Annotated in this window: 56 protein-coding genes (1 of these 56 running past the window's edge); 24 read left to right on the top strand and 32 right to left on the bottom strand. The window is 72.9% G+C overall.

Annotated elements, in window-relative coordinates; all coding sequences use genetic code 11:
• On the bottom strand, window positions 1-63 hold the 5' end (the start) of the coding sequence (locus M8C11_RS18425) for a YceI family protein (protein WP_252451289.1). The gene continues 519 nt to the left of window position 1, outside the view; only the first 63 of its 582 coding nucleotides appear in the window; the start codon lies at window positions 61-63; its stop codon lies off the left edge, out of view.
• Window positions 64-164: 101 nt separating this feature from the next.
• On the opposite strand from M8C11_RS18425, the gene M8C11_RS18420 reads away from it, so the two are divergent.
• Entirely contained in the window at window positions 165-656 is a 492-nt protein-coding gene (locus tag M8C11_RS18420; protein ID WP_120572439.1) for a MarR family winged helix-turn-helix transcriptional regulator, read from the top strand.
• A 238-nt stretch (window positions 657-894) separates the two neighbouring features.
• Here M8C11_RS18420 and M8C11_RS18415 read toward each other — a convergent pair whose 3' ends face one another.
• From M8C11_RS18415 to M8C11_RS18375, 9 genes are all read right to left on the bottom strand, one after another.
• Entirely contained in the window at window positions 895-3,432 is a 2,538-nt protein-coding gene (locus M8C11_RS18415) for a helix-turn-helix domain-containing protein (RefSeq protein WP_252451286.1), read from the bottom strand.
• A gap of 100 nt (window positions 3,433-3,532) precedes the next feature.
• Window positions 3,533-4,681 (bottom strand): acyl-CoA dehydrogenase family protein, encoded by a 1,149-nt coding sequence (locus M8C11_RS18410; protein WP_030499564.1) that lies wholly within the window; start codon window positions 4,679-4,681, stop codon window positions 3,533-3,535.
• Between the two features lie 92 nt (window positions 4,682-4,773).
• Window positions 4,774-6,306, bottom strand: coding sequence for an acyl-CoA carboxylase subunit beta (locus M8C11_RS18405; protein WP_252451283.1), 1,533 nt, complete (start codon window positions 6,304-6,306; stop codon window positions 4,774-4,776).
• A gap of 218 nt (window positions 6,307-6,524) precedes the next feature.
• Window positions 6,525-7,445 carry a hydroxymethylglutaryl-CoA lyase gene (locus M8C11_RS18400; RefSeq protein ID WP_252451280.1) on the bottom strand — a complete coding sequence of 307 codons (921 nt, stop codon included), beginning with the start codon at window positions 7,443-7,445 and terminating at the stop codon, window positions 6,525-6,527.
• 41 nt (window positions 7,446-7,486) lie between these two features.
• The gene (locus M8C11_RS18395) at window positions 7,487-8,854 is read right to left on the bottom strand and encodes an acetyl/propionyl/methylcrotonyl-CoA carboxylase subunit alpha (RefSeq protein WP_252451613.1); all 1,368 of its coding nucleotides are present in this window, start codon (window positions 8,852-8,854) and stop codon (window positions 7,487-7,489) included.
• Between the two features lie 77 nt (window positions 8,855-8,931).
• Window positions 8,932-9,546 (bottom strand): TetR/AcrR family transcriptional regulator, encoded by a 615-nt coding sequence (locus M8C11_RS18390; RefSeq protein ID WP_120572441.1) that lies wholly within the window; start codon window positions 9,544-9,546, stop codon window positions 8,932-8,934.
• 71 nt (window positions 9,547-9,617) lie between these two features.
• Window positions 9,618-12,461, bottom strand: a complete 2,844-nt coding sequence (locus M8C11_RS18385; RefSeq protein ID WP_252451277.1) for a hypothetical protein — start codon at window positions 12,459-12,461, stop codon at window positions 9,618-9,620.
• On the bottom strand, window positions 12,454-14,247 hold the full coding sequence (locus M8C11_RS18380; protein ID WP_120572443.1) for an HSP90 family protein: 1,794 nt from the start codon (window positions 14,245-14,247) through the stop codon (window positions 12,454-12,456). Before M8C11_RS18380 ends, M8C11_RS18385 begins: the two co-directional genes overlap by 8 nt.
• A gap of 164 nt (window positions 14,248-14,411) precedes the next feature.
• The gene (locus M8C11_RS18375; RefSeq protein WP_252451275.1) at window positions 14,412-15,551 is read right to left on the bottom strand and encodes an FAD-dependent monooxygenase; all 1,140 of its coding nucleotides are present in this window, start codon (window positions 15,549-15,551) and stop codon (window positions 14,412-14,414) included.
• Between the two features lie 91 nt (window positions 15,552-15,642).
• On the opposite strand from M8C11_RS18375, the gene M8C11_RS18370 reads away from it, so the two are divergent.
• Genes M8C11_RS18370 through M8C11_RS18360 form a run of 3 tightly spaced genes read left to right on the top strand, consistent with a single transcriptional unit; the run spans window position 15,643 to window position 17,979 of the window.
• Window positions 15,643-16,242, top strand: coding sequence for a TetR family transcriptional regulator (locus tag M8C11_RS18370; protein WP_252451262.1), 600 nt, complete (start codon window positions 15,643-15,645; stop codon window positions 16,240-16,242).
• A 16-nt stretch (window positions 16,243-16,258) separates the two neighbouring features.
• Window positions 16,259-16,789: a SigE family RNA polymerase sigma factor gene (locus tag M8C11_RS18365; protein ID WP_252451259.1), complete on the top strand. Its 531-nt coding sequence runs from the start codon at window positions 16,259-16,261 to the stop codon at window positions 16,787-16,789.
• Entirely contained in the window at window positions 16,786-17,979 is a 1,194-nt protein-coding gene (locus M8C11_RS18360; protein WP_252451257.1) for a hypothetical protein, read from the top strand. The genes M8C11_RS18365 and M8C11_RS18360 overlap by 4 nt, the downstream gene beginning before the upstream one ends.
• A gap of 84 nt (window positions 17,980-18,063) precedes the next feature.
• Here M8C11_RS18360 and M8C11_RS18355 read toward each other — a convergent pair whose 3' ends face one another.
• From M8C11_RS18355 to M8C11_RS18345, 3 genes are read right to left on the bottom strand one after another with little or no spacing between them, the layout of a single operon-like run.
• Entirely contained in the window at window positions 18,064-18,966 is a 903-nt protein-coding gene (locus tag M8C11_RS18355; RefSeq protein WP_252451254.1) for a sulfurtransferase, read from the bottom strand.
• A 40-nt stretch (window positions 18,967-19,006) separates the two neighbouring features.
• Window positions 19,007-19,453, bottom strand: a complete 447-nt coding sequence (locus M8C11_RS18350; RefSeq protein WP_252451240.1) for a hypothetical protein — start codon at window positions 19,451-19,453, stop codon at window positions 19,007-19,009.
• A gap of 2 nt (window positions 19,454-19,455) precedes the next feature.
• Window positions 19,456-20,226, bottom strand: a complete 771-nt coding sequence (locus M8C11_RS18345; protein ID WP_252451238.1) for an SGNH/GDSL hydrolase family protein — start codon at window positions 20,224-20,226, stop codon at window positions 19,456-19,458.
• A gap of 255 nt (window positions 20,227-20,481) precedes the next feature.
• Here M8C11_RS18345 and M8C11_RS18340 point away from each other — a divergent pair, with 255 nt between their 5' ends.
• Window positions 20,482-21,966: a hypothetical protein gene (locus M8C11_RS18340; protein ID WP_252451236.1), complete on the top strand. Its 1,485-nt coding sequence runs from the start codon at window positions 20,482-20,484 to the stop codon at window positions 21,964-21,966.
• Window positions 21,967-21,985: 19 nt separating this feature from the next.
• A complete protein-coding gene (locus M8C11_RS18335; protein ID WP_252451234.1) occupies window positions 21,986-23,389 on the top strand; it encodes a PQQ-like beta-propeller repeat protein in 1,404 nt (467 codons plus the stop codon).
• Between the two features lie 51 nt (window positions 23,390-23,440).
• Here the strand turns inward: M8C11_RS18335 and M8C11_RS18330 are convergent, their stop codons facing one another.
• From M8C11_RS18330 to M8C11_RS18305, 6 genes are all read right to left on the bottom strand, one after another.
• A complete protein-coding gene (locus tag M8C11_RS18330) occupies window positions 23,441-24,454 on the bottom strand; it encodes a hypothetical protein (protein WP_252451225.1) in 1,014 nt (337 codons plus the stop codon).
• 170 nt (window positions 24,455-24,624) lie between these two features.
• Complete coding sequence (locus M8C11_RS18325; RefSeq protein ID WP_252451223.1) at window positions 24,625-25,755, bottom strand: hypothetical protein; 1,131 nt, start codon at window positions 25,753-25,755, stop codon at window positions 24,625-24,627.
• The gene (locus tag M8C11_RS18320; protein WP_252451220.1) at window positions 25,752-26,282 is read right to left on the bottom strand and encodes a SigE family RNA polymerase sigma factor; all 531 of its coding nucleotides are present in this window, start codon (window positions 26,280-26,282) and stop codon (window positions 25,752-25,754) included. The genes M8C11_RS18325 and M8C11_RS18320 overlap by 4 nt, the downstream gene beginning before the upstream one ends.
• Before the next feature lie 114 nt (window positions 26,283-26,396).
• Window positions 26,397-26,912, bottom strand: a complete 516-nt coding sequence (locus M8C11_RS18315; protein ID WP_252451218.1) for a putative immunity protein — start codon at window positions 26,910-26,912, stop codon at window positions 26,397-26,399.
• Window positions 26,909-27,466 carry a putative immunity protein gene (locus M8C11_RS18310; protein WP_252451215.1) on the bottom strand — a complete coding sequence of 186 codons (558 nt, stop codon included), beginning with the start codon at window positions 27,464-27,466 and terminating at the stop codon, window positions 26,909-26,911. The genes M8C11_RS18315 and M8C11_RS18310 overlap by 4 nt, the downstream gene beginning before the upstream one ends.
• Window positions 27,463-27,798: a hypothetical protein gene (locus M8C11_RS18305; protein ID WP_252451212.1), complete on the bottom strand. Its 336-nt coding sequence runs from the start codon at window positions 27,796-27,798 to the stop codon at window positions 27,463-27,465. The genes M8C11_RS18310 and M8C11_RS18305 overlap by 4 nt, the downstream gene beginning before the upstream one ends.
• 95 nt (window positions 27,799-27,893) lie before the next feature.
• Here M8C11_RS18305 and M8C11_RS18300 point away from each other — a divergent pair, with 95 nt between their 5' ends.
• Both M8C11_RS18300 and M8C11_RS18295 read left to right on the top strand, forming a co-directional pair.
• Window positions 27,894-28,697: a DUF5753 domain-containing protein gene (locus tag M8C11_RS18300; protein WP_252451209.1), complete on the top strand. Its 804-nt coding sequence runs from the start codon at window positions 27,894-27,896 to the stop codon at window positions 28,695-28,697.
• The gene (locus M8C11_RS18295; RefSeq protein WP_252451206.1) at window positions 28,688-28,882 is read left to right on the top strand and encodes a DUF397 domain-containing protein; all 195 of its coding nucleotides are present in this window, start codon (window positions 28,688-28,690) and stop codon (window positions 28,880-28,882) included. Before M8C11_RS18300 ends, M8C11_RS18295 begins: the two co-directional genes overlap by 10 nt.
• Here M8C11_RS18295 and M8C11_RS18290 read toward each other — a convergent pair.
• On the bottom strand, window positions 28,857-29,624 hold the full coding sequence (locus M8C11_RS18290; RefSeq protein ID WP_252451203.1) for a class I SAM-dependent methyltransferase: 768 nt from the start codon (window positions 29,622-29,624) through the stop codon (window positions 28,857-28,859). The two genes, M8C11_RS18295 and M8C11_RS18290, sit on opposite strands and share 26 nt — an antisense overlap.
• Before the next feature lie 120 nt (window positions 29,625-29,744).
• Between M8C11_RS18290 and M8C11_RS18285 the strand changes: the two genes are divergently transcribed.
• The 4 genes from M8C11_RS18285 to M8C11_RS18270 are packed head-to-tail and all read left to right on the top strand — an operon-like array spanning window position 29,745 to window position 32,042.
• Window positions 29,745-30,092, top strand: coding sequence for a PadR family transcriptional regulator (locus M8C11_RS18285; RefSeq protein ID WP_013473327.1), 348 nt, complete (start codon window positions 29,745-29,747; stop codon window positions 30,090-30,092).
• 2 nt (window positions 30,093-30,094) lie between these two features.
• Window positions 30,095-30,472: a DUF1048 domain-containing protein gene (locus tag M8C11_RS18280; protein WP_013283261.1), complete on the top strand. Its 378-nt coding sequence runs from the start codon at window positions 30,095-30,097 to the stop codon at window positions 30,470-30,472.
• A complete protein-coding gene (locus M8C11_RS18275; protein WP_252451200.1) occupies window positions 30,469-31,281 on the top strand; it encodes an ABC transporter ATP-binding protein in 813 nt (270 codons plus the stop codon). The genes M8C11_RS18280 and M8C11_RS18275 overlap by 4 nt, the downstream gene beginning before the upstream one ends.
• Window positions 31,278-32,042: an ABC transporter permease gene (locus M8C11_RS18270; protein WP_121685754.1), complete on the top strand. Its 765-nt coding sequence runs from the start codon at window positions 31,278-31,280 to the stop codon at window positions 32,040-32,042. Before M8C11_RS18275 ends, M8C11_RS18270 begins: the two co-directional genes overlap by 4 nt.
• A 24-nt stretch (window positions 32,043-32,066) precedes the next feature.
• On the opposite strand, the gene M8C11_RS18265 is transcribed toward M8C11_RS18270, so the two are convergent.
• Window positions 32,067-32,441 carry a VOC family protein gene (locus tag M8C11_RS18265; RefSeq protein ID WP_120572487.1) on the bottom strand — a complete coding sequence of 125 codons (375 nt, stop codon included), beginning with the start codon at window positions 32,439-32,441 and terminating at the stop codon, window positions 32,067-32,069.
• Between the two features lie 94 nt (window positions 32,442-32,535).
• Between M8C11_RS18265 and M8C11_RS18260 the strand changes: the two genes are divergently transcribed.
• The 4 genes from M8C11_RS18260 to M8C11_RS18245 all read left to right on the top strand — a co-directional run bounded on the left by M8C11_RS18260 (window position 32,536) and on the right by M8C11_RS18245 (window position 35,937).
• The gene (locus M8C11_RS18260) at window positions 32,536-34,305 is read left to right on the top strand and encodes a proline--tRNA ligase (protein ID WP_252451189.1); all 1,770 of its coding nucleotides are present in this window, start codon (window positions 32,536-32,538) and stop codon (window positions 34,303-34,305) included.
• A gap of 54 nt (window positions 34,306-34,359) precedes the next feature.
• Window positions 34,360-34,779, top strand: coding sequence for a CBS domain-containing protein (locus M8C11_RS18255; protein ID WP_120572489.1), 420 nt, complete (start codon window positions 34,360-34,362; stop codon window positions 34,777-34,779).
• A 79-nt stretch (window positions 34,780-34,858) separates the two neighbouring features.
• Window positions 34,859-35,284: a SufE family protein gene (locus M8C11_RS18250; protein ID WP_013283255.1), complete on the top strand. Its 426-nt coding sequence runs from the start codon at window positions 34,859-34,861 to the stop codon at window positions 35,282-35,284.
• A 20-nt stretch (window positions 35,285-35,304) separates the two neighbouring features.
• A complete protein-coding gene (locus M8C11_RS18245) occupies window positions 35,305-35,937 on the top strand; it encodes a DsbA family protein (protein ID WP_121685758.1) in 633 nt (210 codons plus the stop codon).
• A 36-nt stretch (window positions 35,938-35,973) separates the two neighbouring features.
• On the opposite strand, the gene M8C11_RS18240 is transcribed toward M8C11_RS18245, so the two are convergent.
• The 4 genes from M8C11_RS18240 to M8C11_RS18225 all read right to left on the bottom strand — a co-directional run bounded on the left by M8C11_RS18240 (window position 35,974) and on the right by M8C11_RS18225 (window position 39,283).
• Window positions 35,974-36,522, bottom strand: coding sequence for a YbaK/EbsC family protein (locus M8C11_RS18240; protein WP_252451610.1), 549 nt, complete (start codon window positions 36,520-36,522; stop codon window positions 35,974-35,976).
• A 59-nt stretch (window positions 36,523-36,581) separates the two neighbouring features.
• Window positions 36,582-36,779, bottom strand: a complete 198-nt coding sequence (locus M8C11_RS18235) for a hypothetical protein (RefSeq protein WP_013283252.1) — start codon at window positions 36,777-36,779, stop codon at window positions 36,582-36,584.
• 36 nt (window positions 36,780-36,815) lie between these two features.
• Window positions 36,816-37,595, bottom strand: a complete 780-nt coding sequence (locus M8C11_RS18230) for an SDR family oxidoreductase (RefSeq protein ID WP_121685756.1) — start codon at window positions 37,593-37,595, stop codon at window positions 36,816-36,818.
• A gap of 311 nt (window positions 37,596-37,906) precedes the next feature.
• Window positions 37,907-39,283, bottom strand: coding sequence for an MFS transporter (locus M8C11_RS18225; protein WP_252451173.1), 1,377 nt, complete (start codon window positions 39,281-39,283; stop codon window positions 37,907-37,909).
• A 200-nt stretch (window positions 39,284-39,483) separates the two neighbouring features.
• Between M8C11_RS18225 and M8C11_RS18220 the strand changes: the two genes are divergently transcribed.
• Both M8C11_RS18220 and M8C11_RS18215 read left to right on the top strand, forming a co-directional pair.
• Window positions 39,484-43,998 carry an HAD-IC family P-type ATPase gene (locus M8C11_RS18220; protein WP_252451170.1) on the top strand — a complete coding sequence of 1,505 codons (4,515 nt, stop codon included), beginning with the start codon at window positions 39,484-39,486 and terminating at the stop codon, window positions 43,996-43,998.
• Window positions 43,988-44,776 (top strand): MBL fold metallo-hydrolase, encoded by a 789-nt coding sequence (locus M8C11_RS18215; protein ID WP_252451167.1) that lies wholly within the window; start codon window positions 43,988-43,990, stop codon window positions 44,774-44,776. Before M8C11_RS18220 ends, M8C11_RS18215 begins: the two co-directional genes overlap by 11 nt.
• Before the next feature lie 9 nt (window positions 44,777-44,785).
• Here the strand turns inward: M8C11_RS18215 and M8C11_RS18210 are convergent, their stop codons facing one another.
• Both M8C11_RS18210 and M8C11_RS18205 read right to left on the bottom strand, forming a co-directional pair.
• Window positions 44,786-45,733 (bottom strand): L-threonylcarbamoyladenylate synthase, encoded by a 948-nt coding sequence (locus M8C11_RS18210; protein WP_252451607.1) that lies wholly within the window; start codon window positions 45,731-45,733, stop codon window positions 44,786-44,788.
• Window positions 45,734-45,822: 89 nt separating this feature from the next.
• The gene (locus tag M8C11_RS18205; RefSeq protein ID WP_120572495.1) at window positions 45,823-46,413 is read right to left on the bottom strand and encodes a helix-turn-helix domain-containing protein; all 591 of its coding nucleotides are present in this window, start codon (window positions 46,411-46,413) and stop codon (window positions 45,823-45,825) included.
• Window positions 46,414-46,478: 65 nt separating this feature from the next.
• Between M8C11_RS18205 and M8C11_RS18200 the strand changes: the two genes are divergently transcribed.
• A complete protein-coding gene (locus tag M8C11_RS18200; protein ID WP_252451164.1) occupies window positions 46,479-47,069 on the top strand; it encodes a dienelactone hydrolase family protein in 591 nt (196 codons plus the stop codon).
• Between the two features lie 3 nt (window positions 47,070-47,072).
• Here the strand turns inward: M8C11_RS18200 and M8C11_RS18195 are convergent, their stop codons facing one another.
• The 3 genes from M8C11_RS18195 to M8C11_RS18185 are packed head-to-tail and all read right to left on the bottom strand — an operon-like array spanning window position 47,073 to window position 48,504.
• On the bottom strand, window positions 47,073-47,762 hold the full coding sequence (locus tag M8C11_RS18195; protein ID WP_252451161.1) for a hypothetical protein: 690 nt from the start codon (window positions 47,760-47,762) through the stop codon (window positions 47,073-47,075).
• 53 nt (window positions 47,763-47,815) lie between these two features.
• A complete protein-coding gene (locus tag M8C11_RS18190; RefSeq protein WP_120572498.1) occupies window positions 47,816-48,202 on the bottom strand; it encodes a VOC family protein in 387 nt (128 codons plus the stop codon).
• Complete coding sequence (locus M8C11_RS18185) at window positions 48,199-48,504, bottom strand: helix-turn-helix transcriptional regulator (RefSeq protein WP_091413576.1); 306 nt, start codon at window positions 48,502-48,504, stop codon at window positions 48,199-48,201. The genes M8C11_RS18190 and M8C11_RS18185 overlap by 4 nt, the downstream gene beginning before the upstream one ends.
• A gap of 51 nt (window positions 48,505-48,555) precedes the next feature.
• On the opposite strand from M8C11_RS18185, the gene M8C11_RS18180 reads away from it, so the two are divergent.
• Together M8C11_RS18180 and M8C11_RS18175 are read left to right on the top strand one after the other, a co-directional pair.
• Window positions 48,556-49,107: an AAA family ATPase gene (locus M8C11_RS18180; protein WP_252451158.1), complete on the top strand. Its 552-nt coding sequence runs from the start codon at window positions 48,556-48,558 to the stop codon at window positions 49,105-49,107.
• A gap of 123 nt (window positions 49,108-49,230) precedes the next feature.
• A complete protein-coding gene (locus M8C11_RS18175) occupies window positions 49,231-50,253 on the top strand; it encodes a DMT family transporter (protein WP_252451155.1) in 1,023 nt (340 codons plus the stop codon).
• Between the two features lie 4 nt (window positions 50,254-50,257).
• Here M8C11_RS18175 and M8C11_RS18170 read toward each other — a convergent pair whose 3' ends face one another.
• The gene (locus tag M8C11_RS18170) at window positions 50,258-50,677 is read right to left on the bottom strand and encodes an ester cyclase (protein WP_252451152.1); all 420 of its coding nucleotides are present in this window, start codon (window positions 50,675-50,677) and stop codon (window positions 50,258-50,260) included.
• Window positions 50,678-51,132: 455 nt separating this feature from the next.
• Between M8C11_RS18170 and M8C11_RS18165 the strand changes: the two genes are divergently transcribed.
• The 3 genes from M8C11_RS18165 to M8C11_RS18155 all read left to right on the top strand — a co-directional run bounded on the left by M8C11_RS18165 (window position 51,133) and on the right by M8C11_RS18155 (window position 53,885).
• Complete coding sequence (locus M8C11_RS18165; protein WP_252451149.1) at window positions 51,133-51,480, top strand: ImmA/IrrE family metallo-endopeptidase; 348 nt, start codon at window positions 51,133-51,135, stop codon at window positions 51,478-51,480.
• Between the two features lie 351 nt (window positions 51,481-51,831).
• Window positions 51,832-53,085, top strand: a complete 1,254-nt coding sequence (locus M8C11_RS18160; RefSeq protein WP_252451147.1) for a DNA cytosine methyltransferase — start codon at window positions 51,832-51,834, stop codon at window positions 53,083-53,085.
• 74 nt (window positions 53,086-53,159) lie between these two features.
• Window positions 53,160-53,885 carry a very short patch repair endonuclease gene (locus tag M8C11_RS18155; RefSeq protein ID WP_252451145.1) on the top strand — a complete coding sequence of 242 codons (726 nt, stop codon included), beginning with the start codon at window positions 53,160-53,162 and terminating at the stop codon, window positions 53,883-53,885.
• Here M8C11_RS18155 and M8C11_RS18150 read toward each other — a convergent pair.
• On the bottom strand, window positions 53,882-54,775 hold the full coding sequence (locus tag M8C11_RS18150) for an Eco29kI family restriction endonuclease (protein ID WP_252451143.1): 894 nt from the start codon (window positions 54,773-54,775) through the stop codon (window positions 53,882-53,884). The genes M8C11_RS18155 and M8C11_RS18150 overlap by 4 nt on opposite strands.
• Between the last annotated feature and the right edge of the window lie 187 nt (window positions 54,776-54,962).

Raw genomic sequence — 54,962 nt, 5'->3', positions numbered from 1 at the left:
GCCGGGGGTGGGGATGGTGAGACCCTCCCAGTCGCGGGTAGTCGCCTCGGTGCTGCTGGTCATGATGCTCTCCTCCGGAGAAGAATGTTTAGGAGCCCAACGACTGACTGAGCAACTATAGTTGAGACAATATTCCCCGTGTCAAGTGTTGCTAGGATGGTGGCGTGGACCAGAACGTGTTCGACGACCCCCGGATCACTGCCGTCGGCCTGCTCGTCGAGGCGCATGCCGGGCTCGCCGCCCGGTTCGCCGCCCAGTTCGAGGAGCACGGCCTCTCCCCGGTCGAGTTCGAGGTGCTGACCCGGCTCGCCCGCTCACCCAACAACCAGCTGCGGATGACCGATCTGGCCGCACAGACCTCGCTCTCCACCAGCGGCGTGACCCGCGTGGTGGACCGGATGGAGCGGGACGGGCTGATCTGCCGGCGCGCCTGCCCGTCCGACCGGCGCAGCTCCTTCGCGGTGGTGACCACCGCCGGCCTGAGCCGGCTGGACGACGTCCTTCCCGGCCATCTGCGGATCATCGAGCAGTGGTTCACCAGCCAGCTCGACCCGGCGCAGCTCGACGGGCTGCTGGACGGGCTGCGCCGGGTACGCGACGCGGTCCATCCCGGCGCCACGGCCGGCAGCACCGAGCCGGCCGAGGACGCCGCCTGACGGTCCGCCAGTCACCGGCAGAATGACCGGCAGAACCGCCAGGGCAGCCGGACAAAGCGGTCCGTATATTCGCGAATCGGTCGTCGCGCCTCGGTAGTCTTCCGGCAGCGGGGGGCACCGGGGGGTGCTGGCGCGAGCGTGGAGCGAGGGGCAGCACCAGGGGGCTACTTCGCTCGCGCCACCCCCGCGCCCTCCGCCTCCCCGTGCCCGGCCGACGCGACCCGCCGTCCACCGGCGCTCATCGCCCGCGCCGGGCCGACAGGGAGAACAGCAACTCCTCCTCCTGCGGTAGCAGGCTGACGCCGGTGACCTGCCGCGCCGCGTCCAGCCGGTCCAGCACACGCGGGTCAGCGGTACTGACCGCCAGCCCCACGAGCGCCTCGACCAGATCCCGCCGGTCGGCGACTCCCTCCGCCGCGTCCGCAGCCGCGGCGAACCACTCCGCCGCCAACTCGCGGTCTCCCCGGTGCAGCGCCACGTGGCCCTCGATCAACCCGCGCAGCGCGTCCTCGGTGCGGGCGTCACCGCCCGCGCCGGGCGGGTCGAGCATCTCCACCGCTGGTGGACGGCGCCGGCCCGGCACCGCGCCCGACGGCCACAGCTCGGCGACGGTGGCCAGCGCCTCGTCGGTGCGCCCGGCGTGGGCGAGCGCCAACCCGACCGCCCCGACCGTCCGGCGCCGCCGCCCGGGATCGCCCAGCTCCGCGAGCGCGGCGGCCACCCGGCGCCCCTGCTCGACCGCCTCGGCGAACCGGCCCTCCAGGCGGGTCAGCTCGGCCTGATCGGCCCGCGCCAGCACACGCAGGCGCTGGTCACCGCACTGTGCCGCCAGCCGGTCGACGGTGGCCAGCCGCCGCCGGGCGCCGGCCAGCCGCCCTTCGCGTACGTCGTGCCAGGTCAGGTGCGCCTGGGCGACGGCCATCTCGCGTACCCGGTGGTGCCGGGTGGCCGCCGCCAGCGCGGCCTCGGCCTGCTCGCGGGCCTCGTCGTGCGCGCCGAGCCCGAGCAGCAGCGCGCAGAGCACCGAGCGGGCGGACAGCTCGCCGGTCACGTCGCCCGCCTCGGCGAAGACGACCAGGGCGGCCCGGGCCGCCGGCAGTTCCTCCGCGCCCGCGCCGTGCTCGGCGGCCAGCCGGGCCGCGCCGAGCATGGCCCAGGCCCGCAGAGTGGGCCGGGCACCCGCGGTACGCGGATCGGCGAGCAGCCGACGCAGCCGACGGCGGCCGGAGACGTCCCGCCCGCGCAGCCGCCACCATCGCGGCAGTGAGGCGGCGAGCAGGAGCGCGGTCTCCGGTGCGTGCTCGGCGGCGTACGTCAGCGCGGCGGTGATGTCGCTCGTCGCCTCGTCGAGCGCGCGCACCGCGCCGGACATCTGTGCGCCCACCAGCCCCGGCGCGGTGCGGTGGACCAGACCGGCGATCACCGCCGCGTGCCGCATCCGGATCCGGGCGGTCTCGCCGTCGGCGTCGGCCTGCTCCGCGGCGAAGTCACGGACCGCGTCCAGCAGGCGGAACCGGAACGGGCCGGTGCCCCGGACACTGAGCAGGCCCAGCTCGCGCAGCCGGTCCAGCAACGGCGCGGCGTCCCACCGCCGGCCGCCGTCGGCGAGCAGTTCCTCGGCCAGCTCGACCGACCAGCGGTTACGGAACGCGGACAGCCGCCGCAGCGCCGCCCGGTCGGCGGTGGCGAGCAGGTGATAGCTGCTCGCCACGGCGTCGCGCAGCGTCACAGTGCCGGCGGACGGGTCGGCGGGCTCCCAGCCGGGGCGTACGCCGGTCAGGTCCAGGACGCGGTCGCCGTAGCGGTCGAGCAGTTCGGTGACGTCGAGGATGCGTCCCCGTGCCGCCATCAGCTCGATGGCGAGCGGCAGTCCGCCGAGCCGGCGTACGAGCGCGGCCAGCGCCGGCAGCTCGGCCGGGGTGGGCGGTTCCCGGCGGGCCTGGGCGAAGCGGGCGGCGAACAGCGCCGCCGCCGGCCAACGGTCCAGGTCGGCCCGGTCGGCGGGCTCGACGCCGGCCGGTGGCACGTCGAGCGGCGCGACCGGCCGGACCAGCTCGCCGGGCAGGCCCGCCGGGCGGCGGCCGGTCACCAGCACCCGCAGCGTCGGCACGGCGGCGGTCAGGACGCGCAGCGCCTCGGCCACCGCGTCCGGCGCCCGGTCGACGGCGTCGACGAGCAGCAGCGCCCGCCGGTCGCCGATCCGGCAGGACAGGTCGGCCAGCCGGTTCACGCCGAACATCGACACCGACGCGGCGAGCACGTCGGGGGTGTCCGAGCCCTCACCCACGAGCACCCCGGCCACGCCCGCCGGGTGGCGGGCCGCCACCGCGTGCGCGACTGTGACGGCCAGCGCCGTCTTGCCCACCCCGGCGAGCCCCACCAGGCTCACCACCGGGTACGCGTCGAGCAGGCCGGACACCTCCGCCACGTCCCGTTCGCGGCCGAACAGCGGTACGGGCTGGGGCAGCGCCACCGGCGGATCGTCGGCGGCGGCACCGGCGGCGGGAAGACGGGATGCCGGGGGCCGGGCGGTGTCGACGAACTCGCGCCGCTCGTCACCGCTCAGGCCGAGCGCGTCGGCCAGCAGGTCGACTGTGGTGCGCTGGGGCCGGGTGGCCCGCCCTCGTTCCAGATCGCGGACCGTCCGTACGCCCACGCCGGCCCGGTCCGCCAGCTCGGCCTGGGTCAGGCCGACGGCGAGCCGGTGCCCGCGCAGCAGATCGGACAGACCGGTACGACCGCCCGGGCCCCGCGCACGGTCATGATCCGGAGTCATGGGCACGAAGATTACGGATGGACTCCGACGCTCCACAGCCCATCGTCAACCACCCGACCGTCCACTGCCGATATCCGACAGGGTGCGGTTTCGGGCGTCCTCACATGCCGAGGTCGCGCGCGATGATCATGCGCTGCACCTCGCTGGTGCCCTCACCGATCTCCAGGATCTTGGAGTCGCGCCAGAAGCGGGCCACCGGGTACTCGTTCATGAAGCCGTACCCGCCGTGGATCTGCGTCGCCTCGCGGGCGTTGTCCACGGCGACGGTGGAGGCGTGCAGCTTGGCGATGGCCGCCTGGCGCTTGAACGGCTCACCGGCGAGCATCCGGGCGGCCGCGTCGTAGTAGGCCAGCCGGGCCGTGTGCGCCTTCATCTCCATGTCCGCGATCTTGAACTGGATCGCCTGGTAGTTGCCGATCGGCTGACCGAACGCCTGGCGCTCCTTCGCGTACTTGATCGACTCGTCCACGCAGCCCTGGGCCAGGCCGACGGCGAGCGCCGCGATGGCGATCCGGCCCTCGTCCAGGATGCGCAGGAACTGCGCGAAGCCCCGGCCGCGCTCGCCGAGCAGGTTCGCCGCCGGCACCCGGCAGTCGTCGAACGTCAGCTCGTGCGTGTCCGACGCGGTCCAGCCGACCTTGGAGTAGCCGGGCGCGACGGTGAAACCGGGCGTACCCGACGGCACGATGATCGTGGACAGCTCCTTGCCGCCGTCCGGCCGCGTACCGGTGACGGCGGTGACGGTGACCAGCGCGGTGATGTCGGTGCCGGAGTTGGTGATGAACGCCTTCGAGCCGTTGATCACCCACTCGTCGCCGTCCAGGACGGCCCGCGTCCGGGTGCCGGCCGCGTCCGACCCGGTGCCCGGCTCGGTGAGCCCGAACCCGGCCAGCGCCTCACCGCTGAGCAGCTTCGGCAGCCACTGCGCCTTCTGCTCCTCGGTGCCGAACCGGTAGATCGGCATCGCGCCGAGCGACACCGCCGCCTCCAGCGTGATCGCCACGCTGGAGTCCACCCGGGCCAGCTCCTCCAGCGCCAGGCAGAGCGCGAAGTAGTCGCCGCCCATTCCGCCGTGCTCCTCCGCGAAGGGCAGCCCGAACAGGCCCATCTTGCCCATCTGACGGACGATCTCGTACGGGAAGGTGTGCTGCTCGTAGTGCTCGGCGATGGTGGGTGCGACCACCTCGCGGGCGAACTCCCGCACGCTGGAGCGCAGCGCCTCCTGTTCGTCGCTGAGCCGGAAGTCCATCTGATCCTCCTGGTGGGACGGCGGTACGGACGGGCCGGGCGCTCGTGACGCCGGGGCGTGGGTCGGTCGGTCGGGCCGGGGGCGTGGGCCGGTCAGACGGGGGTGACGCCGTGCCGGCGCCGGGAGAAGTGCCGCTCCTTGCCGCGCGCGGCGGCGAACCGGCGGACCAGCTCGGCGCGCAGCTCGTGCGGCTCGACGATCGCGTCCACCACCAGCTCGCTGGCGAGGCGGACCACGTCGATGTCGCGCTCGTACTCCTCGCGCTTCGCGGCCACGAACGCGGCCCGCTCGGCCTCGTCGGAGATGGCGGCGATCTTGTTGGCGTAGACCGCGTTCACCGCGGCCTCCGCGCCCATCACCGCGATCTTCGCGGTGGGCAGCGCGATCGTGGCGTCCGGCTCGAAGCCGGGACCGGCCATCGCGTAGAGACCCGCGCCGTACGCCTTGCGGACCACCACACAGATCTTGGGTACGGTCGCCTCGGAGATCGCCGTGATCATCTTCGCGCCGTGCCGGATGATGCCCTGCTTCTCCACCGCGCTGCCGACCATGAACCCGGGCACGTCGCTGAGGAACAGCAGCGGCACGTTGAACGCGTCGCAGAGCTGCACGAACCGGGTCGCCTTGTCGGCCGAGTCGACGAAGAGCACGCCGCCCTTGAACATCGAGTTGTTGCCGACCACGCCGACGACCTCGCCGTTCAGCCGGCCGAACCCGATGGTCAGCTCCTTGGCCCACAGCGCCTGGATCTCGAAGAAGCTGCCGGAGTCGAGCAGACCCTTGACGTACCGGCGCATGTCGAACGCCTGCCGCTCGCTGGCCGGGACCAGCGCGGCCAGGTCGGCCTTCTCCGGCGCGTCCACGGCCTCGGCGACCGGCGGGTCCTGCTTCCAGTTCGACGGCAGGTACGACAGGTACGTCCGCACCACGTCGAGCGCGTCGTTCTCGGTCTTGCAGAGGAAGTGACCCACGCCGGACTCGGCGCAGTGCACCTTCGCGCCGCCCATCGCCTCCAGCGTGGTCTTCTCGCCGGTGACCATCTCGACCATGCGGTCGGAGCCGAGGTACATGCTGGCGTTGCCGTCCACCATGGCGACCACGTCGCAGAACGCCGGGATGTAGGCCCCGCCCGCCGCGCTCGGCCCGAACAGCGCGCAGACCTGCGGGATCGAGCCGGAGGCGCGGACCTGGTTCCAGAAGATCTTGCCGGCGCCGCGCCGGCCCGGGAACAGGTCGACCTGGTCGGTGATCCGCGCGCCGGCCGAGTCGACCAGGTAGACCATCGGGACGCCGGTCGCGTACGCCCGCTCGATGATCCGGATGATCTTCTCGACGGTACGCGCGCCCCAGCTGCCGGCCTTGACCGTGGAGTCGTTCGCCATCAGGCAGACCTGGCGGCCGTCGATCGTGGCGGTGCCGGTGACCACGCCGTCGGCGGGCAGACCGTCGGCCATCGCGTTGGCGTAGAGCCCGTCCTCGACGAAGGAGCCCTCGTCGACCAGGTACGCCACGCGCTCGCGGGCGAACAGCTTCCCCTTCGCGGCGTTGGCCGCGTGGTACTTGTCCGCTCCGCCGGCGCGGGCGCGCTTGCGTAGCTGCTCCAGAGCCTCACCGTCGAGCGTCACGCCGACTCCCGTTGCCACGGCCCCCGCACAGGGCGCCCACCGACCTGAACGATCGTTAGGCTACCCCACCCGCGCCTCCCCCGGCACCCCGCCACACCCCCGCACCCCGCCCACCCCCGCTCATTTCGTCGATCAAGGAGTTCGTGTCCTCATTCGGGCACCCGGAGGGACACAAACCCCTTGATCGACGTGGCGGGAGGACGGGGGAGCAGGGCGGGTCAGGAGGGAAGGGGGGTCAGGCGGGTTCGAGGGCCGGCGCGGAGGACTCCGGAGGGCAGCTTCTTGCCCACCAGGTCTTCGGCCAGTTCGGCGGCCTCGATCAGGGCGTCCAGGTCGATGCCGGTGTCGACGCCCATGTCGTGCAGCATGTGCACCGCCTCCTCGGTGGCCAGGTTGCCGCTGGCACCCGGGGCGTACGGGCAGCCGCCGAGGCCGCCGACGCTGGCGTCGAACTCGGTGACGCCCAACTCCATCGCCGTGAGCATGTTCGCCAGGGCGGTACCCCGGGTGTTGTGGAAGTGCAGCAGCACCGGCAGGTGGGCGTTGCGGTCCCGGACCGCCGTCACCAGTTCGCGGACGCGCCGGGGCGTACCCATGCCCGTGGTGTCGCCGAAGGCGACCCGGTCCGCGCCGTCGCGGGCGACGCGGTCGACGATCGCGGCGACCCGGCGGGGGTCCACGTCGCCCTCGTAGGGGCAGCCGAAGCTGGTCGCCACGATCACCTCGGCGGTGGCGCCCGCGCCGTGCAGCAGGTCGATCAGCTCGGCGATGTCGTCGAGCGACTCGTCCGTGGAGCGGTTGACGTTGCGGCGGTTGTGCGTGTCGCTGGCCGAGACCACCACCTCGATCTCGGTGAAGCCGGCCGCCAGCGCCCGCTGCGCGCCACGGGTGTTCGGCACCAGGGCCGAGTAGCGCACCCCGTCGACCTTCTGCGCCCGCTGCCACACCTCGTCGGCGTCGGCCATCTGCGGGATCGCCTTCGGGTGGACGAAGGAGACGGCCTCGATGCGGCGTACCCCGGTGCGGGACAGCGCGTCGAGCAGCCGCACCTTGGCGTCGGTGGGGATGGGCTCCTCGTTCTGGAGGCCGTCGCGGGGACCGACCTCACGGATGCTCACGGATTCCGGAAGTTGCGCCATCAGGTTCACCTCACTTGAGTCGAGCATGACACCGGGTGGCGTCAGCGCATCCGGGAGACGATGCCGGTGTCGTAGTCGCCGGAGAGGAACTCCTCGTTCTCCAGCAGCTCGGCGAAGAACGGCAGGTTGCACTTCGGGCCGACGATCTCGAACTGGGCGACCGCCGCCCGCGCCCGCTGGACCGCCTCCTCGCGGGTGTCCCCGGTGAGGATCAGCTTGGCCATCAGGCTGTCGTAGAACGGCGTGACGGTGTTGCCGGCGACGTAGCCGGAGTCGACGCGCACGCCGGTGCCGGACGGCTCGTTCCAGGTGGTGATCGCGCCCGGACCGGGCAGGAAGCGCTTCGGGTCCTCGGCGTTGATCCGCAGCTCGATGGCGTGCCCGCGCGGGGCGAGCGCGTCCGGGTCGAACGTCGGCGCCAGGCCGGCCGCCACCCGCAACTGCTCCTCGACCAGGTCGACGCCGTAGACGTACTCGGTGACCGGGTGCTCGACCTGGAGCCGCGTGTTCATCTCCAGGAAGAAAAATTCTTCGGAGAGGGGGCTACCGTCCTTGAGATCCCGCTGACGCGGGACCAGCAAACATTCCACAGTCCCGGCGTTGCGGTAGTTCACCGCCTCGCCCGCGCGTACCGCCGCGGCCAGGAACCGCTCGCGCAGCTCGGGCGAGACCGCCGGGGACGGCGACTCCTCGACGAGCTTCTGGTTGCGCCGCTGCACCGAGCACTCCCGCTCGCCGAGGGCCACCACCCGGCCGTCGGCCAGGCCGAGGATCTGCACCTCGACGTGGCGCACCCGGGGGAAGTACCGCTCGATCAGCACCGAACCGTCGCCGAACATCCGCTCGGCGAACGCGCGGACCTTGTCGTACTCGGTGCGCAGCGCCGCTTCGTCCGCGGCCACGCCCATGCCCATGCCGCCGCCGCCCGCCGCGGCCTTGACCATCACCGGGTAGCCGATCTCCGCGGCGGCCGCGACCGCCGCGTCCAGGTCGCTCGCCGGCTCGGTGGTGCCGGGCGCGACCGGCACGCCGGCCGCCGCCATCAGGTTCCGAGCGTTGATCTTGTCGCCCATCGCGGTGATCGCGTCGGCGCCGGGCCCGACCCAGATCAGGCCGGCCCCTTCGACGGTACGGGCGAAGTCCGCGTTCTCGGACAGGAAGCCGTAGCCGGGGTGGATCGCCTGCGCGCCGGTGCTACGGGCGGCGTCGAGGATCGCCTCCACGTTCCGGTAGCTCTGCGCCGGGTTCGCCGGGCCGACGCAGACCGCCTCGTCGGCCTCGGTCACGAACGGCAGCCCGCCGTCGGCCTCCGAGTGCACCGCGATCGTCCGGATCCCGAGCCGCTTGCCGGTACGGATGATCCGCCGCGCGATCTCCCCCCGATTCGCGACCAACAACGATTCGATCATCTTCTGCACGGACGTGACCCCTTCTCGACGCAAAGCCGGGGTCTCTTCTTAACACGCGTTAAGGTGAGCGCGGCGTGTCAGGTCGGGTCGGTGGGCGCGAGCAGGGCCGCGAGGGTCGCGCCGCGCAACAGCTCGGCCCGGCGCCGGCGGTCCACCTCGCCGCCGAGGAACGGGGTCGAGTTCATCAGGCCGAACGCCGCGTGGGCGAGCACCCGGGCCTCGCCGTCGGGCAGGCCGGGGTGCAGCGCGGTCAGCACGGTGACCCATTCCTCGACGTACATCCGCTGGAGCCGGCGGATCCGGCGGCGCGGCTCGTCCGGGAGGCGGTCCAGCTCGTGCAGGTGCAACGCGATCACCGCCGGGTTGGCCAGCGCGAAGTCGACGTGGAAGTCGATCAGCGACTCCAGCGCCGCACGCGGGTCGCCCGGGTGGCCGGCGGCACGTTCCCGCCCGCCCGCGAGCAACCCCTCGCTCACCGGGATCAGCGCGGCGACGAGCATCGCCTCCTTGCCGGCGAAGTGGTGGTAGAGCGCCGGACCGGTGACCCCGGCCGCCGCGCCGATGTCGTCCATCGACACACCGTGGTAGCCGCGCGCCGCGAAGAGGCCGACCGCGATCTCCAGGATCTCGTCCCGCCGGGACCGGCGCCGGGCCGCACCCGCCGCCCCCCGTGCCTGCTGTTCCACCGCCACCGGACCAGCCTAGACCTCGCGTTCGAGCTGGGGCAGCCGCGGTTACCCAACGGTTGCCCCAGCCCGTCGCGTCAGTCCTCCTCGATGCCGTGGTCGGCGCGGACCTTCGCCGCATCGGCCTCCCGGCCCTGCTCGTCGAGCGCGCGGGCCAGCAGCCAGGCGGCCTGCGTGGCCGGGCGGGAGCCGGTGGGCAGCCCGCCGAGGACCGGGCGCAGCAGCCCCTCGGCCTGCTCCGGCCGGCCGTCACGCAGCAGCAGCTCGCCGGTCAGTACCTCGACCTGGGCGGCCTCACCGAACGCCTCGATCGACCGCAGGCGCTCCGGCACGCCGTCCACCCGGTCCAGCGCGGCGGTGAGCCGGTCCTCGCCGATCAGCACCCGGGCCACCGCGTCGGCGGCCATCGCCCGCTCGTACGTGACCACCGGCGGCTCGTCGGCGCCGACCGGGAGCGCGGCCGCCGCCTCGTCCACCCGCTCGATCGCGGCCACCGCGGCCGGCAGGTCACCGGACCAGTGCAGGGCGAGCAGTTCCCGCCGCCGGGCCCGCAACTCGTCCACCTGGTAGCCGGCGAGCCGCCAGGCGGTCGCCGCCGCCGCGAACCGCTGCGCGGCGAGGGCGTCGCGGTCGGCGTCGTAGAGCAGGCCGCCGGACTCCTCCAGCACCTGCGCGCGGTGGGGGAGATTGTCCGGCCCGTCCAGGTTGTCGGCGAGCGTGTCGAGCACCGCGAGCGCCAGGTCCGTCTCGCCGAGCCCCGCGTAGATGCCGGACAGCAGGTGCCGGCACCGGTCCGCCTCGGCCTGTGCACCGGCCCGGTCGAGCCCGAGCACCGCCTCCTCGGCCACCTCGGCGGCCTCGGCCAGCCGCCCGGCCACCCGGTACGCCTCGGCCAGCTCCCAGCGCAGCAGCGCGTCGCCCTCCAGCCCCTGCTCGACGCAGAGGGTGACCGCCTCGGCCAGATCCTCCACCGCCTCGCCGGCCCGGTCGGCGGCCATCAGCGCCCGGCCCCGGGTCACCCGCAGCGGCAGGTGCGCACCGGCCGGTGCGACCGACAGCGCCTCCTCACAGGCGGCCACCGCGTCGGCCGGGTCGTCGGTGGCGCGGGCGTACGCCAGGCAGGCGCCGGTGAGCATCTCGGCGTCGCCCAGCTCGCCCGCCAGCCGACGGGACCGCGCCGCCGCGTCCCGGAACTCCTCGGCCCGTTCCAGCTGCTCCAGCACGTGCGTGCGGTGCAGCGCGACCCGCCCGGCCAGCCACGGATCGGCGTCCGCCTCCGCCTCGGCCCGGTCGAGCGCGTCGAGCGCCTCCGCCCACCGCTCGCCGTGCACGTGGGCCAGGGCGAGGCGGTCCCAGCCGGCGGCCCGGTCACGCGGTCCGCCGTGCTCGGTCAGGTAGTCGGCCGACTCCCGGGCCAGGGCCAGGCCCTCGTCCGCGCTCTCCTCGGCCATGCTGAGCAGCACACCGAGCCGCCCGGCCACCACCTGGGCGCGCAGCGGGTCCGGCACCTCCCGCCACGCGGCCAGCGCCTCCCGGTTGACCTCGATCGCCACCGGTACGCCGTCGTCGTCCTGGGACAGCTCGCCGGCCCGCAGCTCCAGCCGCCAGGCCCGGGTGGTCGCGGGCAGGTCCGCGTCGCCGAACCGCTCGTCGTACGCGCGCAACGCGGCGACCAGCCCGTCCCGGCGGTTGGTGCGCCAGTACTCCTCGGCCAGCGCGAGCAACTCGTCGGCACCGGCGTCGGCCGGCACGGTGACCGGCTGCGCGGAGGGCACCGGAGCGTCCGGGCCGGTACGCGGCGCGGGCACCGCCGGGCGGCGCAGGCTCGCGGACAGCGGCAGATGCTCACCGACCGGCCCGGCCGCGAGCTTGCGGGCGATCAACCCGGACTGGTGCGTGGTGCCGTTGCGCGCGTCGAAGCGCTCGGCCAGCGCGGTCGCCGTACCGGCCAGCTCGCCGGCGAGCGCGCCCGCCGGCACGTCCGCGGCCGGGCGCTCGCCGGAGGCGCGGCGGTGCACCGTCAGCTCGGCCGGCACCTGACGCAGCGCCGCCGAGGCGGCGGCCGCGAAGTGCATCGCGGCAGCCGGGGTGGGCGCCCGGTCCAGCCAGTCCAGGTGCCGCTCGACCAGCTCCAGCGCGCGGGCCTCGTTGCCGGTCACGGTGCAGAACTCGACGTGGTCGGCGATGTCCCACAGGTCGGCCAGGTTGCCGCGCACCCGCCGGTACGCCTCCCGGTGCGCGTCCCGCGCGGCGTCGCCCCGGCCGGTCTCCCGGTAGGGCGTGAGCAGCGCGGTGAGGATCCCCTGCGGCTGCTCGCTACAGGTCAGCCGCCCGGCGAGCACCGGCTCGGCCAGCGCCACCGCCTCCTCGTGCCGGCCGTGCCGCACCAGGTGCGCGACCTGCGTGGTCGGGTCGCAGCCGGCGCAGTCCGACAGCGCGTCGCGGGGCGTGGTCATCCACTTGCGGTACCACTGCTCCGCCGCCTCGTCGTCGCCCAGATGCGCGGCCACCAGGTAGCGGTGCTTGTAGACGGCCTGGAGCGAGTGCCCGGAGTCGCGGTAGCGCCGTTCCATGTCGTCGAGCACCGCGTACGTCCGGTCCAGCGGCAGCTCCGGGAACTTCACCATGGCGTTGACCATGTACTTGAAGAACCAGAGCAGCTGGTGCGTGTAGCGCTGGTGGTAGGGCTGCGGATCCTTGTCGTACTCGGCCAGGCACCAGGAGAACGTGACGAAGGACTTCGCCGGTTCGCCGCCGTAGACGTACGCGGTGGTGCCGGTGACCCGGGCGGCGAAGGCGAGGTGCCGGTCGTCGCCCGCGTCGGCGCGGCGCAGCAACTGTTCCAGTGCGGCGATCTGTCCCGGCCCGTACGGCATGGATTCGATCTCGTGGTGCATCCGCCAGAGGTCGTCGTCAGTCACGGGTCTCTCCCGGTACGGCCCGGCCGAGCAGGCCGAGGAAGGAACTGTTCAGCAGTGCGGCGTCGGCCGCCCGGATCGGGTGGTGCCCGAGCAGCAGGGCCTGCCCGTAGAGCGCCTCGACGGCCAGCCCGACCAGCTCCGGGTCGGCGAGCGTGGTGACCCGGCGGACCAGCGGGTTGCGGTGGTTGAGCACCAGTTGCGGGCGGTCCGGCGGGGCGGAGGCGGCGAGCGCGTCGAGCACGCCGCCCCACAGCTCGTCGGCCTTGTCCCGGCTGGCGGCGAGCTGGTCGTGGAACGCGGCCGAGCGGGACACCAGGTAGAGCGCCGGCAGCGACACCGGGTCGTACGCCCGGATCACGACCTCGCAGCCGAGCCGTTCCAGGGCCCGCTGCGCGGCGGTGAGGAACGGCCGCAGGGCCAGCTCGGTCGCCGGGTCGAGGATCTCGAACCGGGTGGTGAGGTCGCTCGGCTCCAGCCGTTCGATCAGCACCGACCGGTCCACGGTGGGCAGCCGCTCGATCAGCTCGGTGTCGTACGTGTAGCCGGCGTTGACCACCGCCAGGTCCTGCGCGGCGGCCACGGCGGCGAGCTGGCGGAACTCGTCCAGGCTGGCGGCGTACCGGAGCACGCCGTGCCGTTGCCGGAACTCGGCGAGCGTGAGCGTGCCGACGTTGGTGTCCATCGGCCACCACTGGTCGACCAGCCGCAGCATCTCGTCGTCGTGCATCGCGAGCGCCTTGACCCCCAGGTGGTGCACCTGGAGGAACTCGCCGAGCCGGCGCGGGTCGTGCTTGGCGAGCCGGACCAGCCAGCCGCGGATCTGGTCGCCGAGCGCCTCCCGGACGGAGGTGAGCAGCGTGTCCTCGTAGAGCGCCTCGCGGCTGGCGGTGGGGCGCAGCTCACTGGCGTCGACCACGCAGTGGGCGAAGAAGGCCCACTCGGGCAGCAGCCCGTCGGCGTGCTCGCTGAGCAGCATCCGCTTGAGGTAGACCCGGTGCCCGGCCCGGGCGGCCGGGTTCACCGCGGCGGGCAGGATGAACGCCACGCCGGTCAGGCCGGCCTCGGGCACCGACAGCGGCACCACGTCGAACGGGACGAACCCGAGCAGTTCCTGCGCGTACCGCTGGAGCGCGGCCCGGTCCACCGGCGCACCGGGTGTGGTCGGCCACGGCGGCGGGCCGGAGGTGGTCGGCGTGTCACCGACCCGGACGTCGACCGGCAGCAGGCCACCGTAGAGGCGGGCCAGCTCGGTGACGGTGGGTACGCCGAGCCACTGGTCGGCGTCGCGCCGGGGCACCAGCGTGACTGTCGTGCCGGGCTCGTCCCGGGCCTGCTCCGGCTCGGCGAGCCGCACCGCGTACCGCCCGTCGGACCAGCCCGTCCAGAGCACTGTGGGCTCGTCGGCGTGCCGGGTGACCACCCGGATCTCGTCCGCCACCAGGAAGCAGGAGAGCAGGCCGATGCCGAACTGGCCGAGGAACTCGTGCCGGGAGAAGCCCAGCTCGTCGCGCTTGGAGCTGCGGCCGATGGTGGCGAGCAGCTCGTGCACCTGCGCCTCGGTCAGGCCGATGCCGGTGTCGTGCACGCGCAGCGTCCCGTCGCCGGTCAGCTCCGGCGGCTCGATGCGGACCCGCGCCGGGGCTTCCGGCTCGGCGGACCGCCGTGCGGTGATCGCGTCGACGGCGTTCTGGAGCAGCTCGCGCACGTACACCCGCGGACTGCCGTAGAGGTGATGACTGAGCAGGTCGACCACGCCACGGAGGTCCACCTGGAAGGTGCGGTCCAATCGCGCTCCCGGTTCGGATTTTCGGCGCTCACCGTACCGGTCAGCGCCGACAGTGTCCGTCCCGTTTCACCCCTCCCCTCCCGCCCACGCCCCCCGCCGATCTTGCGCCTTCCGCCCGGGCGCACACGCACGAAATGGACACCTCAAGGGCCGCAACTGCGAGATCAGCGAGGCGGTGGTTCGAAGCCCGCGAGGCGAGTGGCGATGCGGTGCCGGGCCGGGGGCAGTGCGGAGACGAGCCGGAGCAGCAGGTTGCGTAGCGGGCGGAGTGGCGGTGGGGCGGCGGCGAGCCGGGTCAGCCCGGCGGCGAAGCCGAGCACCTCCTCGGCGAGGGGGCGGCGGTCGGCGGCGTACCCGTCGAGGGCCTGCGGCCCGGCGGCGAGCGCGTCGCCGAGGGCGACCGCGTCCCGCAGGCCGAGGTTCATCCCCTGCCCACCGGCGGGGCTGTGCACGTGCGCCGCGTCCCCGGCGAGCAGCACCGGGCCGGAGCGGTACGTGCTCGCGATCCGGTGGTGGATGCGGAACCGTGACGACCACGCCATGCCGGTGACCCGGTCCGGCCGGCGCGCCGGCCCGCGCTCGTCGAGCAGCGCCTGGAAGTGGTGCGCCTGCGGGTCGCGCGGCGCGGCGTCCACTGTGGCGACCAGCCGGACCGTGCCGTCGGGCAGCGGCGCCCAGATCAGTGGGCCCTGCCGGGACAGGAAGAGGCTCACCTGGTCGCGCGGGAGCGTGCTGTCCACGTGGACGTCGGCGAGCAGGAACGACTCCCCGGGGTCGGCCGGGCCGCCGAAGCCGATGCCGGCGAGTTCGCGGACCCGGCTGTGCATCCCGTCCGCACCGACGACCCAGCGCGCCCGGACCGCGCGGCCGCCGTCGAAGCGCGCGACGGCGCCGTCGCCGTCGAGGTCCAGCCCGGTCATCTCGTACGGCCGCAGCACGCGCCCGCCGAGCGCGGCGAGCCGGTCGGCGAGCACCGCCTCGGTCTCGGCCTGCGAGATCAGCAGCGCGTACGGGTAGCGCGACGGCAACCGGTCGAAGGGGACGGTGACCAGCACCCGGTCCCGGTCGCGGACGCTGAACCGGGCCGAGCGCAGCCCTCGGGCGGCCAACGGCGCGGCGACCCCGATCCGGTCCAGCACCTCCAGGGTGCCGGCGTGCACGACCGCGGCGCGCGAGGTGACCGGCGGCTCGGCGAGCCGGTCGACGACTGTCGCGGTCACGCCGTGCCCGGCCAGCGTCACCGCCACGGCCAGGCCGGTCGGCCCGGCTCCCACCACGAGGACGTCAGTGCGTTCGGGCAGCATCGTTCCACCTCCGGGCTCGGGTCAACAACTGTTTGCCAACGCTTGTTGGCTTCACTGTAGAGCCGATGTCAACACGTGTTGGCATACAGTCGTGGACGTGACCGAACCCGCCACCCGCACCCGCCGCTCGGACGCCACCCGGGCGGCCATCCTGCGCGCCGCCCGGGAACGCTTCGCCACCGACGGCTACGACCGGGCCACCATCCGGGCCATCGCCGCCGACGCCCGCATCGACCCCTCGATGGTGATGCGCTACTACGGCAGCAAGGAGGGACTCTTCGCCGCGGCGGCCGAGTTCGACCTGCGCCTGCCCGACCTGGCCGAGGTGCCGCCGGACCGGCTCGGCGAGACACTGACCCGGCACTTCGTGCGCCGCTGGGAGGCGGACGGGACACTCGTCGCCCTGCTCCGGGCCGCCGCCACCAACCCCGGCGCGGCCGAACGGATGCGCGGCGTCTTCGCCGGCCAGCTCGCCACAGCGGTGGCCCGTTGCGTTGCCGACCCGGCGACCGCCGCCCGCCGGGCCGGCCTGGTGGCCAGCCAGATCCTCGGTCTCGCGCTCACCCGGTACGTCGTCCGGCTGCCACCGGTGGTGGACCTCGACCCGGAGGAACTGGCCGCCTGGGTCGGCCCGACGATTCAGCGCTACCTGACCCAACCTTTGCCCCCGTCCCGCGCGTCTGGCGGGTGACGGAGGGAGGAGCCGGATGGGGCGCGACGCGGACGACGGGCGGGCGGACTACCTCGCCTTCGTCGAGGCGCACCAGCACCGGCTGCTGCGCGCCGCGTACCTGATCTGCGGGAACCGCCACCAGGCCGAGGACCTGCTCCAGGACGCGCTGCTCAAGCTGGCGCTGCGCTGGTCGTCGGTGCGCGACGGCGACCCGGCCGCGTACGTGCGCGCCATCCTCTACCGCGACGCCGTCTCCTGGTGGCGACGCCGGCGGCGGGAGTGGCTCAGCGCGTACCCGCCGGACCGGCCGGGCGCCGACGCCGACGCCGCGCTGCGGCTCACCGTGCGCGCGGCGCTGGACCGGTTGCCGCCACGCCAGCGGGCCGTCGTGGTGCTGCGCTACTTCGAGGACCTGACCGAGGTCGCCACCGCCGAGGCGCTCGGCGTCACCGTCGGCACCGTCAAGAGCCAGTGCCACGACGCGTTGCGCCGGCTGCGCGACGTCGTACCCGCCCCCGGCACGTCCGGAGACGACCTGGTGACCGGGATGGAGGCGAACCCGTGAACGAGCCCGAGCTGACCCGGCTGCTGACCCGGGCCGCCGAGGAGATCCGGCCGACCCGGCCGGCCGAGACGGGATGGGACCGGGCCGGGCGGGTCCGCCGCGCCCGCCGGGCCGCCGGCGCCGCGGCCGTCGCCGTGGTCCTGCTCGGCGGCGGTACGACGGCACTGCTGCACCGCTCCGGCCCGCCCCCCGCCGCACCGGCCCGCCCGACTGTGACCTCGCTGCCGAGCGCGCCGGTGGTGCAGCGGCCCCCGGACCGGCTCGGACAGGCGGGCGACCCGCTGGGCCGGCTCGGCGACCGGGTCGCCTACGGCCTGTCCGACCGCCCGGTGCGCCGGGCGCTGGCCCTCTACCAGCCGATCGACCCGGAGACCGGCGAGGCCGGCCCGGTCCGGGTGCTGGGTGACGACGGCATGGTCCGGGAACTCGACGTGGTGACGCTCGCACCCACCCGCGACGCCGGGGGCAACGAGGCCGCTCCGCTCAAGCCGGGCAGCCTGTCGCCGGACGGCCGGACCGCCGCGTTCGCGCAGACCGGCGAGGTCGTCGTGGTCGGCCTGACCGACGGAGCGGTCCGCCGCTACCCGCTCACCGGCTACCTGGAGCACGTGGTCTGGGCCGGGGACCGGCTGGTGGTCGGCGACAACGACACCGCGTACGAGCTGGACCGGCGCACCGGATCGGCACGGAAGCTCCCGGTCGACCCCTGGACGCTCGTCGTGCCCGAGCCGGCTCGGTCCGGCGACCTGTTCACTGTCGGCGGCTGGTCCGGGGACGGCGGCCTGGCCGTACGCCGGTTCCCCGCCTCCGGTGGCGCGCCGGAGCGGCGGCCGGTGACCACCGGGGAGCTTCCCCCCGGTTACCAGGTGAACGAGGTCTACGGGCGGGGCTGGCAGCGCGGCGACCGGATCGGCCAGGCCGGGTGGACCACCACCGCGGGCGCCGCCGGCACGATGATCGGAGCCGAGGGCGTGGCGGTGCTCGACGCCCGTACCGGGGCGGTTACCCGCCTGCTCGACCTGGGCCGCGAGGACCGGGCGAAGGGGTGCTGCGAGGTGTACGGCTGGACCGCCGACGGCGCGTTGCTGCTCCGCTACGACGCCGGGCTGGCCCGGTGGCGGCCGGAGACCGGCGCTGTCGACTGGGTGGCGAGCGACGTCCCCGGGCGCCTGTCGATCGCCGCCGGCTGACCGGTCCCGGCCGGTCCCGCCGAGCGGAGCCGAGCGGAACGCGGCCGGTCCCGCCGCGCGGTGACGGCGGGACCGGCCGGGACGTCAGCGGGTCAGGCCGCCGGGCTGGTCGCCCTTCACGACGGGCGCCCGGACCAGGTTGCCCCACTCGGTCCACGAGCCGTCGTAGTTGCGCACCTGCGGGAACCCGAGCAGGTGGTGCAGCACGAACCAGGTGTGGCTGGACCGCTCACCGATCCGGCAGTACGCCACCACGTCGTCGGACGGGCTCAGCCCGAGCTGGTCGGCGTAGATGGCGCGCAGCTCGTCGGCGGACTTGAACGTCCCGTCGTCGTTCGCGGCGGACTTCCACGGCTTGCTCACCGCGCCCGGGATGTGCCCGCCGCGCAGCGCGCCCTCCTGCGGGTAGTCCGGCATGTGCAGCATCTCGCCGGTGTACTCGCCGGGCGACCGCACGTCCACGAGCGGCCGGCCGGACGCCACGTGCGCCATGACCTGTTCCCGGTACGCGCGGATCGGCGCGTCGTTGCGCTCCGGCACCGGGTACGAGGCGCGGGGCCGGCTCACCTTGTCCCGGGTCAGCTCCCGCCCCTCGGCGATCCACTTCTGCCGGCCGCCGTCGAGCAGCCGCACGTCCGCGTGACCGAAGAGGGAGAAGACCCAGAGGGCGTACGCGGCCCACCAGTTGAAGTTGTCGCCGTAGAAGACGACCGTGTCGTCCCGCCCGATTCCCTTGGCCGCGCACAGCTCGGCGAAGCTCGCGGCGTCCAGGTAGTCGCGGGTGACCTGGTCGTTGAGTTCGGTGTGCCAGTCGACCTTGACGGCGCCGGGGATGTGGCCGGTGTCGTAGAGGAGCACGTCCTCGTCGGACTCGACCACCACGAGCCCTTCGTCGCCCAGGTGCTCGGCCAGCCACTCGGTGGTGACGAGGCGCTGCGGGTCGGCGTACGACTGGAGGTGGGGATGCGGATCGCTCGGCACAGGCATGATCCCCAAGGTACGCCGGATCGGCGGAGTGCGGTGCCGGTCAGGCGCGGCGGTGCACCAGCCGGCCCGCGACCACGGTGGCCAGGCAGGAGCCGTCCGGGCCGAACACGGCGAGGTCGGCCCGCCCGCCGGCCACCAGCGCGGGCGGCCGGACGACCGGCAGCACCGCCACGTCGTTACGGGCCGCGGCGGACCGCAGTGCGGGATCGGTGACATGGTCGTCGAGCACCGCGGCGGCGCCGAGCCGGAACAGCGCGTGCACCCGCTCGCGGGGCGTGGGCGCCGGGGGCAGCGGGCCGTCGTGCACGAGCGCCGGCCCGACCGTGCCGGCCCACCGCCGCACCCGCACTCCGGGGTACGCGCCGGACAGCTCGGCCGCCGGCACGATCGCCTCGACCCGGTCACCGGCGACCACGACCGCCAGCCCGGCGCGGGGCGGGTCGTCGACGGTCAGCCGCAGCAGGTCGGCGGCGTGGACCGTACGCACGCTCAGTCGGCCTCGACCGGCCCGAGCACCGGCCGTTTCGCGGTGATGAAGTCGCCGGAGGACCGCCCGGTCAGCCGGCGCTTGATCCACGGCGCCAGATGCTTGCCGGCCCACCGCAGGTCGGCGGCGCGCGCGGCGAGCCACGGGCTGGGCGCCGGGTGCGGCGGCACCAGCAGCCACTCCTCCTCGCAGCCGACGCCGAGCGCGGTGAGCACCTGCGCGGCGACCCGGCGGTGGCCCTCCGCGGACAGGTGAATCCGGTCGGTGCTCCAGAGCAACGGGTTGAGGTAGGTGTCGTCGGCGTACAGGTCGACCAGGATCGCGCCGTGCCGCTCGGCCACCTCGCCGACCACCCGGTTGAGCAGCGCCACGCGCGGGGCCATCATGCGCTGGCCGGGCAGCCGGGACATCACGTCGGCGAACCGGAACAGCACCACGTCGCTGCCGCCGGACCGCAGCCGCTGCACGACCGCGTCGAAGCGGGGGACGAACGCGTCCGGGTCGAAGCTGCGGCGCAGCACGTCGTTGCCGCCGGCCGCGAAGCTGATCAGGTCGGGCTTCATGGCCAGCGCGGCGGGCACCTGCTCGGCCACCACGTTCGGGAACAGCCGGCCCCGGATGGCCAGATTGGCGTACCCGAAGTCGGGACCGGCCTCGGCGGCGAGGCGGGTGGCGACCAGATCGGCCCAGCCCCGGTAGCTGCCGTCCGGATATGCGTCGTCCATGCCCTCGGTGAAGCTGTCGCCCACCGCCACGTAGCTGCGCCAGCGCACGGCGCCTCCCTCAGACGTCCCGGCAGAAGTGCGTCGCACAGTCTGTCACCGCGCGGGCCGGTCCCGCTGGCCCTGGACGCCGGACGTGGCGGATGTCTCGACGTCCTGTTCACGAGCGCCACCCGGCGGGACAAATCCGTCCGACACGTCCGGCGGGGCAGAATCCGTCGCCCGGACCGGGGATGATGTCTGCCGTCATCCGGCTGCGCGAGAACCGTCCGGCCGGTCCCGCACCCGGCACGAGCGAGGAACCACATGACGCAGGGGCACCCACCGGCGGCGGGCTGGCCACCGCCCGGCAACGCCGACCCCCGGTACCGCGCGGCACCGCCGCCCGCGCAGCCGGGGCCGTGGGGGCCGCCGCCCCCGGCACCGAAGTCCCGCCGTGGGCTCTGGATCGGGCTCGCTGCGGGCGCGCTCGCGCTGGCGGTCTGCGCCGGCACGGCGGTCGGCGTCGGGCTGGGCATGCGCGGCGACGACGAGGACGGCCCGGCGCCGAAGGCGGCAGCCGGCGCGAACGGCGTCACCGTCACGGACGCCGAGCTGACCGCCCTGCTCGACCGGCACAGCACGGCGCTGGCGGCGAAGGACCTGGACGGCTACCTGGCCGCGTTCGACCCGGCCCGTAAGGAGCTGGTCACCGGGCAGGCCCAGCTGTTCCGCAACCTGGCGAAGCTGCCGCTGTCGGTGGCCCGCTACGAGATGATCGAGAAGCAGGGCCGCGTGAGCGACACCTTCGGGCAGGGCATCACGTTCCAGCTCGACGTCTCCTTCGTGCACCAGCTGGACGGCTTCGACCTGGCACCGGTCGCCGAGTGGTACCGCTGGACGATCGTCCGCGCCGGCAAGGACGCGCCCATCCAGGTCACCGCGGTGACCGGCGCGCCGGCCGGCGGCAACGGCGACTCGAAGACCGTCTACTACCCCGGGCCGTGGGACAAGTGGCAGGAGATCCACGTCGAGCGGACCCCGTTCGCCCTGATCATCACCGACGCGGCCCGGGCGGCAGTGGCGAGGCGGTACGCCCCGGCCGTCGACAAGGCGGTGACAAGCAACCTGGCCGTGTGGCGGGCCAACGCGCCGCCCGAGCCGCTGTCGGACAAGTTCGTCGTCACGCTCGCCGACGGCAAGGACGAGATGACCTCGCTCTACCGGATCGGCACCGAAAAGGCCACCGAGGCGGGCTACTCGGTGGGCATGGTCGCCGCCGAACGCAAGGACGGCAAGGACACGATCGGCGGCACCCGCATCGTGGTGGACACCAGCGATCGTTACTTCACCCGCTCCGGCGGCGACAACGACGCCCACATGGTGTTGCGGCACGAGATCGCGCACTCCCTGATGACACTCCGCACCGACCTGGCCGCCGTGGACGAGTTCAGCAAGCTCGACGAGTGGGTGGTGGAGGGCTTCGCCGAGTACATCGCCTTCCACGGCCGCCCGCTGGCCGCCAGCGACCGCACCGCGCCGTCCCGGCAGATGGTCCGCAACGGCTGGAACGGCGCGCTGCCCGGCAACAGCGACTGGGACAACCCCGGGATGCTGACCTTCCACTACTGGCTCGGGCACACCGCGATGAACCACCTCGCCGAGAAGCACGGCGAGCCGAAGCTGTTCCGCTTCGTCGAGGCGGTCTACGCCGGCACCCCGACCGACCGCGCCGCCCGGGACGTGCTCGGCGTGTCGCTCGACGAGTTCCGGGCCGGCTGGGCCGACTACGTCCGCGAACTGGACGGCTGACGGAAACGGGAGACGACCGATGACCTATCAGCACCAGCAGTACCCGGCGCCCGCGTACCCGCCGGTGGGCCGGCCGGGTCCGGCCGGTGCGCCGCCGTCGGCGCCGAAGCGGCGCGGGCGCGTGGCGTTGCTCGTCGCCGGTGGCCTGGTGGCGGTGCTCGCGGTCGCGGGCGGCACCGCCTACGGCGTGTCCCGGCTGGTCGGCGGCGGGGACGACGACGGGAAGAAGCTGCGCACCGCGTGGGTGCTGGACTTCCCGGAGCGGCAGCGCAACGGGCTGAAGACGTACGACGGGCAGGACATGTTCGGCGCCTGGCTGGTCGGTGACGCCGTGGTCCGGGCCCAGCCGGACGGGATCATCGCCTACCGGCTCGGCGACGGCGCCCAGGCGTGGGGCGTGCCCGCGCCGCAGGCGTCCTCGCTGTGCGCGGCCGCCCAGACGCTGGCCGAGGGGCGGGGTGTGGTGGCGCTCGGTTCCGCCGACTCCTGCGACACGCTCGTCGGTTTCGACGCGGCCGGCGGTACGCAGACGTGGCGGGCCACGTTCCCTGTCGAACGCCGGACGGGCCGGTCCGAGATCGTCGCCCCGGACCTGTCCGTGGCCGCCGGGCAGGTGGTCGTGCGCAGCGGCGAGAGCGTTCTCGGCTACTCCCTGGCCGACGGCAAGCGGCTGTGGCAGACCGACGCCGACCGGCTGCTGCCCGGTCGCGACTGCCGTCTGACCCAGGCGCAGGCCGCCGGGACGCAGGCGGTGGTCACCGCGCGCTGTGACGGCGACCAGGGCGCGCTGCTCGGCCTGGACCCGGCCACCGGCAAGCCGCGCTGGCAGCAGAGACTGCCCGCCGCGCAGCAGAGCGCCGGGGTGCTGAGCGTCGACCCGCTGGTCAGCCTGCCCGGCCTGGCCGGCGAGACGTTCGTCGCGCGCGACGCCGCCGGCAAGGCGCGGGCCACGTTCGGCAACCCCGTCGACGGTACGCGGTTCAGCGACCTTCCGATCAACCGCTCCAACACGGTCAGCGGGCCGGAGATCCGGCCGTACCTGGCCGACGCGGACACGCTCTACCTGCCCACCGAGGCGACGAACGCCGGCGGCAAGATGCGCCAGGCCAACCAGGTGGTGGCGATCGACCTGGCCACCGGCAAGCGGCGCTGGGTGTCGGCCGGGCACACCGACGGCGAGGTGGAACTCGTCCGCCTCGACGGGCAGGGCGTGCTGGCGTGGGAGGTGGGCGACCGGCGGGATCTCGCCCCGCGGCTGGTCCGCATCGACCCGGCCACCGGCGCGGTGAGCGTGCTGGCCGAGGCGCCGCTGTCGGCCGGCACCGAGGGCAGCGACGCGAAGGTGCTGGAGCGCGACGGCACAGTGGTGCTGGTGCCGTGGAAGCACGTCACCGCGGACGCGGCGATCACCGTCCTGCGCTGAAACGACGCGGGGCGGGCCACCCGTCGGTGACCCGCCCCGCGTCGCCTTTCGTTAGGCAGGCACGTAAGCCAGCAGCGGCGCCCCGCTCAGCCCGGCCGGCTCGGTCACCGTCCCGACCGGCTGGAAACGCTTGTCCAGCACGCTGATGCCGTTGTCGCGCCGGACCAGCACCGTGCCGTCGGTGCTGAACAGGATGCTCCGTACCTCGCCCGTGCCGGGCAGGTCGACCACCTTGCTGGTCCTGGTGTCGACCACCGCGAAGCTCCCGTCGTTGCGGGTCTCGTCCTTGTTGATCCAGCCGACAGCCACGTACCGGCCGTCCGCCGAGACGCTGCGGACCCGCCAGCCGTCGTAGCGGGCCGCCTGGGCCGCCGGCGGCGTGTAGCGGTAGAACGTCACCTTCGGGTCGGTCGTCGCGTACGGCCGGCCCTCGGAGACGGCGGCCCAGTTGCGGCCGTCCGGCGTCCACCACTTCAGAGTCTCGTTGCCGGCGTCGCCGTCGGCGGGCTTGCGGCTGCTCAGGTCGATGAGCGCCATGTGGCCGTCCTGCTGCACCAGCACCCGGTCGTTGGTGTTCCACACGAGCGGGTCGCCGCCGTCGCAGGGCGCCTTGCCGGAGAAGGGCGGCTCCGCCGCGATGGTGGCCCGGTCGCTGCCGTCGATCCGGGTGGTCACGAGCTTGCCGGCCTCCGCTCCGGCCGCTCCCTCCACCCAGGCCAGCCGCTCGCCGTACGGCGAGATGGTGATGGTGTTCCGGACGCAGTCGCCGCCGCCGTACGGGACGCTGGCGCTCACCCGGTCGGTACCGCCCTTGACGACGTGCACCTCCGCGGCCTGCTCGCCGAACGACAGGTAGTACCGGGTGCCGGGCAGTGCGGCGGTGGAGGCGTCCGACGGGCTCGGGGCGGCGGACGACGGTGCGGCGGCGGACGACTGCCCGGCTGCGGGGGCGGACGGCGTGGACCCGCCGTCGCCGCAGGCGCTCACGCCCACGGCGACGAACGCGGCGGCGGCGAGGGCGGCGACGGTACGTAGTCCGCGGGCGCTGGTGACGATGACGTTCACGATTCGATCCTCGGGGGTTGGTTGGTGCGCGTCTCTGATGCACTCCCAGACGTCGGTTTCGATCTGCATGGTTGCCGCCTGATCGAAAGAACTTCGGCCCGGGTGGGCGGACGCGGACAGGCCCCCGGCGCGCGAAGCGCCAGGGGCCTGTGAGGTGAGTCCGAGGCGGCTCAGGGCACGTACGCCAGCAGTGCCCGGTTCCGGGTCGGGGCCGGCTCGGTCACCGTGCCGAGTGGCTTGAACTCACGGTCGAGGACCGTGATGCCGGTACCGCGCCGCAGCAGCACTGTGCCGTCGGCGCTGAACAGGATGCTGCGCACCTCGCCCGCGCCGGGCAGGTCGACCACCTTGCTGGTCCTGGTGTCGACCACCGCGAAGCTGCCGTCCTGGCGGGACGGGTCGCTGCCGATCCAGCCCACGGCGACGTAGCGGCCGTCACTGGACACGCTGCGGGCCTCCCAGCCGCCCCACTTCGCGGCCTCCTGCTGGGGCGGGGTGTAGGTGTACTGCCGCAGATCGGTGGTGTCCGAGACGTAGGGCTTGCCGTCCGACTCGGCGGCCAGCCAGGTGCCGTCGGCGGACCAGCACCGTTTGGTCTCCTGGCCCGGGTCGCCGACGACCTGCTTGTTGGCCGCCACGTCGTAGAGCACGGACTGGCGGTTCTTCCGCTGGACCATCAGCAGGCCGTCGCCCTTCCACCGCAGCGGCCGGGCACCGAGGCAACTGATCCCCTCGGCCAGGGTCGTCGCCCCCTCGTCTCCGATGTCGGCGATCAGCAGCACCCCGTTCGCGTTGTCGGTGCTGTCCTGCACCCACACCACCCGCTTGCCGTCCGGGGAGATGCTGACGCTGTTGGCCTCGCAGCGAGAGTCAGCCTCGTGGACGACCTCGTGGACGACCCGGTCCCGGGTGCCACGGACCTCGTGGATCCGCGATCGGGTGGACGTCTGCTCCAGGTAGTAGCGGGTGCCGGTCAGCGCCGACTGCGCCTGACCCGTGGCGGTGCTCGCGTCGGCGGACGACGTGCGGGACGGGTCGGTGGAGGGCGTACGGGACGGCTCGACCGGCGGGGCGGTGACTGTGACCGACGGGCCGGCCGGTGCGGGCGCCTGACTGTTCGGCCGGATCGCCAGTGCCGTCCCGGTCGCGGCGGCCAGCACCACGAGCGCGGCGGCGGAGGTGGCGACGGCCCGCTGGATGCCGAGCCGCCGCGAGGTACGCAGCGCCCGGTCACGCAGGTCGACCGGGGTGACCTCCTCGGCCAGGTCGGCCAGGTCGAAACGCAGTCGGTCCTGGTTCATCGGGCGGTTCCTTCCGTGACGTACAGCTCGGCGAGCTCCGGGGCCACGCTGCGCAGCTTCGCCAGCGCCTTGGAGGTCTGGCTCTTGACGGTGCCGACGGTCACGCCGAGCAGTTCGGCGGCCTCGGATTCGGTGCGGTCCTCGAAGAACCGCAGGACCAGCACGGCCCGTTGCTTGGCGGACAACCGGGCCAGCGCGGACCGGAGGGTCAGCCGGAACGTGGTCTGCTGGGCGTGGTCGGGGGTCGAGTCGCCTCCGCGCGGCTCGGGCATGTCGCCCGGCATCGACTCGGCCACCCGGCGGCGCCGCCACCAGGAGACCTGCAGGTGGTACATGATCTTCCGGGTGTACGCCTCCGCGTTGCCGGTCTCGTGCAACCGGTTCCAGGCACGGTGGGTACGGGCGAGCGCGGACTGGACGAGATCCTCGGCCAGGTGCTGGTCGCCGGTCAGCAGGTAGGCGGATCGCAGTAACGCGGGGGTGCGAGTTCGGACGAACAGGTCGAACTCATTCAGGAGAGGGTCCACACGAGCCGGTCCTTGGGGTCAGGTGGTGCATCAGCGTGATGCCTTCCGAGACGCCAGTTGTCCACGCCATGGTTGCCGCCGCCGGTGACTCTTTCTCGACCGGCACCGCCGGCGTCAGCAGTCGAAGGCAGACCAGCAGATGTCGTTGCGCAGACGCTGGTCGTCCAGGACCAGGTCGCGGATCTCCGCCGGGAGCTGGTCGCGCTGCCATCGGCACTCGTCGCGCCCGGCCGCCTCGCCGAGACCGGCGGGCGCCGCCGCGCGTACGGCCTTGATCGCGTACGCGGCGGCGCCGAGTTCGTGGGCGGCCACGTGCGCCACGACGGCGGCCTGACCGGCGGCGTACGCGGCGTTGCGTGCCGCCCCGCGCAGGTCCCGGGCCGCGCCCATGGCGTGCCCACCGGCCGCGCGCGCCTGCATCATCCTGACCTCGCCCCGCACCCAGGCCCGGGCGTGCTCGATCGCCTCGCGCGGACGCGGATCGTCCGGCCGGACCGCCTCGAACAGCCCGAGGACGTGCTCGGCGCACGTGGCCGCCCAGAGCGCCAGCAGGTGGTGGTGCTCGTCGGTGAGCGTGCCGCCCCGGCGGATCGTGGTGAACCGGGGATCGCGGATCTTCGGCAGGATCACGGCGCGACCTCCGCCCCGGCGTCACCCCGGCGCAGGTCGTGGTCGAGGCTGCTCATCAGCCGGGCGACCCGGCTGCCGCCGCCGGTCACCGGCGGGTAGCGGCGGAGCACGTCGACGAGCACGGGCGTGGCGAGCCGCCGGGATCGTTCCAGCAGCGCCTCGCCGGCGGTCTCGTCGCCGCCCGCCTCCAGTTCGGCGACGCGCGCGGCGTTGGCGGCGGCCCGCAGGATGTGGCCGACCTGGGTGGCCTTCGCGATCGGGTGCAGGTACGCGGCCGCGGCGGCGTCACCGGCGGCCCGGGCGGCGAGGCGCGCGGACTCGGTGGGCGCGGACCGGGCGGCCCGGTGCGCGTCGAGGGACGTGACCCGCTGGAGCTTCGTCCGGGCGGCCCCGCGCACGAACGTCCAGGCCGCGTCGACGGCCGCACGGGGACGCGGGTCACCGGGAACCGCCCGCTCGTAGACCGGGAGGACGTCCTCCGCGTGCCGGACCGCGTACCGCGCCACCTCGCGCAGCTCGTCCGTCGTCAGGTCGAAGTCCCCGGGCGCTGTCATGTCGCGGGCATCGTATCGGTGATGCTCCGCCGGTACGGGCCCCAGCCGACGAACCTCTCGAACAGCTCGCGCGGGGTCGGCCCGTCGTGTGGATTGAGGCGGAACAGGTCGTGGGTGGCCTCGTGGTAGAGCCCGGACAGGTAGACCGCCAGGTCGACGGGGTGGTCCGCGTACTCGACCTTGAGCAGCAGGCGGGCCTGCGCGCAGGGCCACGGTCCGCCGCAGGCGCGGCAGAGCCAGAGCGGCCGGATCGGCAGGTGGGCCGGGTGGTCCGGCGGGTAGGGGCGGGGCCGATCGGGGTACGGCCCGAGCCGCGGTACGGGAAGGTTCATGCGTGACAGTCTGCTGACGACACCACTACGCTCGGAAGCCGTCGCGGCCGGTCCGGGGAGAGGCCGGGAGACCGGCGGCGAACTGAGGAGGGCGTGTGGAGAACGAGCCGACCGCCGAGCTGATCCGCGCGCAACTGCGGCGACTGCGGCTGCGGGCCGAGCTGAGCCAGGAGGAGTTCGGGAGGCTCGTGCACTTCTCCGGCTCCCAGGTGTCGGCGGTCGAGCTGGGCCACCGGCCGCTCGACCGGTTCTTCCTCGCCCGGGCCGACGAGGTGCTCGGCACCGGCGGGCTGTTGATGTCGCTGCTCAAGCTCGCCGAGCGCGACGGCCAGCCGAGCTGGTTCCGCCCCTGGCTCGAAGCCGAACGCCAGGCGCAGCAGTTGCGCACCTACCAACCGACCCTGGTGCCCGGACTGCTCCAGACCGAGAACTACGCCCGGGCGATGATCCGCACGGACGATCTGATCACGGATGACGAGGTGGAACGGCGGCTCGGGGTGTGGCTGGACCGGCAGTCCATCCTGTCCGACCCGGGTCGCCCGAAGTACATCGCCGTCATCGAGGAGTCCGTCCTGCGCGGCGCCGACGAGGGCTACCGCGGGCTCATGGCCGAGCAGATCGCGCACCTGGTCGAGTGCGCCGAGCGCCCACACGTCGACATCCACATCGTGCCGGCCTCGGTCACCATGCACGTCGGCCTGGTCGGACCGTTCGCGCTGGCCCGGGGAACAGACGGCGGCTGGGTCGGCCACCTGGAGAACCAACTCGGCGGCGTCGTGGTCGACAAGGACGAGGACGTGGCTATCCTGCTGTCCAGATGGGAGAGTGTCCGCAGCGAGGCACTACCGCGCCGACAGTCGGTCGAGCTGATGAAGGACGTGATGACCTCGTGGAGCTGACCGGAGCGATCTGGCGGAAGTCCAGCCGCAGCGGCACCCAGGGCGACTGTGTCGAGGTGGCGGACAATCTGGCCGGTGTGGTCGGGGTGCGGGACAGCAAGAACCCGGCCGGACCCGTGCTCACCTTCACGCCCGACGCCTGGCGTGCCTTCGTCCGGGTCAGCGGGAGCCGCGCGCCGCGCTGATCAGCACCGTGTGCTTGCGTACCCGGAAGGCGCCTTCGGCGTCGATGCGGGCCTGGATCGCGGCGCGGGCGGCCGCCTCCTGCGCGGCGATGAGCGGCCCGATCATGCTGGCGACGTACGCCAGGACCGGCTCCGCGGCGGGCACCACCAGCTCGTCCGGGTAGCGCTCGACCGTCACGTCGTCGAAGTGGGCGGCGACCCGGGCCGGTGTCGCCTCGGCGGTCACGTCGTTCCGGTCGTGGAACCGGACGGCCAGGTCGGGCCGCCCGATCACCGGGCCGAGCGTGTTCAGCTCGGCCAGGTGGTCGCGGCCGTTCACGGCGACGGCCAGCCGCCCGCCGGGACGCAGCACCCGGGCGAACTCGCGCAGCGCGGCGTCCGGGTCGTCCAGGTGGTAGAGCATGCTGTTGGCGATCACCGCGTCGGCGACGCCGGCTCGGAACGGCAGGCACGTGGCGTCGCAGCGCAGCACCCGGGCGCCGGGCACCTCGCGCAGCCGCGCGCACATGGCGGGTGAGAAGTCGGTGAGGGTGAGCCGGCCGCGACGGCCGACCCGGCGCCACAGCTCGCCGGTGCCGGCGCCCACCTCCAGCACGTCCCCGGTCAGCGGCAGCCGCTCGCCCAGCCAGGCGAACCAGCCCTGCGGGTTCGTGCCGTACGAGTGCAGTGCGATGCGGGCGGTCAGGTTGCCGGTGGTCGTCGCGTACTGGCTCACGGCGCGAGCCGACGGAGTGGTGGTCATCCGCCGAACGTAGAGGAAGCGGTTCTCCGGGATCCCCGGTATCAAGCGTTGCTAGCTACCGGTACCTAGTGTTACTTTCTACTGGTACTCAGCGACGCTCAATAGCGAGGGAACGAGGACATGGCCAACCAGATGACGGAGATGCTGAAGGGCACCCTCGAAGGCATCGTCCTGGCGATCCTGGCCCGCCGATCCGCGTACGGCTACGAGATCACCGCCTGGCTGCGCGACCGCGGATTCTCGGACATCGCGGAAGGCACCATCTACGCGCTGCTCGTCCGCGTCGAGCAACGCGGTTTCGTGGACGTGGAGAAGGTTCCCTCCGAGAAGGGGCCCCCGCGGAAGGTGTATTCGATCAACGCAAAGGGGCGGGATCAGCTCGCCGAGTTCTGGCGGACGTGGAGCGTCCTCGCGGAACGCATCGACCACCTTCGTGACAACGACGACCGGCACGACGAAGGAGCATGAGCATGGCCGCGAAGTGGATCGAGACGCTCGTCGGATCGCTCGACCAGAAGAAGCAGTACAAGCGGCACATGGCCCGCATGGAGGCCCTGCCGGAACCCCATCGCAGCGCGGCCAAGGCGCTCCAGCGGTACTTCATGTACCAGGGCGGGATCGTCGACGGGAACACACTCGTCGCGATGCTCGGCGACTCCGTGGACCTCTGGGAGCGCGCGGTCGCCGACAACACGCCCGTCCGCGCGATCGTCGGCGACGACCCGGTCGAGTTCGCCGAGACGTTCGTGTCCGCGTACTCCGGGAGGCAGTGGATGGACAAGGAGCGCGAGCGCCTCCGGAAGGCGATCGACGCCGCCGCCGGCAACAGCGGGGAGGAACACTCATGACCACCGCGACGCGCGAACCCGCCATCCGGGTTCGGGGCATCACCAAGTCCTACAAGGACCTGCACGTGCTGCGGGGCGTCGACTTCGAGGTGACGGCCGGGAGCATCTTCGCTCTGCTCGGCTCGAACGGCGCCGGAAAGACCACGCTCGTGCGGATCCTGTCGACGCTGCTCAAGGCGGACACCGGCACCGCGACCGTCCACGGCTTCGACGTCGCTTCGGCTCCCGCCGAGGTACGCAAGTCGATCAGCCTGACCGGCCAGTTCGCCGCCGTCGACGAAGTGCTCACCGGCCGGGAGAACCTGGTCCTGGTCGCGAAGCTCCGCCACCTGAGGAATCCGGGTGCGGTCGCCGACGACATGCTGGACCGTTTCTCGCTCACCGACGCGGGGAACCGTCGGGCGGGGACGTACTCGGGCGGCATGCGCCGGCGGCTGGACATCGCGATGAGTCTCGTCGGCAACCCGCCGGTCGTGTTCCTCGACGAGCCGACCACCGGCCTCGACCCGCAGGCCCGCATCGAGGTCTGGCGGACCGTGCGGCAGCTCGCCGAGGACGGCACCACCATCCTGCTCACCACCCAGTACCTCGACGAGGCCGAGCAACTCGCCGACCGGATCGCGATCCTGCACGAGGGAACGATCATCCAGAACGGCACTCTCGCCGAGCTGAAGCAGCTCCTCCCGACCGCGAAGGTCGAGTACGTCGAGAAGCAGCCGACCCTTGAGGACGTCTTCCTCGCCCTCGTGGGCCACACCGCCAGGACCGCCGACAAGGCAGCCGTGCCCGCAGGGGAGGAATCCCGATGACCACCCACGTCCTCAGCGACACCGGAACCCTCACCGGCCGCTCCCTGCGGCACATCCTCCGCAGCCCGGACACCATCATCACCACGGCGGTCACCCCCGTCGCGCTGATGCTGCTCTTCGTGTACGTGCTCGGTGGAGCCATCAACACCGGATCCGGCGAGTCGTACATCAACTACATGCTGCCGGGCATCCTCCTCATCACGATCGCGTCCGGCATCGCCTACACGGCGTACCGCCTGTTCCTCGACATGCAGGGCGGCATCTTCGAGCGCTTCCAGTCGATGCCGATCCCGCGGCCCTCAGTGCTCTGGGCGCATGTCCTGACCTCGCTCGTCGCCAACCTGGCCTCGCTCGTGATCGTCACAGGCGTCGCCCTGATCATGGGATTCCGGACGGGCGCATCGGTGGTCGGCTGGCTCGCCGCAGCCGGCATCCTGATCCTGTTCACCCTCGCCCTGACCTGGGTCGCCGTCATCGCGGGCCTGTCCGCCAAGACCGTCGACGGCGCGAGCGCCTTCAGCTACCCGCTGATCTTCCTGCCCTTCATCAGCTCGGCGTTCGTCCCCACCGACTCGATGCCCGGCCCGGTCGCCTGGTTCGCCGACAACCAGCCGGTGACATCGATCGTGAACACCCTCCGCGCGCTCTTCGCTCAGCAACCCGTCGGCAACGACGTCTGGATCGCGCTCGCCTGGTGCGCCGGCCTGCTCCTGGCCGCCTACGCCGCCGCGACGGCGATCTACCGCACCAAGGTCAGCTAGCCGGCCGTGGGAGCCGGTCACCCGTCACAGGTAGAGGCAGAACGGGTGACCGGCCGGGTCGAGGTGCACCCGGACGTCGTCCTGCGGCTGGAAGTCGGCCACCGTCGCGCCCACCGACACCGCGTACGCCGAGGCGGCCTCCAGGTCGTCGACCTTGATGTCCAGGTGGGTCATCATCGGCGGGTCGCCGGGCCCGGCGGGCCACACCGGACGCACGTAGGCCGGCTCGTCCTGGAAGGCCAGCCAGGTGCCGCCGGCCGGCGGGGCCAGCACCACCCAGTCGGGCTCGTCCTCGCGGCGGGACCAGCCGAGCAGCCGCTCGTAGAACGCGGCCAGGTCCTGTGCGGACGGTGCGTCGAGCACGAAACTGCTCAGTTCCAACGTCGGTCGATCCACCATGCCACCCTTCCTACCCCGCCCCTGCGACAACCTCACCCGGCACGGGCGCGGAAAGGGATCGCCCGGTCGTCCGCTCGCGCCATAGGCTGCGGCAATGCTGCTGCGCATGTCGACCCTGCTGCTCCGGACCCTGCGCGAGGACCCGGCCGACGCGGAGGTGCCGAGCCACCGGCTGCTGCTGCGCGCCGGTTACGTCCGCCGGGCCGCGCCGGGCGGCTACACCTGGCTGCCGCTGGGCAAGCTCGTGCTGGACCGGATCACCGCGATCGTGCGGGACGAGATGACCGCGATCGGCGACCAGGAGGTGCACTTCCCGGCGCTGCTCCCCGCCGAGCCGTACCGGACCAGCGGGCGGTGGACCGAGTACGGGGACGACATCTTCACGCTCGCCGACCGCAAGGGCGCCGAGCACCTGCTCGCACCGACCCACGAGGAACTGGCCGCGCTGCTCGTGAAGGACCTGTTCACCTCGTACCGGGACTTCCCGGTGACGCTGTTCCAGATCCAGACCAAGTTCCGCGACGAGGCGCGGCCCCGGGCCGGTCTGCTGCGCGGGCGCGAGTTCCTGATGAAGGACGCCTACTCGTTCGACCTGGACGAGGCCGGGCTCCAGGCGGCGTACGACCGGCACCGGGCCGCCTACGCGCGCGTCTTCACCCGGCTCGGGCTGGACTTCACCACCGTCCACGCGATGTCCGGCGCGATGGGTGGGTCCGCGTCGGAGGAGTTCCTGGCCGCCACGCCTGTCGGCGAGGACACGTTCGTCGGCTGCACCGCCTGCGACTACGCGGCGAACACCGAGGCGGTGGTGACCCGCGCCCCGGCCGCCGGTGACCCGGACGCGCACCCGCCCGCCGAGGTGCACGACACCCCGGAGACGCCGACCATCGCCGCCCTGGTCGAGCTGGCCGACGCCCGGAAGCTGGGCGGGCGCACCGGCTGGACCGCCGCCGACACGTTGAAGAACGTGGTCCTCATCGTCCGCCGGCCCGGCGTCGAACAGGGCGAGCCGCTGGTGATCGGCCTGCCCGGCGACCGCGAGGTGGACCTCAAGCGGGTCGAGGCGGTGCTGGCCCCGGCCACGGTGGCGGTCTTCGAGGACTGGGACGCGCACCCGGAACTGGTCCGCGGTTACATCGGGCCGCAGATCCTGGCCAAGCACGGCATCCGCTACCTGGTCGACCCGCGCGTGGTGCCCGGCACCGCGTGGCTGACCGGGGCGAACGAGCCGGGCCGGCACGCCACCGACGTGGTGTGCGGGCGCGACTTCGTCCCGGACGGCACGATCGAGGCCGCCGAGGTGCGGCCCGGCGACCCCTGCCCGGCCTGCGCCGACGGCGAGCTGACGATCCGGCGGGGCATCGAGGTCGGGCACATCTTCCAACTCGGACGCCGGTACACCGACGCGTTCGCGGTCGACGTGCTCGGCCCTCAGGGCAAGCCGGTCCGGCCCACCATGGGCTGCTACGGCATCGGTGTGTCCCGGGCGGTCGCCGCCGTGGCCGAACAGCACCACGACGACCGTGGGCTGGTCTGGCCGGCCGCTGTCGCGCCGTGCGACGTACACCTGATCGCCGCCGGGAAGGGGCCGCAGCTCGACGCGGCGCTCGACCTCGGCGGGCGCCTCGCCGCCGGCGGCCTGCGGGTGCTGGTCGACGACCGCACGCACGTGTCGGCCGGGGTGAAGTTCACCGACGCCGAGCTGATCGGCATCCCGCGCGCCGTCGTGGTCGGCCGCCGCCTGGCCGAGGGGTACGTGGAACTGCGCGACCGGGCCACCGGCGAGCGCACCGAACTGCCGGTGGAGGCCATCGTGGAGCGCCTGCGCGACGAGGTGGGCGCGACGCGCCGCGACGGGGTGTAGCGAACGCGCCACCGGGTACCGCAGACGGATCGACCGAAGCTTTCGGAGGCTCTCATGTTCCGCGTCAGTGACGTGATGACCAGGCAGGTGGTCTACCTCTCGGCGGAGACCCCGTTGGACGAGGCGGCCCGGGTGATGAAGGAGTCGGACATCGGCGACGTGGTGGTGACCGACGGCGCCACGCTCGCCGGCATGCTGACCGACCGCGACATCGTGGTCCGGGCGGTCGCCGAGCGCGCCGACCCCGGCACCACCACGATCGGCTCGATCATCACCCGCGAGGTGGTGATGATCGAGCAGCACTGCACGGCGAACGAGGCGGCGGCGCTGATGCGCGAGCGCAACATCCGCCGGGTGCTCGTGTGCGACAGCGACCGCAAGCTCGTCGGCATCGTCTCCCTCGGCGACCTCGCCATGCAGCTCGACCCCCAGTCGGCGCTCAGCGACATCAGCGAGGCCGCACCGAACGCGTGAGGGCGGGGCCCCGCACGTGCGGCGGGGCCCCGCCCGGCACCGCCGGGTGGCGGCGCGCGTCGGCGGATAGCCTCGACCCATGCCCGAGATGCCGACCAAGCTGGCCGAGATCGTCGACGAGTTCGCCGCCGCGCCCCGCGACGTCGTCCTGGAGATGCTGCTGGAGTTCGCCGACGTGATCCCGCCCCTGCCCGAGGGCGTGAACCGGGAGGAGCTGGAGCAGGTCCCCGAGTGCCAGACCGCGTTCTTCCTGCGTGCCGAGGTGAACGCGGACAAGACCGTGAGCACCGTCTTCGACTGCCCGCCGGAGGCGCCCACCACCCGGGCGTTCGCCGGCATCCTCGCCGAAGGGCTGGCCGGGGCGAGCGCCGAGGAGGTGCTGGCCGTACCGGACGACCTCTACCAGCGGATGGGCCTGGCCCAGGCGATCAGCCCGCTGCGGGTGCGCGGCGGCACCGCCATCCTGGCCCGGCTCAAGCGGCAGGTCCGGGAACAGATCTCCTGACCCGCGGGTTGTCGCTGGTCATGGACATCGAGATCTACGCCGACGTGGTCTGCCCCTGGTGCTGGATCGGCAAGCGCCGGCTGGAACAGGCCCTGGAGTCGTACGACGGCGAGGTGACGGTCCGGTTCCGGCCGTTCCAGCTGGACCCGACGCCGGTCACCGAGCCGAAGCCGCTGCTGGAGGCGCTCGGCGACAAGTTCGGCGGACGGGACAAGGCCGAGGGCATGGCCGCGCACGTGACGGGCGTCGCCGCGGGCGCGGGCCTGGACCTGCGGTTCGACCGCGCGGTGGCCGCGAACACGTTCGACGCCCACCGGCTGGTGCGGTTCGCCACCGAGCACGGGCGCTCCGCCGAGATGGTCGAGCGGCTCTACCGGGCGCACTTCCACGACGGCGTCGACGTCGGCTCGATCGACGCGCTCGTCACGCTGGCCGGTGAGGCCGGGCTGGACGAGACCGAGGCGCGGCAGTACCTGGAGTCGAACCTGGGCCGCCGGGAGGTCGCCGCCGACCTGAGCACCGCCCACCAGCTCGGCGTCTCCAGCGTGCCGACCTTCGTGCTGGCCGGGAAGTACGCGGTCACCGGCGCCCAGGAGCCGGAGACGCTGCTCGCCGCGCTGCGCGAGGTGGAGCAGCGCGAAGCGGCAGCCTGATGTTTCACGTGGAACAAGATCGATGCGGATGAGGACCTAGGCCGGCCTGGCCAGGCCCTCCACCACCCTCGCCCCGGGCAGCGCACCCAGCGCCGGCCCGGGCAGGGCGATCTTGCTGTGCCGTACGCCCGACCCGATGATCACGTGCGGCGTGGCGACCACCCGGGAGTCGACGAGGATCGGCCAGTCCGCCGGCAGGCCGATCGGCGTGATCCCGCCGTACTCCATGCCGCTCAACTCGACCGCCTCGGCCATCGGCGCGAAGCTCGCCTTGCGCACGTCGAGCAGCTTGCGGACCACGCCGTTCACGTCGGCGCGGGTGGTGGCGAGCACGACACAGGCCGCGTACCGGGTCTCGCCGCCGCGCTTGCCGGCGACCACCACGCAGTTGGCCGACTCCTCCAGCCCCACCTCGTACGCCTCGCAGAAGGCAGCGGTGTCGGCCAGGTCGGCGTCGATCGGGGCGACCAGCACGTCGTCCACGTCCACCGGGGCCTCGCCCGGCCACGCCTGCACCACGGCGGCGACCGGCGGGGCCAGCAGGTCGAGCCGCGTCCGGGCCGGCTCCGTCTTCAGCGTCCCCATCATGCCGCGATCCTCGCACCCGCCCGGCGGATCGACCCGCCGGACCCCGCCCGCGCCCTTCAGTTGGGATTGGTGAGGAACGCGTTCTCCTGCGCGAAGTCCCGGCTCTCGGTCGTGGTGAGCTGTCGGCGGCGCAGCACCTCGGGACGGTTCGCCTCGGCGTCCTCGATGCCGTGCCGGACGCCGACCCGGATCACGCCGTAGAGGAAGACGAAGCCGAAGACGTAGAGGACCACTGTGGCGACGAAGACCAGCATGCGGTCACCGTAGGCCGGTGCGGACCCGACCGGTTCTCACCTTCCGCCGGTTCCCCCGTACGTGTCCGCGAGGTAGTCGGCCCAGGTCCGGGTGCCGGTCGGCGTGGCGGTCGTGGTGAGACCACCCGCGCGCAGCTCCCGCCCGAGCCGGCCGGGAATCCGGACCGGCAGCAGCGGACGGCGTACCCGCCGGGCCGCAAGCCAGGTACGCGCCGCCTCGTCGAAGCGCAGCACCTCCGGTCCGCCGAAGTCCTCCACCCGGTTCGACGGTCCGGCCAGCAGCAGGACCGCGAGCCGGTCCGCCACCTCGCCGGGGTCGACCGGCTGGGCGAGCACCGCCCGGTCCCCGATCACCGGGCCGAGGCGGCTCGCGCCGCTCAGCAGCCCGGCCAGGAACTCCGGGAACTGGGTCGCCCGCAGCACGCTCCACGGCACCGGCCCGGCGGCCACCACCTGCTCGGCCGCGAGCTTGTGCCGGTAGTAGCCGAGCGGCACCCGGTCGACGCCGACGATCGACACGAAGACCAGGTGACGCACCCCGGCGTGACCGGCGGCCACGGCGAGCCGGCGGGTGCCGAGCACGTCGATGTCGTGGGTGCGCCGCTGCGGCGACGAGGCCAGGTGCAGCACCGCGTCCACCCCGGCGACCGCCTCCGCCAGCCCCGCGCCGGTGGCCAGGTCGGCGGTGACCCACTCGACCCCGTCTCCGGTACGCGGCCGGCGACTGGCCGCCCGGAGCGTGAAGCCCTCGTCCCGCAGCCGCGGCACCGCCACCCGCCCGAGCCGCCCGGTCGCCCCGGTCACCAGCACCCGCATCGCCACTCCTCCCGCTCACGCGCAGCCGCCACACCGCGGCTCCCCGGTGGGACGGAACGCCGACCCGGATCGTGACAGCCGCCCGACCGCTACGCCCCCCACCCGATCCTGCGCCACCCGACGGCCTGCCCGGCCCGGATCACTCGGCCCGAGCCCGTATCCGGCCCTCTCGGCCCTCCGCTCCCCTCGCCCTGCCGATCGATCAAGGAGTTTGTGTCAGATTCCGGGCCGCCATCCGACACAAACTCCTTGATCAACCGGGAGGGGGGAGGGCGGAACGGGTGAGGGCGGTCGGGGCGCTGGGGGTGGGGTCAGGGGGTGGGGCGGAGGACCACGCGGCCGGCCACGACCAGGCCGAGCAGGGCGCAGGCGGCTGCGACGGCCAGCGTGGTGGCGTAGCCGGCCGGGCCGGGGGACGAACCGGCGGCCAGGACCGCGCCGGTGAGCGCCAGCACCGTGGCGGCGGCGAGCGAGTCGCCCAGTTGCAGCGCGGAACTGTTGCGGCCCTGCTCGGCCGGGGCGGACTGCTCCAGAGTGAGCACCGACAGCGACGGATAGAGCAGGCCCATGCCCAGCCCGGCCACCGACCAGCTCAACACGGCCGGCAGCACCGGCAGTCCGGGCACCAGCGCCGACGCCACGCCCGCCGTACCGATGGTGATGCAGGCCAGCCCGGCCCGGGGCAGCGTCGCCGCCGAACGGGGTGAGCCGATCCGGCCCTGGATCCACGAGCCCACCGACCAGGACAGCGCACCGACGGTCAGCACCAGGCCGGCGCCGGTGGGCGAGAAGCCACGCTCCCGGGACAGCATCAGCGGGATCACCACCTCGGCGGCCACGAACGCCGCCGACGCCAGCGCGCGCAGCCCGATCACCGTCGGCAGTCCCCGTGCCGCGCGCAGGAAACCGGCCGGCAGCAGGTGCGGCACGCAGACGAGCAGCCCGGCCAGCGCCCCGGCGATCAGGGCGGCGGCGAGCACGCCGCGCTGCTGCCCCCCGTAGTGCAGCAGTGCGGCGCTCGCCCCCGCCCCGCAGGCCCAGCCGATCCGGGCCAGGGCGCCCGCCGGCGGCCGGGTCGCCACGGTGGCGGTCAGCGCCCGCAGACCCGGCTGGACCAGCAGTGCCGCCGGGATCGCCACCGCCGGCACCGCCAGGAACACCCACCGCCAGCCCAGGTGTTCCACGATCAGTCCGGCCAGCGCCGGACCGACGAGCGACGGCACCACCCACGCCGCAGCGAACGCGGCGAAGATCCGACGCCGCAACTGCTCCGGGTACGCCTGGCCGACGACCACGTAGAGCGCCACCGAGACCAGTCCGGAGCCGAAGCCCTGCACCACCCGCCCGACGACCAGCACCTCCATCGTCGTGGCGGCACCGGCCACCACCAGGCCGGCGACGAACCAGACGACCCCGTGCCACATGGCCGGGCGTGGCCCGCGCGCGTCGCACCAGATGCCGGACGCGACCATCGCCACCACGCCGGAGGCGAACGAGCCGCCGAACGCCAGCGCGTACAGGCCGAGCCCGTCGAGGCTGCGCGCCACTGTCGGCATGGCGGTGCCCACCGCCAGCGCCTCGAACGCGAGCAGGGACACCAGGGCGACACTGCCCACCGTCATCGCCCGCAGGCGCGGCGACCACAGGTCGACGGGTGGATCAGCCGGTACGGCGGTGGTGCTGGTCATGACGTTCAGCCTCGGACCTCACCCCCGGTTGAGGTCAACTGTGTCGCGCGTCTCGTCCCGCACGGCAACGCCGGAAACTTCTGTCGTCGGGGTGGCATAACGGACGTCGCGCCGGGAAGTCGGGCCGCCGGGACGAGACCGGGAGGCGAGATGGCGTACGGCTGCGACACCTTCAACCGACTGCCCGGCCGTACGACTCGATGACCTCGCTGGGACGCTTCGCCGGCCTCCTGCTGTCGCCGACGGTCGTACCGGAGGCCGCCGCGCGCGTCGCGCGTACCGTCGGGTCGGCCCTGCCCACGGACGCCGTGCCGGCCCGGGTCACCGAGGTCGCGGGCAGCGTCGGTACGGCCGCAGCCCGGCTGGCCCGCCTTACCGGGCTGACCAGCCGCCGGGTGTGGTCGCAGGACGGCCGCCACCACATCGAGGTGCACGGCGTCTGCCAGGACGGCGGTGACCGGCTGGCCCGTCAGGTCGAGGCGGCGCTGGAGTCGATGCCGGGTGTGACCTGGGCGCGGGTGAACGCTCCGTCCGGCCGGGTGGTGGTGGCCACCGGGGATCCGGCGCCGAAGCTGCGCGACCTGATCGCCACGGTGGCCCGTGTCGAGCGGACCTGCCCGTACGAGCCGGACCCGGAGATCGAACCGCCGCAGCCGCCCGAGGACGGCCCGCGTACCGCGCGGACGTTCGGCGCGCTGCTGTCCGACGTGCTCGGGCTGGGCATCTCCGCCGCCACCCGCGTGCTGCCGCTGACCCCGATTCCGGCCGAGGTGGCCGGTCTGCTGGGCGCTGTCGACCTGCACCCGAAGCTGCACGCGCTGGCCGGCCTGGGCATCCGCGCCGACCCGCGCGCCGAGCTGCTGTTCCCGCTGGCCGAGGCTGTCGTGCAGGGTCTCACCGGCGGGTGGGCGGGCATCGTGCTCGACGGTGCGCAACGCGTGGTGCAGTGGGGCGAGGGTGCCGCTCAACTGACCGCGTGGCGGCGGGCCGAACCGCGCCTGACCGGCGACCCGGAGCACGCGGTCGCCCGGGTGCCCGACGGCGAGCGGCCCTGCCCGGTGCCGGACGGGCAGCCCGAGCGGTACGCCAAGCGGGTGCTCCCGGCCGGCGCGGTCGCCGGGGCGGCGGCACTGCCGGTGCTGGGACCGAAGCGGGCCGCCGCGCTGGCGCTGTCCTCGCTGCCGAAGGCACCCGGCTCCGGCCGCGAGGGGTACGGCGCCCAGCTCGGCCGAATGCTCGCCCGGCGCGGTGTGATCGCGATGGACCGCAGCGTGCTGCGTGAGCTGGACCGGATCGACACGGTGGTGCTGGACGCCGCGGTGCTCGGCTCGGACCGGGGGGTCCTGGCGGACCTCGCGCCGCTGGCCGACGCCGACACCGGGCGAGTCTCCGCCCGGGCGTTCGCGTTGTTCGACCCGGCCGAGCCGGACGCGGTACGCGCCGACGGCGGCTGGCGGATCGGCCCACTGGACCGCCTCGGCGCCGACGACCCCGGAGACACCCCGGACAGCGCCCGGCTGCGCGCCGACGGTGGACAGCTGCTCGGACTGGCCGAGAACGGCCGGCTCGCCGCCGTACTGCGGGTCGAGCCGGAGCCCGCGCCCGGCGTGGACGCGCTGGCGTCGGCCGCCCGCCAGGCGGGCCTGCGGCTCGTGGTCGGCGGCCCGGACGACGGCCGGTACGACTTCGCGGACCTGCTCGTGCCCGGCGGCCCCGGGCTCGCCGACTCGGTGCACGACCTCCAACGCGAGGGCGCTGTGGTGATGGTGGTCTCCGGTGAGCGGTCGGCGCTCGCCGCGTCCGACTGCGGCCTCGGCGTGTACGGCCCGGACGACCTGCCGCCGTGGGGCGCGCACCTGCTCGTCGGCGACGACCTGCGCGTGCCGGCCCTGCTGATCGACGCCGCCGGGGTGGCCCGCCGGATGACCGAGCAGAACATCCGGATCGCCATGGCCGGCAGCGGGCTCGGTGCGCTCGGCGCGTTCACCGCCGACCGGCGGCGCCTGCCCCGCCCGGCCCTGGCGGCGGTGAACGGCGCGGCGGCGCTCGCGTTCGCGCACGGCGTGTTCCGGGCGCACCGGCTGCCGGACCGTACCGGCGCCCCGATGCCCGCGCTCACCGCCTGGCATCTCATGCCGGCGCAGACCGTCCTGGAGCAGCTCGACACCGGCCCGTCCGGGCTGACCGACGAGGAGGCGGCCCGCCGCCGGCGCGTCGAGGTCGGGGACGAGCACGGCCCGGCCGGGCTGCTCCGCTCGTTCGTCGAGGAGCTGTCCAACCCGCTCACCCCGGTGCTGGCCGCCGGCGCGGTGCTCTCCGCCGCGTTCGGCTCGCTCGTCGACGCCGCACTGGTCGGCGGCGTGGTGGGCGGTTCGGCGCTGGTCGGCGCCGTGCACCAGCGCAACACCGAACGGTCCCTGGCCGCGTTGCTGTCCCGCTCGGCGGTCACCGCACGGGTGGTGCGCGACGGCGAGGAGCGGGTGGTGCCCGCCGAGGAGCTGGTACGCGGCGACGTGATCACCGTCAGCTCCGGGGACGCCGTACCGGCCGACTGCCGGGTGCTGACCAGCGACGGGCTGGAGGCGGACGAGTCGTCACTGACCGGCGAGTCGCTGCCGGTGGCGAAGAGCCCGGATCCGGTGGTGGCGGCGGCCATCGCCGAACGGCACTCGATGCTGTTCGAGGGCACCACTGTCGCCGCCGGCCACGGCACCGCGGTGGTGGTGGCCACCGGCGCGGAGACCGAGGCCGGGCGGAGCCTCGCCATGGCCCGGGAGGCCCCGCCCGCCAGTGGCGTGGAGGCGCGACTCGGCAAGCTGACCAGCAGCGCCGTACCCCTGGCGGCCGCCTCGGCGATCGCTGTGGCCGGCGCGGGACTGCTTCGGGGCGTACCCCTTGCCGAAACGGCGGCGACCGCCGCGAACCTGGCCGTGGCGTCGGTGCCGGAGGGGCTGCCGTTCCTGGTCAGCGCCGCGCAGCTGGCGGCGGCGCGGCGGCTGGCCGAGCACGGCGCCCTGGTCCGCAACCCCCGGACGATCGAGGCGCTGGGCCGGGTCGACGTGCTCTGTTTCGACAAGACCGGCACGCTCACCGAGGGGAAGCTGCTGCTGGCCGGGGTGGGTACGGGCGACGGCCGGTACGCCGCGTTGGACGACCTGGACGAGCCGCTGCGGTCGACGCTGGCCGCCGCGGTGCGGGCCACCCCGTCCGCCGCCGACCCGGACGAGTTGCCGCAGCAGACCGACCGGACGGTACGCCACGGCGCGGACGCCGCCGGGGTGGACGAGCGGACCGGAGCGGCGGACTGGACCGCCACGGCCGGGCTGCCGTTCGAGCCGTCCCGCGGCTACAGCGCCGCTGTCGGGCGTGCCGCCGGCGGGCTGCTGCTGAGCGTGAAGGGCGCCCCCGAGTCGGTGTTGCCGCGCTGCGCGTCCCGCCGAACCGCTGAGGGGGACCGGCCGCTCGACGCGGCCGGACGCGAGGAGGTGCAGGCCATGCTGGCCGGGCGGGCCGGCGCCGGGCACCGCATCCTCGCCGTGGCCGAGTGCCCGGTCTCCACCGAGCAGGTGAGCGACGAGCAGGTCGACGGCCTGGTCTTCGTGGGTTTCCTGACGCTCGCCGACGGGGTGCGGGAGAGCGCCCGGCCGGCGGTGGCCCGGATCCGGGCCGCGGGCGTGCACACCGTCATGATCACCGGCGACCATCCGGCCACCGCCGAGGCGATCGCCGCCGCGATCAGCCCGGACGACGGCGGGCAGCGCGTGGTCACGGCCAGCGACCTGGACCGGCTGGACGACGCCGCGCTCGCCGAGCGCCTGATGGCGACCGACGTGGTGGCACGCTGCACGCCCGCCCACAAGGTACGGATCATCCAGGCGTTGCAGCGCCAGGACCGCACCGTCGCGATGACGGGTGACGGCGCCAACGACGCCCCGGCGATCAGGCTCGCCGACGTCGGTATCGCTCTCGGTCAACGGGGCACTCCCGCCGCCCGCGCCGCCGCCGACCTGGTGGTCACCGACGACCGGCTGGAGACGATCATCGCCACGCTCGTCGAGGGACGGGCCATGTGGTCGTCGGTACGGCACGCGCTGAGCATCCTGGTCGGCGGCAACCTCGGCGAGATCGCGTTCAGCGTGCTGACCGCCGCCGCGACCGGCCGGTCCGCGCTGAACGGCCGGCAACTCCTGCTGGTCAACCTGCTCACCGACCTGGCGCCGGCGCTCGCCATCGCGGTCCGCCCGCCCGCCGACGACAGCGCGGACCACCTGCTGCGGGAGGGGCCGGACTCCTCGCTCGGCGTCACCATGACCCGGGAGATCGGCCTGCGCGCGGCGTCGACCACGCTGGGCGCGACCGCCGGCTGGACGATCGCCAGGTGGACCGGCACCCAGCGGCGGGCCAGCACCGTCGCACTGGCCTCGCTGATCGGCACACAGCTCGGGCAGACGGTGCTGGCCGGCGGCACCAGCCCCAGCGTGCTCGCCGCCACCGCCGCCTCGGTGGGTGTGCTCGTGGCGGTGGTCCAGACGCCGGGTGTCAGCCAGTTCTTCGGCTGCACCCCGCTCGGCCCGGTGGGCTGGACCATCGCGACCGGCTCGGCGCTCGGCGCGACGTTCGCCAACGGCACGCTGACCAAGCTGGTCGACCGCCTGCCGCAGCCCGGCTCGCATGGGCGTCCCGATCAGGGGTACGGCGAAGGACATGACGCCTGAGGTGACGTTCGTCGGTACGGCGACCACTGTGCTGCGGATCGGCGGCTTCACGCTGCTCACCGACCCGAACTTCCTGCACCGGGGGCAGCGGGCGTATCTGGGCCGGGGCCTGTGGTCGAAGCGGAGCACCGATCCGGCGTTGACCATCCCCGAGCTGCCCCCGCTGGACGCGGTGGTCCTGTCCCATCTGCACGGCGACCACTTCGACCGGGTCGCCCGGCGTGGCCTGGACAAGGCGCTGCCGATCCTCACCACGCCGCAGGCGGAACGGAAGCTGCGCCGCTGGGGATTCGGCGCGGCGGAAGGGCTGCCCACCTGGCGGGCGTACGAGCTGCACCGGGGCGACGAGACGCTGCGCCTGACCGCGCTGCCCGGCCAGCACGGGCCGGGCCTGCTCGACCGCGCGCTCCCCGACGTGATGGGCAGCCTGATCGACCTGGAACAGGGCGGCCAGCGGCGCTTCCGCCTCTACGTCACCGGGGACACACTGCGCCGACCGCAGCTCGCCGAGATCCCCGCCCGCTTCCCGGACATCGACGCCATGCTGATCCACCTCGGCGGCACCCGCATCGCCGGCATCCTGCTCACCATGGACGCCCGGCAGGGCGCCGACGTGGTGGAGCTGATCCGGCCGCGGCTCACCGTGCCGATCCACTACGACGACTACCCGGTGTTCCGGTCGCCGTTGCGGCACTTCGTCGAGGAGGCGAGGCGGCGCGGCTTCGCCGGCCAGATTCGTACCGTCAGTCGCGGCGAGACGGTCCCGCTGACGCCCTGACCGTTGTCCCTAGTGCCAGGTGGCGGCGGCCCGGCGCAGCCGGTCGTTGATCGCGCGGCCCACGCCGGTCTCCGGCACCGGCTCCGCGACGATCTCGGTCACCCCGGCCGCGTCGAGCCGGTGCAGCGCGTCGAACAGCCGTGCCGCCGCCGCCGTCACGTCGCCGTCGGGCGACAGCACCTCCACCGCGGCCCAGTCGCCCTCCGCCGGTGGCTCCCGGAAGGCCAGGAATCCCCGCCGGCCGCCGCCGGGCTCGGCCGCCGCGCCCAACCGCAACGGGGTACGCGGGGCGTAGTGCGCGGCCAGCGTCCCGGGCGCGACGGGCTGACCGGAGCTGCCCTGGCGTACCTCGACCGGGCCGACCGCCTCGACCAGCGCCTCGACCGGCAGCGCGCCCAGCCGCAGCACCACCGGCCGGTCACCCCGGGCGTCCACGATCGTCGACTCGATCCCGCACCGGGTGGGCCCACCGTCGAGCACCACGTCCACCGCGCCGCCCAGCCCGGCCACCACGTGTTCGGCCCGGGTCGGGCTGAGCTGGCCGAACCGGTTCGCGCTCGGCGCGGCCACCGGCACACCGGCCGCCGCGATCAGTGCCCGCGCGGACGGCTCGTCCGGTACGCGTACCGCCATGGTGTCCAGACCGGAGGTGACGATCGGCGGGATGATCTCCGGCCGGTCCACGATCAGGGTGAGCGGGCCGGGCCAGAACCGCTTCGCCAGCTCGGCCACCGCCGTGGGCACCTCGCCGACCAGTGCGGCCAGGTCGGCGGCGTCGGCCAGGTGGCTGATCAGCGGGTCGAAGCTGGGCCGTGCCTTCGCCTCGAAGATCCGCGCCGCGGCCCGGGCGTCGAGCGCGTTGGCGCCCAGCCCGTAGACCGTCTCGGTGGGGAAGGCGACCAGCCCGCCGGCGCGCAGGACGGCGGCTGCCTCGTCGATGCCGCGCTCGGCCGGCAGGACGCGCGGGGATCCGGTGCTCACGCTTCCGACGCTAGCCTGCCCGGTTCGTCACTCCGGCAAGACCCCGCCGTCGCGTGGTGGGGCGGTCAGCCGCGTGGGTCGGTGGCGGGGTCCGTGTCGGGGAGCGTGGGCGCGTCGGTCGGGTAGAGGCCGGCGGCGAAGCCGTACACCTGGTCACCGGCGCGGGGGATCTGCGCGAACCGCCGGGCCAGCGCCTGCACCTCCGCCCAGAACTCGCGGACGTCCTCGATCGGGATGCGCGCGTGCACGAGCGTGCACCGCAACTCGTCGGCGGCGTGCGCGGCCGCCGCTTCGGCGGCTGCCTCGGCGAGCCCGTTCATCCGGGACACCACCTGCTTGTCCTCCGCCCGGCTGAGCGCCCCGACGTAGTAGGTGCGGGCGACCCGCCCGTAGAACCGCTCCTCGATGGCGCGTACCCGCCGGGTCCGCACCACGCGCAGCAGACCGGCGTCCACCAGCTGGTTCACGTGGTACGCCACGCTGCTCTTGGGCCGGTCGACGGCGCGGGCCATCTCGTTGACAGTGGCGGCGCGCTCCAGGAGCAGTTCGAGCAGCGTGCTCCGCAACGGGTCGGCGAGCGCACGCAGCTGCTCCGGAGCGGTGACCACGAGCAGGTCGTCGAGGTCGTAGTCCGGGATCCGCTGATTGACCGACATTTCTCGACCGTTCTAAGATTCTGGTTCGTTCGATAACTCTGGTCTGACAACTCAGGAGTGTAGTGATGGCCGAGATCGTGCTCTTCCACCACATTCAAGGGCTCACGGACGGGGTTCGCGCGCTCGCCGACTCCCTGCGCTCCGGCGGGCACACCGTGCACGCCCCCGACCTCTTCGACGGCGAACTGCCCGCCACCATCGAGGACGGCGCCGCGCTGACCAAGCGGATCGGCGGCGACGTCCTCGACCAGCGCGCCGACGCGCTCGTCGCCGACCTGCCCGCCGGCCTGGTCTACGCGGGCGTCTCCTGGGGGGCCGCCATCGCCCAGCGGCTCGCCCAGACCCGGGCCGGCGCCCGGGCCGCCCTGCTCTACGAGGCCTGCCTGCCGGTGACCGGCGAGTGGGCGATCGGTCCCTGGCCCGACGGCGTGGCGGTGCAGGTGCACGGCATGGAGCACGATCCGTTCTTCGGGCTGGAAGGGGACGTGGACGCCGCCCGCGAGCTGGTGTCGATCGTCGGCCCCGAGCGCGGCGAGCTGTACGTCTACCCCGGCGACCGGCACCTGTTCACCGACAGTTCGCTGCCCTCGTACGACGCGGAGGCGACCGCGCTGGTGGTGAGCCGCAGCCGCGAACTGCTCGACCGGCTCGGCTGACGCCTACCCGTCACCGCGCAGCCGCGCCAACTCGGCCGCGTACTCGGCGTCGGTCAGCACCCCGCGCTCGTACTGCCTGGTCAGGGCGTGGATGTCACGCCGCTGCGCGGCGCTCGGAGCGGGCCGCCGGACCGGCTCCGGCTGGTCCGGACGGCCGGCGCGGACCGGATCCGGGCTCGCCGGCGCGCGCTGCTCCCGGGGCCGGGCATTCCGGTGGCACTCCCGCAGGGTCGCGAGGATCTCGTCGTAGTGCTCCGGCCAGGTGACCAGACGGCCCAGCTCCGGGCGGAAGTTGAACGGCTGGATGAAGTCCCCGCGCTGGATCGGCGTCTGCACCGGCCCGCCGCCGGTCCGCTCTATGACGATCGCGACGCGTCCCATGTCGAGTCCCACCATGGAACCCGTACCGTTGTGGATCTCCACGACCGACGCCCACGGCACCGTGGTCGTGTGGAACAGCGAGCGCGAGCGTATGCCGATGTGGCTCACCCAGACGCCGAGCATCGCGCGGCGGAGCGCGACGACGAGGCCGGGGACGAGCCACACTCCGAAGAACACCGCTTCCGGTTCCGAGATCATGCCGCTGCCGGCCGCGAACACGAAGAACCCCAGGTAGCCGGCCGTCCCCACCACCACGAAGATCGCACCGACAGTGGTCAGGTCCAGCGAGTACGGGCGCCGCCACACCATCATGCCGCCAGCGTGACCGATCGTGTCCAGCGGTTCCGCGCGGAGTCAGCGCCCGGCTACCGGTACTGTGCGATCTGGATCAGGTTGCCGCAGGTGTCGTCGAACACCGCTGTGGTCACCGGGCCCATGTCGACCGGCTCCTGGGTGAACAGCACGCCGAGGCCCCGCAGCCGGTCGTGCTCGGCGGCCACGTCGTCCACCGCGAACTGCGTCAGCGGGATCCCGTCGCCCGCGAGCGCCTCCTTGAACGCCTTGGCGGCCGGGTGCGCGTCGGGCTCCAGCAGCAGTTCCACGCCGTCCGGTGCGTCGGGCGAGACCACTGTCAGCCAGCGGTACTCCCCGGTCGGCACGTCGGTCTTCTTCACGAAGCCGAGCACCTCGGTGTAGAAGCGCAGCGCCTTGGCCTGGTCGTCGACGTACACGCTGGTGAGGTTGATTCTCATGGGTTCTCCTGGGTGGGTTCGGCGGACCTGAGCCATCGCTCGGTGATGGACCGCAGCGGCCGGGTGTCGAGGTGGTGGAACTTGTAGCGCCCCTGCCGCCGCGTGACGATCAGGCCGGCGGCCTCCAGGACGTCGAGGTGCTGGGAGATCGCCTGCCGGGACGAGCCGACCTGGTGCTTCGTGGCCAGCCGGCCGCAGATCTCGAACAGGGTCTGACCGTCGCGCTCGGTCAGCTCGTCGAGGATCAGGCGGCGGGTGGGATCGGCCAGCGCCTGGTACAGATCGCCCACGTCACCCACCATATGCAAGTAGTGGCTTGCCTATCAAGAGGCTGCCCGCCATCGGAGGACCTCATGCCCGGATACATCCTCACCGGCGCTCCCGGCTCCGGTAAGACAGCGATCCTGCGCCACCTGGAACTCGACGGCCATCCCGTCGTGGAGGAGGCCGCGACCGACGTGATCGCGCTTCGCCAGGCGCTCGGCCGACCCGAGCCGTGGCGTGAGCCGGACTTCGCCGAGCGGGTGCTGGATCTCCAGCGGAGGCGTCGGCGCCGAGCCGAGATGTTCGGCGACGACGTGGTGTTCCACGACCGCTCACCCGTGTGCACGCTCGCGTTGTGCCGCCACCTCGGCATGACACCGCCGTCCGCCCTGCTCGACGAGATCGAGGGCATGACGACGGATCGGACCGTCTTCTTCGTCCGGAATCAGGGCTTCGTCGAGGCGACCACGGCCCGGCGGATCAGCTTCGAGGAGTCGATCGTCTTCGAGCGGGTCCACGAACTGACGTACCGCGAGGCGGGGTTCGACCTCGTCGACGTGCCGGCGGGACCGCTCGCGACCCGGGTGGCGGCGATAAAGCAGGCGGTCGATCGACTGCGCGCGGCTAGGGTACGGACATGACCTTCCGCGTTGTCTCGCCGCCACCGGTCACCCGGTAACGACGCCGTTCACCGAACCCGGCTCCCGCACCCAGAGCCCGGGTCCGTTCGCGGTGCCCGGGCGGCGACGACAACGGAGAATCCCGTGCGCAAGACTGTGCCCCCGACCGTGGGGCGAGGAACCCTGTACATCCTCATGGCGGCGATCGCCTGGGGCACCGGCGGCGCCGCGGCGGCCGTCCTCTACGACACCAGCGGGCTGGGCCCGGTCACCGTCTCGTTCTGGCGGTTCGCCGGTGGCGTCCTGCTGCTCGCCGCCGGACACCTGACACTGCGGCGACCGTCCGGCTTCGTCCGCGCTCCGTCCCGCCACCGGTGGCGGCAGGTCGTGACGACGGGCGTGGGTCTGGCCGTCTACCAGACGGCGTACTTCGCCGCAGTGGGGTACGCCGGCCTGGCCGTCGCCACCATGGTCACCCTCGGCGCCGGGCCGATCCTCATCGCCCTCGGTTCCCGCCTGACCCTCGGCGAGCGACTCGGCCGATCCGGCGCAGTCACCGTCGCGGCAGCACTCGTCGGTCTGGCCCTGCTGCTGGGCGGTGGTAGCGCCGGCAGCGCCCCCGCACCGGCGCTGGGCCTGGCCTGCGCGCTGCTGTCCGCGGGCGGGTACGCAGCCGTCACCGTGCTCAACCGGAAGCTCGGCCGGGACGGTGGCGGGCAGACGTCGCTACTGGGCGGATTCGCCGTCGGGATGATCTGCCTGCTGCCCCTGGCCCTGCTCGAAGGGATCCTGCCCACGGCCGGTGACACCCGCCAGACCGTGGGACTGCTCGCCTTCCTCGCCGTGGCACCCACCGCCGTGGCGTACACCCTGTTCTTCGCCGGTCTGGCCGCGGTCCGGGCGACCACCGCGTCGGTCATCGCGCTCGTCGAACCGGTGACGGCGGCGCTGATCGCGGTGCTGCTGCTGGACGAACGGCTCACCGTGACCGCCGTTCTCGGGTCGGTCGTGCTGCTCGCCGCGGTGGTCGCGCTGATGCTCGGCGAACCCGGACCGGCGCCGCCATCGACCGCGCCGCGCAGGGACCGTGACGCCGGCACACGGAACCGCCGCCGGCCTCGACGAGCGAGGGCCGGCGGCGAGGTCGCGACACGCCGTTCGGGGTGACGGATCAGCCGGCGAGCTGCCGCCGCACCGAGTCGGTGTCCATCAGGTACGACATGAACTTGAACTTGCCGTCCTGGACCCGGTAGAAGGCGGTCTCGGTGAACGACACCGACGCGCCGGTGGGGGCCAGGCCGTTCCACTCCTTGACCGGGGTGCCCGTGTCGACGAGCCGGGCGGCGATCGTGTCGCCCTCGACGACGAGGTCCTGGATCTCCCAGTGGAGGTCCGGGACCGCCTCCACGTGCTTGTAGAACTCGGCCACCATGTCCGCCATCTTGACCGGGGTGCCGTTCATGACGACCTCCTCGTGGGCGAAGTCGGCCATGCGGGCGAACTCCCGCTTGTTCGCCAGCTCGACGTACCGCAGGTAGAAGTCCCGCAGTTCCTGGGTGGACATGCCTGGCTGGGTTGCGACGGAGCTCATGATCGTTTTCCCTCATCTGTGTGCGCCGACCCCGCATCACCGGGCCGGCCGTCGGCGCGAGCGAATTTTGTACCGCTCGGTTCTGACACGACCGTAACAGGATTCTGTACCGATCAGTTCATGATCCGGATCACGTTCTGTACCGATCGGTATGTCGCTCTTGAACCCCGACGACCGAGCAGTCCCTCTACGAGCGGGACGCCGTCGGCGAGATACGCGACGGCACCGGCAGGCCGCTCCACCCCGCCGGTCTCACCGAGTGGCTCCACGGAGAAATCCGTTGTCGTCGGTCGTGCCGTACGCCGACCATGGCCGCTGTGAGCCGAAGCCTCCGAACGGACCCCCGATCCCGCCAGGCACTTCGGCGCGCGCCCCGGCTCGACCGGGTGCGGATCCACGTGCACGCACCGCGACCCGGATTCGCGCACCCGGCAAGCGGAGGAGACGTTCGCGACGTGCTGGAAGCCATCGGGCCTTGGGCGTGGTACGGGTTGCGCGCCGTCGAGCTGCGGCAGACCGAGGACTTCCGGCCCGGATTCGTCGTCTACGGCAGGACCCGGGTGCCAGGCGAGATCTTCCTGTACGAGCAACCGCTATCGGAAGCCGCATCGTTGCGGGACTTCATGCGGTTCGACGTGCTGCTGCACGAGCTCGGACATCACGTGCTCCAACACCGCAGCCGAAAGGTCGGCCGCATGCAACGCCGATCAGATCATGAACGGTTCGCCGAAGCCTTCGCCGACCGATGGAAGCCCACTGTCCAGGCTGTACTCGAAACAGCCGCTGATGATCAGGCGACGTGATGTGGTGGAGCCCAGGGGACTCGAACCCCTAACCCCTGCCTTGCAAAGGCGGCTCGCCGTACTGAGTACTCGCCGATCAGTGCCAGCGGATGGCGTTGGCATCAGGGAGATTGCTGTCCTGTGCCAGCGGTTGTCGGTTGATGTCGCGCGTCTTGCTGACTTCTTGCTGACGGGGCCGCCTTGTCGCAGGATCGCAAGATCTCGGGCCAACGCTGCCCGTGGAGTTGCAGCCGACGCGGTGGGCATAGCGCACCGTGTCTTGCACCTCCGGTCGGACCTGAGGTCTTGATGAGTCCGACGACACGCACATACGATCGAGTACTTGATCAAAATCCGCGGTATTGTCCTCGCATGACGAGCCGCAAGAAGCCCACCGCCGAGGCGGGTCCGGGTGTGGGTACCAGCATCGAGCTGTTCACCGGTGGGGGCGGCTTGGCCCTGGCGATGCATGAGGCTGGGTTCCGTCACCTCCTAGCGGTGGAACTGGAGCGGCGGGCGTGCGGCACGCTGCGGCTGAACGGTGCCGTCGACTACGAAGAGGGGTCCCCCCTTCCGAAGTCATTGGGCGACCGTTGGCCGCTGTTGCAGGACGACGTGCGGGAGGTGAAGTTTGATCCGTGGTTTGGCAAGGTCGACGTGGTCGCCGGTGGAGTGCCGTGCCAACCGTGGAGCCTCGGGGGTGCTCACAAGGGCTTCGACGATCCCCGCAACCTGTGGCCGGAGCTGTTTCGGTGTGTCCTGGAGACTCGACCGCGAGCGATCGTGGCGGAGAATGTCAAGGGCCTGTTGCGGCCGTCGTTCAAGCCGTACTACGACTACATCATTCGGCAGATGTCGGCGCCATTCGAGCGGCGGATCGAGGGTGAGGATTGGCGCGACCACGACAAGCGTCTAGTCAAGGCGCTCCGCGCTCCTGATGTTGACCTGGCCGAGCGGTACGACGTCAAGTACAAGCTCGTCAACGCGGCGGACTACGGCGTTCCGCAAGTGCGGTGGCGAGTGTTCGTCGTGGCCTTCCGCAAGGATCTCGGGCTGGCTGATTGGGAGTTCCCCGAACCGACTCACTCAGATCTCGCGCTGAAGCACGCTCAGGACAGTGGAGAGTACTGGGAGGAGCATGGCGTCCCGGTGCGGCATGATCTGCTGCCGGAAGTGCTGCCGCTGCCTGACGGCAAGCAGCGATGGCGGACCCTGCGAGACGCGATCTGGCCGGCGTCGCCGTCATCGCTCTCCCCTCGCCTTCCAGAGCCGGTAGGTGACTACGTCGAGCACCCTGACTGGCTGCATCACGTCGGCTGGCCGGGAGCCCGCCAGTATCCGGGTCACACTCCGAACGACCTCGACCGCCCTGCCAAGACGGTCAAGGCGGGTGTACATGGCGTGCCGGGTGGCGAGAGTGTGATGCGGCTCGATGACGGGTCGATCCGGTATATGACGGTCCGGGAGACCGCCCGGGTGATGACGTTTCGGGACGACTGGCGGCTTGACGGCCCGCGCGGTGAGCAGATGCGTCAGCTCGGCAATGCGGTCCCGGTGGAACTCGGACGAGTGATGGCAGAATCGGTGGCAAAGGCATTGCAGCGGGTCAGCAACGGACAGGCATAGGCAACAATCGTCTTATGGCCACTCAGTGGCGAGACGCCCCGCCCACAGACTCAGCGTGGAAGCCGGTCAAGAACATGTCCGCCAGCGAACGAGCCGAGGAACAGGACAAGGCTGCGGGCGGGCGAAAGAACAGGTACCTGCCGGGATCGGCTGGCCGGACCGTCCTTGCCTCCATCTACCTGCGGCTGCCGCCAAAATCCCGGCGGGTGTATGCGTACCTCCGTTGGCCGGAAGGGCGCAAGACGCGCGAGCGATACGTGTGCCAGGTCGGTCACGATACTCGGGGGGAGAACCTGGCGGAGGCATGGCGCCAAGCCCTCAGCGTCGGATTGACCTCACTGCAGCGACCGAAGAAGTCAACGGAGTCCTGGGCCTCGTCCCCGGCTGTGCGTAACGTCATGCGGGCAAACCGCCCCCGTGACACCCGCCCGGAGATGACCCTTCGCTCGGCTGTTCACGCACTTGGGTTGCGCTACCGGGTTGACCGCCAACCGCTGGCCGGACTGCGGCGAAAAGCTGATTTAGTCTTCGCCGGGCCACGCGTCGCTGTCTTCGTTGATGGCTGCTTCTGGCATGGCTGCCCTGAGCACTACCGGCCCTCTAACCGCAACAGCGAGTTCTGGTCAAACAAAATCGAGGGCAATAGGGACCGTGACGCGCAGACCGACGAGAAGCTCGCCGCTGCGGGTTGGACCGTGATCCGTGTTTGGGAGCACGATGACCCGCATCAAGCGGCTAGCCGCATTGCGCAGGCCGTACTGGCCTTGCGCACCAGCCCGCATCGCGGAGCCGAGCACTAGCCGAGCTTTATGCTGAGCTGCTCGGCTACCAGGGTGTTGCGCTCGGCGGTGGCCTCTGGATCCTCCGAGGGGTCGAGTTCGTCCTCCACCACCCTGTGCTCGGGGATCTCAAGGCCGAGCCGCGCCATCTCGGAACGGAATCGAGCCTGGTCCTGGACCACAACCCGGGGTCCACGCTCGTGACTCTTCTTTGGGCGCCAGATCGGCCGTTTTTGGTATGCCTCCAGTGCTTCCATAGCCGCAGTTCGCTCGTCTCCCTCTTCGAGGATCGACGCAGCGACCGCTAGACGGACTCTCTCGCACATCTCGTCCAACGTGAACCGGCGGTTGCAAAGACGCCCCGCACGCGGCCGGCCTGGGTGCACTGTGTCCCAGATAGACCGAGCGTTTTGGCGATCAGAGCCTGGAGCATTCGCGCCAAAGCCGGGCATTACGGTGTTCCAAAGAACCGGCCGGTAGTCGCGGAGGAGGGCCCGTTCAGCAAGCACAATCCAAGCGTCGTCGAGCGGCAGGTAGCGAACCTTGAAGTCGGCGACGTTCAGGGTTTGGCTTGCCTCGGCAACGGAGTCCGCGTGCTTCTTGATCCGGTTGATGAGTTGGAAGCCGTCCGGGCTCGCGGGCTCTCCATAGCTAGAGTTGCCGGCCTCGGCCTTGCCGACGTAGATCGGAACCTTGCGCTCAGTGTCCTTGAAGGGGGCGTAGAGATCGAGTTCTCCGACGTAGTAGAGGGCATAAACGCCGGCGCCTAGGAAGTCGCTGGGAGGGAAGTCGTCAAGTTCGGCCCGCTCCAGTCGCTCGCGCAACACCTCCTGGAGGTTCCGAAGCGCCAGCGGGTCGAACACTTCGACCTGTCGAGCTTGTTCACGCCTCGTCGGTCGCCTACGCGTCATGCCGGGAGGATAGCGGCTTGTGATCAAAGGAGACGTCCCCCAGCCACCCAGCCCTGCAACTTTCCAGGTTCACGCTGGCCCATCGTCCACAGCCTGGGTTGTTCACACCACCATCGACCTTCCTGCTGACGAGCGGGCCGGCCGGGCCTGCCACGTCAAGCGGACCTTGACGCAAGTTTCGACGCTG

The sequence above is a fragment of the Micromonospora sp. CPM1 genome, assembly GCF_023896895.1.
Classification (GTDB): Bacteria; Actinomycetota; Actinomycetes; order Mycobacteriales; family Micromonosporaceae; genus Micromonospora; species Micromonospora tulbaghiae.
This window is presented reverse-complemented; position numbering and strand designations above follow the sequence as displayed.

Excerpts from the sequence above, each read along its gene's own strand:
- M8C11_RS18335 (WP_252451234.1), top strand. The coding sequence starts at position 21,986 with ATGACCTATCAGCACCAGCAGTACCCGGCGCCCGCGTACCCGCCGGTG.
- M8C11_RS18150 (WP_252451143.1), bottom strand. The coding sequence starts at position 54,775 with ATGACGCGTAGGCGACCGACGAGGCGTGAACAAGCTCGACAGGTCGAA.
- M8C11_RS18185 (WP_091413576.1), bottom strand. The coding sequence starts at position 48,504 with ATGGTGGGTGACGTGGGCGATCTGTACCAGGCGCTGGCCGATCCCACC.
- M8C11_RS18280 (WP_013283261.1), top strand. The coding sequence starts at position 30,095 with ATGGCCGCGAAGTGGATCGAGACGCTCGTCGGATCGCTCGACCAGAAG.
- M8C11_RS18255 (WP_120572489.1), top strand. The coding sequence starts at position 34,360 with ATGTTCCGCGTCAGTGACGTGATGACCAGGCAGGTGGTCTACCTCTCG.
- M8C11_RS18410 (WP_030499564.1), bottom strand. The coding sequence starts at position 4,681 with ATGGACTTCCGGCTCAGCGACGAACAGGAGGCGCTGCGCTCCAGCGTG.
- M8C11_RS18265 (WP_120572487.1), bottom strand. The coding sequence starts at position 32,441 with ATGGTGGATCGACCGACGTTGGAACTGAGCAGTTTCGTGCTCGACGCA.
- M8C11_RS18205 (WP_120572495.1), bottom strand. The coding sequence starts at position 46,413 with ATGTCGGTCAATCAGCGGATCCCGGACTACGACCTCGACGACCTGCTC.
- M8C11_RS18325 (WP_252451223.1), bottom strand. The coding sequence starts at position 25,755 with ATGAACCAGGACCGACTGCGTTTCGACCTGGCCGACCTGGCCGAGGAG.
- M8C11_RS18170 (WP_252451152.1), bottom strand. The coding sequence starts at position 50,677 with ATGAGCTCCGTCGCAACCCAGCCAGGCATGTCCACCCAGGAACTGCGG.
- M8C11_RS18190 (WP_120572498.1), bottom strand. The coding sequence starts at position 48,202 with ATGAGAATCAACCTCACCAGCGTGTACGTCGACGACCAGGCCAAGGCG.
- M8C11_RS18235 (WP_013283252.1), bottom strand. The coding sequence starts at position 36,779 with ATGCTGGTCTTCGTCGCCACAGTGGTCCTCTACGTCTTCGGCTTCGTC.
- M8C11_RS18250 (WP_013283255.1), top strand. The coding sequence starts at position 34,859 with ATGCCCGAGATGCCGACCAAGCTGGCCGAGATCGTCGACGAGTTCGCC.
- M8C11_RS18395 (WP_252451613.1), bottom strand. The coding sequence starts at position 8,854 with ATGATCGAATCGTTGTTGGTCGCGAATCGGGGGGAGATCGCGCGGCGG.
- M8C11_RS18220 (WP_252451170.1), top strand. The coding sequence starts at position 39,484 with ATGACCTCGCTGGGACGCTTCGCCGGCCTCCTGCTGTCGCCGACGGTC.
- M8C11_RS18160 (WP_252451147.1), top strand. The coding sequence starts at position 51,832 with ATGACGAGCCGCAAGAAGCCCACCGCCGAGGCGGGTCCGGGTGTGGGT.
- M8C11_RS18375 (WP_252451275.1), bottom strand. The coding sequence starts at position 15,551 with ATGCTGCCCGAACGCACTGACGTCCTCGTGGTGGGAGCCGGGCCGACC.
- M8C11_RS18260 (WP_252451189.1), top strand. The coding sequence starts at position 32,536 with ATGCTGCTGCGCATGTCGACCCTGCTGCTCCGGACCCTGCGCGAGGAC.
- M8C11_RS18305 (WP_252451212.1), bottom strand. The coding sequence starts at position 27,798 with ATGAACCTTCCCGTACCGCGGCTCGGGCCGTACCCCGATCGGCCCCGC.
- M8C11_RS18310 (WP_252451215.1), bottom strand. The coding sequence starts at position 27,466 with ATGACAGCGCCCGGGGACTTCGACCTGACGACGGACGAGCTGCGCGAG.
- M8C11_RS18215 (WP_252451167.1), top strand. The coding sequence starts at position 43,988 with ATGACGCCTGAGGTGACGTTCGTCGGTACGGCGACCACTGTGCTGCGG.
- M8C11_RS18180 (WP_252451158.1), top strand. The coding sequence starts at position 48,556 with ATGCCCGGATACATCCTCACCGGCGCTCCCGGCTCCGGTAAGACAGCG.
- M8C11_RS18365 (WP_252451259.1), top strand. The coding sequence starts at position 16,259 with ATGGGGCGCGACGCGGACGACGGGCGGGCGGACTACCTCGCCTTCGTC.
- M8C11_RS18230 (WP_121685756.1), bottom strand. The coding sequence starts at position 37,595 with ATGCGGGTGCTGGTGACCGGGGCGACCGGGCGGCTCGGGCGGGTGGCG.
- M8C11_RS18355 (WP_252451254.1), bottom strand. The coding sequence starts at position 18,966 with ATGCCTGTGCCGAGCGATCCGCATCCCCACCTCCAGTCGTACGCCGAC.
- M8C11_RS18225 (WP_252451173.1), bottom strand. The coding sequence starts at position 39,283 with ATGACCAGCACCACCGCCGTACCGGCTGATCCACCCGTCGACCTGTGG.
- M8C11_RS18400 (WP_252451280.1), bottom strand. The coding sequence starts at position 7,445 with ATGGCGCAACTTCCGGAATCCGTGAGCATCCGTGAGGTCGGTCCCCGC.
- M8C11_RS18155 (WP_252451145.1), top strand. The coding sequence starts at position 53,160 with ATGTCCGCCAGCGAACGAGCCGAGGAACAGGACAAGGCTGCGGGCGGG.
- M8C11_RS18275 (WP_252451200.1), top strand. The coding sequence starts at position 30,469 with ATGACCACCGCGACGCGCGAACCCGCCATCCGGGTTCGGGGCATCACC.
- M8C11_RS18290 (WP_252451203.1), bottom strand. The coding sequence starts at position 29,624 with ATGACCACCACTCCGTCGGCTCGCGCCGTGAGCCAGTACGCGACGACC.
- M8C11_RS18195 (WP_252451161.1), bottom strand. The coding sequence starts at position 47,762 with ATGATGGTGTGGCGGCGCCCGTACTCGCTGGACCTGACCACTGTCGGT.
- M8C11_RS18415 (WP_252451286.1), bottom strand. The coding sequence starts at position 3,432 with ATGACTCCGGATCATGACCGTGCGCGGGGCCCGGGCGGTCGTACCGGT.
- M8C11_RS18245 (WP_121685758.1), top strand. The coding sequence starts at position 35,305 with ATGGACATCGAGATCTACGCCGACGTGGTCTGCCCCTGGTGCTGGATC.
- M8C11_RS18200 (WP_252451164.1), top strand. The coding sequence starts at position 46,479 with ATGGCCGAGATCGTGCTCTTCCACCACATTCAAGGGCTCACGGACGGG.
- M8C11_RS18270 (WP_121685754.1), top strand. The coding sequence starts at position 31,278 with ATGACCACCCACGTCCTCAGCGACACCGGAACCCTCACCGGCCGCTCC.
- M8C11_RS18240 (WP_252451610.1), bottom strand. The coding sequence starts at position 36,522 with ATGGGGACGCTGAAGACGGAGCCGGCCCGGACGCGGCTCGACCTGCTG.
- M8C11_RS18285 (WP_013473327.1), top strand. The coding sequence starts at position 29,745 with ATGGCCAACCAGATGACGGAGATGCTGAAGGGCACCCTCGAAGGCATC.
- M8C11_RS18340 (WP_252451236.1), top strand. The coding sequence starts at position 20,482 with ATGACGCAGGGGCACCCACCGGCGGCGGGCTGGCCACCGCCCGGCAAC.